57 protein-coding genes and 3 tRNA genes (2 of these 60 cut by a window edge) are annotated in these 55585 nt (G+C 57.5%); 24 read left to right on the forward strand and 36 right to left on the reverse strand.

Annotated features, from left to right (window positions below; genetic code table 11):
- Positions 1-934: the 5' end (the start) of an ATP-dependent helicase gene (locus tag AC2FH0_RS13485; protein WP_496789573.1), read on the reverse strand. It extends 1463 nt beyond the left edge of the window; 934 of the gene's 2397 nt are visible here — the first part of the coding sequence; it begins with the start codon at positions 932-934; the stop codon falls past the left edge of the window.
- A gap of 181 nt (positions 935-1115) precedes the next feature.
- Between AC2FH0_RS13485 and AC2FH0_RS13490 the strand changes: the two genes are divergently transcribed.
- Positions 1116-2903 carry a sensor domain-containing diguanylate cyclase gene (locus tag AC2FH0_RS13490; RefSeq protein WP_142635191.1) on the forward strand — a complete coding sequence of 596 codons (1788 nt, stop codon included), beginning with the start codon at positions 1116-1118 and terminating at the stop codon, positions 2901-2903.
- 601 nt (positions 2904-3504) lie between these two features.
- Entirely contained in the window at positions 3505-6942 is a 3438-nt protein-coding gene (locus tag AC2FH0_RS13495; RefSeq protein ID WP_281994913.1) for a pyruvate carboxylase, read from the forward strand.
- A gap of 53 nt (positions 6943-6995) precedes the next feature.
- On the opposite strand, the gene AC2FH0_RS13500 is transcribed toward AC2FH0_RS13495, so the two are convergent.
- Positions 6996-7826, reverse strand: coding sequence for a hypothetical protein (locus AC2FH0_RS13500; protein WP_496694808.1), 831 nt, complete (start codon positions 7824-7826; stop codon positions 6996-6998).
- 226 nt (positions 7827-8052) lie between these two features.
- Positions 8053-8436, reverse strand: a complete 384-nt coding sequence (locus AC2FH0_RS13505) for an MAPEG family protein (RefSeq protein WP_496690910.1) — start codon at positions 8434-8436, stop codon at positions 8053-8055.
- A 201-nt stretch (positions 8437-8637) separates the two neighbouring features.
- Between AC2FH0_RS13505 and AC2FH0_RS13510 the strand changes: the two genes are divergently transcribed.
- The 3 genes from AC2FH0_RS13510 to AC2FH0_RS13520 all read left to right on the forward strand — a co-directional run bounded on the left by AC2FH0_RS13510 (position 8638) and on the right by AC2FH0_RS13520 (position 9032).
- A tRNA-Gly gene (locus AC2FH0_RS13510) sits at positions 8638-8712 on the forward strand.
- Positions 8713-8745: 33 nt separating this feature from the next.
- Positions 8746-8820: transfer RNA gene (locus tag AC2FH0_RS13515), tRNA-Gly, on the forward strand.
- 56 nt (positions 8821-8876) lie between these two features.
- Positions 8877-9032: a hypothetical protein gene (locus tag AC2FH0_RS13520; protein ID WP_185956685.1), complete on the forward strand. Its 156-nt coding sequence runs from the start codon at positions 8877-8879 to the stop codon at positions 9030-9032.
- Here the strand turns inward: AC2FH0_RS13520 and AC2FH0_RS13525 are convergent.
- The gene (locus AC2FH0_RS13525) at positions 9029-9268 is read right to left on the reverse strand and encodes an Lrp/AsnC family transcriptional regulator (protein ID WP_142636899.1); all 240 of its coding nucleotides are present in this window, start codon (positions 9266-9268) and stop codon (positions 9029-9031) included. The two genes, AC2FH0_RS13520 and AC2FH0_RS13525, sit on opposite strands and share 4 nt — an antisense overlap.
- Before the next feature lie 154 nt (positions 9269-9422).
- Between AC2FH0_RS13525 and hisB the strand changes: the two genes are divergently transcribed.
- Both hisB and hisH read left to right on the forward strand, forming a co-directional pair.
- On the forward strand, positions 9423-10010 hold the full coding sequence (gene hisB / locus AC2FH0_RS13530; protein ID WP_142636880.1) for an imidazoleglycerol-phosphate dehydratase HisB: 588 nt from the start codon (positions 9423-9425) through the stop codon (positions 10008-10010).
- Positions 10011-10649, forward strand: coding sequence for an imidazole glycerol phosphate synthase subunit HisH (hisH, locus tag AC2FH0_RS13535; RefSeq protein WP_496789575.1), 639 nt, complete (start codon positions 10011-10013; stop codon positions 10647-10649). It begins immediately after the preceding gene.
- 4 nt (positions 10650-10653) lie between these two features.
- Here hisH and AC2FH0_RS13540 read toward each other — a convergent pair whose 3' ends face one another.
- On the reverse strand, positions 10654-11061 hold the full coding sequence (locus tag AC2FH0_RS13540; protein ID WP_496690914.1) for a DUF2147 domain-containing protein: 408 nt from the start codon (positions 11059-11061) through the stop codon (positions 10654-10656).
- A 134-nt stretch (positions 11062-11195) separates the two neighbouring features.
- On the opposite strand from AC2FH0_RS13540, the gene hisA reads away from it, so the two are divergent.
- Positions 11196-11915, forward strand: coding sequence for a 1-(5-phosphoribosyl)-5-[(5-phosphoribosylamino)methylideneamino]imidazole-4-carboxamide isomerase (hisA, locus tag AC2FH0_RS13545; RefSeq protein WP_496690915.1), 720 nt, complete (start codon positions 11196-11198; stop codon positions 11913-11915).
- A gap of 1 nt (position 11916) precedes the next feature.
- Here the strand turns inward: hisA and AC2FH0_RS13550 are convergent, their stop codons facing one another.
- On the reverse strand, positions 11917-12309 hold the full coding sequence (locus AC2FH0_RS13550; protein WP_496690916.1) for a DUF302 domain-containing protein: 393 nt from the start codon (positions 12307-12309) through the stop codon (positions 11917-11919).
- 170 nt (positions 12310-12479) lie between these two features.
- On the opposite strand from AC2FH0_RS13550, the gene hisF reads away from it, so the two are divergent.
- From hisF to AC2FH0_RS13565, 3 genes are all read left to right on the forward strand, one after another.
- The gene (gene hisF / locus AC2FH0_RS13555) at positions 12480-13241 is read left to right on the forward strand and encodes an imidazole glycerol phosphate synthase subunit HisF (protein WP_271949509.1); all 762 of its coding nucleotides are present in this window, start codon (positions 12480-12482) and stop codon (positions 13239-13241) included.
- Positions 13238-13555 (forward strand): phosphoribosyl-ATP diphosphatase, encoded by a 318-nt coding sequence (locus AC2FH0_RS13560; protein ID WP_142636868.1) that lies wholly within the window; start codon positions 13238-13240, stop codon positions 13553-13555. The genes hisF and AC2FH0_RS13560 overlap by 4 nt, the downstream gene beginning before the upstream one ends.
- A 61-nt stretch (positions 13556-13616) precedes the next feature.
- Entirely contained in the window at positions 13617-14183 is a 567-nt protein-coding gene (locus tag AC2FH0_RS13565; RefSeq protein ID WP_496706555.1) for a hypothetical protein, read from the forward strand.
- Positions 14184-14187: 4 nt separating this feature from the next.
- Here AC2FH0_RS13565 and AC2FH0_RS13570 read toward each other — a convergent pair whose 3' ends face one another.
- From AC2FH0_RS13570 to rlmB, 4 genes are all read right to left on the reverse strand, one after another.
- Positions 14188-14658, reverse strand: coding sequence for a CoA-binding protein (locus tag AC2FH0_RS13570; protein WP_496789577.1), 471 nt, complete (start codon positions 14656-14658; stop codon positions 14188-14190).
- 200 nt (positions 14659-14858) lie between these two features.
- On the reverse strand, positions 14859-15305 hold the full coding sequence (locus AC2FH0_RS13575) for a YHS domain-containing (seleno)protein (RefSeq protein WP_496789578.1): 447 nt from the start codon (positions 15303-15305) through the stop codon (positions 14859-14861).
- A gap of 108 nt (positions 15306-15413) precedes the next feature.
- Complete coding sequence (locus AC2FH0_RS13580) at positions 15414-15692, reverse strand: hypothetical protein (RefSeq protein WP_142636860.1); 279 nt, start codon at positions 15690-15692, stop codon at positions 15414-15416.
- 15 nt (positions 15693-15707) lie between these two features.
- Positions 15708-16481: a 23S rRNA (guanosine(2251)-2'-O)-methyltransferase RlmB gene (gene rlmB / locus AC2FH0_RS13585; RefSeq protein WP_271949501.1), complete on the reverse strand. Its 774-nt coding sequence runs from the start codon at positions 16479-16481 to the stop codon at positions 15708-15710.
- 116 nt (positions 16482-16597) lie between these two features.
- Between rlmB and AC2FH0_RS13590 the strand changes: the two genes are divergently transcribed.
- Positions 16598-16681, forward strand: a tRNA-Tyr gene (locus AC2FH0_RS13590).
- A 110-nt stretch (positions 16682-16791) separates the two neighbouring features.
- Here the strand turns inward: AC2FH0_RS13590 and AC2FH0_RS13595 are convergent.
- From AC2FH0_RS13595 to AC2FH0_RS13615, 5 genes are all read right to left on the reverse strand, one after another.
- Entirely contained in the window at positions 16792-17313 is a 522-nt protein-coding gene (locus tag AC2FH0_RS13595) for a DUF2478 domain-containing protein (protein ID WP_142636856.1), read from the reverse strand.
- A 70-nt stretch (positions 17314-17383) separates the two neighbouring features.
- On the reverse strand, positions 17384-18049 hold the full coding sequence (locus AC2FH0_RS13600; RefSeq protein ID WP_496701633.1) for an NnrU family protein: 666 nt from the start codon (positions 18047-18049) through the stop codon (positions 17384-17386).
- Positions 18050-18154: 105 nt separating this feature from the next.
- Entirely contained in the window at positions 18155-20218 is a 2064-nt protein-coding gene (locus tag AC2FH0_RS13605; protein ID WP_496789580.1) for an ABC transporter permease, read from the reverse strand.
- Positions 20215-21264, reverse strand: coding sequence for a quaternary amine ABC transporter ATP-binding protein (locus AC2FH0_RS13610; protein ID WP_496689692.1), 1050 nt, complete (start codon positions 21262-21264; stop codon positions 20215-20217). Before AC2FH0_RS13610 ends, AC2FH0_RS13605 begins: the two co-directional genes overlap by 4 nt.
- Before the next feature lie 10 nt (positions 21265-21274).
- The gene (locus AC2FH0_RS13615) at positions 21275-22225 is read right to left on the reverse strand and encodes an ABC transporter substrate-binding protein (RefSeq protein WP_496789581.1); all 951 of its coding nucleotides are present in this window, start codon (positions 22223-22225) and stop codon (positions 21275-21277) included.
- Positions 22226-22611: 386 nt separating this feature from the next.
- Between AC2FH0_RS13615 and AC2FH0_RS13620 the strand changes: the two genes are divergently transcribed.
- On the forward strand, positions 22612-23274 hold the full coding sequence (locus AC2FH0_RS13620) for a DNA-3-methyladenine glycosylase I (RefSeq protein ID WP_496789583.1): 663 nt from the start codon (positions 22612-22614) through the stop codon (positions 23272-23274).
- A 44-nt stretch (positions 23275-23318) separates the two neighbouring features.
- Positions 23319-24005: a hypothetical protein gene (locus tag AC2FH0_RS13625; protein ID WP_496701628.1), complete on the forward strand. Its 687-nt coding sequence runs from the start codon at positions 23319-23321 to the stop codon at positions 24003-24005.
- A gap of 3 nt (positions 24006-24008) precedes the next feature.
- Here AC2FH0_RS13625 and AC2FH0_RS13630 read toward each other — a convergent pair whose 3' ends face one another.
- The gene (locus tag AC2FH0_RS13630; protein WP_496690926.1) at positions 24009-24413 is read right to left on the reverse strand and encodes a c-type cytochrome; all 405 of its coding nucleotides are present in this window, start codon (positions 24411-24413) and stop codon (positions 24009-24011) included.
- 91 nt (positions 24414-24504) lie between these two features.
- Between AC2FH0_RS13630 and AC2FH0_RS13635 the strand changes: the two genes are divergently transcribed.
- Entirely contained in the window at positions 24505-24942 is a 438-nt protein-coding gene (locus tag AC2FH0_RS13635; protein ID WP_496701626.1) for a DMT family transporter, read from the forward strand.
- On the opposite strand, the gene AC2FH0_RS13640 is transcribed toward AC2FH0_RS13635, so the two are convergent.
- The 3 genes from AC2FH0_RS13640 to AC2FH0_RS13650 form a co-directional block, all read right to left on the reverse strand.
- Positions 24926-25612, reverse strand: a complete 687-nt coding sequence (locus AC2FH0_RS13640; protein WP_496701624.1) for an ABC transporter ATP-binding protein — start codon at positions 25610-25612, stop codon at positions 24926-24928. The two genes, AC2FH0_RS13635 and AC2FH0_RS13640, sit on opposite strands and share 17 nt — an antisense overlap.
- Positions 25605-26900 carry a lipoprotein-releasing ABC transporter permease subunit gene (locus AC2FH0_RS13645; RefSeq protein WP_271949481.1) on the reverse strand — a complete coding sequence of 432 codons (1296 nt, stop codon included), beginning with the start codon at positions 26898-26900 and terminating at the stop codon, positions 25605-25607. Before AC2FH0_RS13645 ends, AC2FH0_RS13640 begins: the two co-directional genes overlap by 8 nt.
- 63 nt (positions 26901-26963) lie before the next feature.
- Positions 26964-28046 carry a DUF6492 family protein gene (locus tag AC2FH0_RS13650; protein ID WP_496789585.1) on the reverse strand — a complete coding sequence of 361 codons (1083 nt, stop codon included), beginning with the start codon at positions 28044-28046 and terminating at the stop codon, positions 26964-26966.
- 247 nt (positions 28047-28293) lie between these two features.
- Between AC2FH0_RS13650 and AC2FH0_RS13655 the strand changes: the two genes are divergently transcribed.
- Positions 28294-28653: a hypothetical protein gene (locus tag AC2FH0_RS13655; RefSeq protein WP_496789587.1), complete on the forward strand. Its 360-nt coding sequence runs from the start codon at positions 28294-28296 to the stop codon at positions 28651-28653.
- On the opposite strand, the gene AC2FH0_RS13660 is transcribed toward AC2FH0_RS13655, so the two are convergent.
- Together AC2FH0_RS13660 and proS are read right to left on the reverse strand one after the other, a co-directional pair.
- Positions 28650-29540: a glycosyltransferase family 2 protein gene (locus tag AC2FH0_RS13660; protein ID WP_496789588.1), complete on the reverse strand. Its 891-nt coding sequence runs from the start codon at positions 29538-29540 to the stop codon at positions 28650-28652. The two genes, AC2FH0_RS13655 and AC2FH0_RS13660, sit on opposite strands and share 4 nt — an antisense overlap.
- Entirely contained in the window at positions 29524-30864 is a 1341-nt protein-coding gene (proS, locus tag AC2FH0_RS13665; RefSeq protein WP_271949474.1) for a proline--tRNA ligase, read from the reverse strand. The genes AC2FH0_RS13660 and proS overlap by 17 nt, the downstream gene beginning before the upstream one ends.
- Before the next feature lie 167 nt (positions 30865-31031).
- Here proS and AC2FH0_RS13670 point away from each other — a divergent pair, with 167 nt between their 5' ends.
- The 5 genes from AC2FH0_RS13670 (at position 31032) to AC2FH0_RS13690 (ending at position 36819) form a co-directional block, all read left to right on the forward strand.
- Positions 31032-32396 carry an FAD-dependent oxidoreductase gene (locus tag AC2FH0_RS13670; protein WP_496708134.1) on the forward strand — a complete coding sequence of 455 codons (1365 nt, stop codon included), beginning with the start codon at positions 31032-31034 and terminating at the stop codon, positions 32394-32396.
- Entirely contained in the window at positions 32396-33370 is a 975-nt protein-coding gene (locus AC2FH0_RS13675) for an isopenicillin N synthase family dioxygenase (RefSeq protein WP_496789589.1), read from the forward strand. The genes AC2FH0_RS13670 and AC2FH0_RS13675 overlap by 1 nt, the downstream gene beginning before the upstream one ends.
- Positions 33371-33461: 91 nt before the next feature.
- Positions 33462-34535, forward strand: coding sequence for an AI-2E family transporter (locus AC2FH0_RS13680; RefSeq protein ID WP_496690933.1), 1074 nt, complete (start codon positions 33462-33464; stop codon positions 34533-34535).
- Positions 34536-35225 (forward strand): P-loop NTPase family protein, encoded by a 690-nt coding sequence (locus tag AC2FH0_RS13685; protein ID WP_281972741.1) that lies wholly within the window; start codon positions 34536-34538, stop codon positions 35223-35225.
- A 49-nt stretch (positions 35226-35274) separates the two neighbouring features.
- A complete protein-coding gene (locus AC2FH0_RS13690) occupies positions 35275-36819 on the forward strand; it encodes a Ppx/GppA family phosphatase (protein ID WP_496789590.1) in 1545 nt (514 codons plus the stop codon).
- A 3-nt stretch (positions 36820-36822) separates the two neighbouring features.
- Here the strand turns inward: AC2FH0_RS13690 and AC2FH0_RS13695 are convergent, their stop codons facing one another.
- From AC2FH0_RS13695 to scpA, 6 genes are all read right to left on the reverse strand, one after another.
- Positions 36823-37194, reverse strand: coding sequence for a hypothetical protein (locus AC2FH0_RS13695; protein ID WP_496689681.1), 372 nt, complete (start codon positions 37192-37194; stop codon positions 36823-36825).
- Between the two features lie 37 nt (positions 37195-37231).
- The gene (locus AC2FH0_RS13700; RefSeq protein ID WP_142636815.1) at positions 37232-38236 is read right to left on the reverse strand and encodes an endonuclease/exonuclease/phosphatase family protein; all 1005 of its coding nucleotides are present in this window, start codon (positions 38234-38236) and stop codon (positions 37232-37234) included.
- A gap of 4 nt (positions 38237-38240) precedes the next feature.
- Positions 38241-38921: a molecular chaperone DjiA gene (locus tag AC2FH0_RS13705; protein WP_271949463.1), complete on the reverse strand. Its 681-nt coding sequence runs from the start codon at positions 38919-38921 to the stop codon at positions 38241-38243.
- A 45-nt stretch (positions 38922-38966) separates the two neighbouring features.
- On the reverse strand, positions 38967-39455 hold the full coding sequence (locus tag AC2FH0_RS13710) for a GNAT family N-acetyltransferase (protein ID WP_496677729.1): 489 nt from the start codon (positions 39453-39455) through the stop codon (positions 38967-38969).
- Entirely contained in the window at positions 39452-40054 is a 603-nt protein-coding gene (locus tag AC2FH0_RS13715) for a VOC family protein (protein ID WP_496677728.1), read from the reverse strand. Before AC2FH0_RS13715 ends, AC2FH0_RS13710 begins: the two co-directional genes overlap by 4 nt.
- Positions 40055-40162: 108 nt before the next feature.
- The gene (gene scpA, locus AC2FH0_RS13720; protein ID WP_496706591.1) at positions 40163-42289 is read right to left on the reverse strand and encodes a methylmalonyl-CoA mutase; all 2127 of its coding nucleotides are present in this window, start codon (positions 42287-42289) and stop codon (positions 40163-40165) included.
- 168 nt (positions 42290-42457) lie between these two features.
- Between scpA and AC2FH0_RS13725 the strand changes: the two genes are divergently transcribed.
- On the forward strand, positions 42458-42904 hold the full coding sequence (locus AC2FH0_RS13725; RefSeq protein WP_496690937.1) for a DUF4174 domain-containing protein: 447 nt from the start codon (positions 42458-42460) through the stop codon (positions 42902-42904).
- Positions 42905-42980: 76 nt separating this feature from the next.
- On the opposite strand, the gene AC2FH0_RS13730 is transcribed toward AC2FH0_RS13725, so the two are convergent.
- From AC2FH0_RS13730 to AC2FH0_RS13750, 5 genes are all read right to left on the reverse strand, one after another.
- Positions 42981-45026: an acetyl-CoA carboxylase biotin carboxylase subunit gene (locus AC2FH0_RS13730; RefSeq protein ID WP_281972736.1), complete on the reverse strand. Its 2046-nt coding sequence runs from the start codon at positions 45024-45026 to the stop codon at positions 42981-42983.
- 113 nt (positions 45027-45139) lie between these two features.
- Complete coding sequence (locus tag AC2FH0_RS13735; protein WP_496789592.1) at positions 45140-45343, reverse strand: hypothetical protein; 204 nt, start codon at positions 45341-45343, stop codon at positions 45140-45142.
- A 706-nt stretch (positions 45344-46049) separates the two neighbouring features.
- Positions 46050-46403, reverse strand: coding sequence for a hypothetical protein (locus AC2FH0_RS13740; RefSeq protein WP_142636799.1), 354 nt, complete (start codon positions 46401-46403; stop codon positions 46050-46052).
- 73 nt (positions 46404-46476) lie between these two features.
- Positions 46477-46803 carry a DUF6497 family protein gene (locus AC2FH0_RS13745; RefSeq protein WP_271949451.1) on the reverse strand — a complete coding sequence of 109 codons (327 nt, stop codon included), beginning with the start codon at positions 46801-46803 and terminating at the stop codon, positions 46477-46479.
- 257 nt (positions 46804-47060) lie between these two features.
- The gene (locus AC2FH0_RS13750) at positions 47061-48593 is read right to left on the reverse strand and encodes an acyl-CoA carboxylase subunit beta (protein ID WP_496677724.1); all 1533 of its coding nucleotides are present in this window, start codon (positions 48591-48593) and stop codon (positions 47061-47063) included.
- A gap of 183 nt (positions 48594-48776) precedes the next feature.
- Here AC2FH0_RS13750 and AC2FH0_RS13755 point away from each other — a divergent pair, with 183 nt between their 5' ends.
- Both AC2FH0_RS13755 and AC2FH0_RS13760 read left to right on the forward strand, forming a co-directional pair.
- Positions 48777-49982: a multidrug effflux MFS transporter gene (locus AC2FH0_RS13755; RefSeq protein ID WP_281972733.1), complete on the forward strand. Its 1206-nt coding sequence runs from the start codon at positions 48777-48779 to the stop codon at positions 49980-49982.
- A gap of 65 nt (positions 49983-50047) precedes the next feature.
- On the forward strand, positions 50048-51448 hold the full coding sequence (locus AC2FH0_RS13760) for a helix-turn-helix domain-containing protein (protein ID WP_142636792.1): 1401 nt from the start codon (positions 50048-50050) through the stop codon (positions 51446-51448).
- 59 nt (positions 51449-51507) lie between these two features.
- Here AC2FH0_RS13760 and AC2FH0_RS13765 read toward each other — a convergent pair whose 3' ends face one another.
- From AC2FH0_RS13765 to betI, 4 genes are all read right to left on the reverse strand, one after another.
- Entirely contained in the window at positions 51508-51747 is a 240-nt protein-coding gene (locus AC2FH0_RS13765; RefSeq protein WP_142636790.1) for an HP1242/YdcH family protein, read from the reverse strand.
- 78 nt (positions 51748-51825) lie between these two features.
- Positions 51826-53484 (reverse strand): choline dehydrogenase, encoded by a 1659-nt coding sequence (gene betA, locus AC2FH0_RS13770; protein WP_496789594.1) that lies wholly within the window; start codon positions 53482-53484, stop codon positions 51826-51828.
- 86 nt (positions 53485-53570) lie between these two features.
- Positions 53571-55079: a choline-sulfatase gene (gene betC, locus AC2FH0_RS13775; protein ID WP_496789596.1), complete on the reverse strand. Its 1509-nt coding sequence runs from the start codon at positions 55077-55079 to the stop codon at positions 53571-53573.
- Positions 55076-55585: the 3' portion of a choline-binding transcriptional repressor BetI gene (gene betI, locus AC2FH0_RS13780; RefSeq protein WP_496789597.1), read on the reverse strand. The gene runs 63 nt beyond the window's last position; the window shows 510 of its 573 coding nt (coding positions 64-573); the start codon falls outside the window, past its right edge; its stop codon occupies positions 55076-55078. Before betI ends, betC begins: the two co-directional genes overlap by 4 nt.

A 55585-nucleotide genomic window follows, 5' to 3' on the forward strand; every position in this document is an offset into this window, starting at 1 on the left:
TATGCGGGGTCGAGCGGTAGTTCTGTTCCAGCCGAACGACAAAAGCACCGGGAAAATCTTTCTCGAACCGCAGGATGTTGCCTACCTCGGCCCCGCGCCAGCCATAGATCGACTGATCGTCATCGCCAACACAGCAGATATTCTTATGCCCCCCGGCCAGCAGACGCAGCCAGAGATATTGGGCGACGTTGGTATCCTGATACTCGTCCACAAGGATGTAGCGGAACCAGCGCTGGTATTGCTCCAGAACATCCGGATGGGTTTGAAAGATCGTGACCATGTGCAACAGCAGGTCGCCGAAATCCACCGCATTCAGCTCACGCAGGCGGGTCTGGTATTGGGCATAAAGCTCAATTCCTTTGTTATTATAAGCTCCGGCATCCGCAGCAGGCACTCTATCCGGCGTCAGCGCGCGGTTTTTCCAGTCATCAATGATCCCGGCCAGCATCCGCGCAGGCCAGCGTTTGTCGTCGATATTGGCTGCCTGAGTCAGTTGCTTGAGCAAGCGCTTTTGGTCATCCGTATCCAAAATGGTAAAATTCGACTTGAGGCCCGCCAGTTCGGCATGGCGGCGCAACAGTTTGACGCAGATCGCGTGGAACGTTCCCAGCCACGGCATCCCTTCGGCAGGTCGGCCCAGCATGCGCCCGACCCGTTCTTTCATCTCGCGCGCGGCCTTGTTGGTGAAGGTCACGGCCAAAATCTCGTTCTCGCGTACCCGATGCGATCTGAGCAGATGGGTGATCCGCGCGGTCAGTGCCTTGGTCTTGCCCGTGCCGGCACCTGCCAGCATCAAAACCGGACCGTCCAGCCGCTCGACCGCTTCGCGCTGTGCCGGGTTGAGGTCGTTCAAATAGTCGGCAGCCACCGCAGGCATCGCCCGCGCCGACAGCGATGCGCCCTCGAAGGCGTCCATTTCGTCAAAACTGCTCATACGCTTAAACTACGCCGGATGGGCGCAAAGGGAAAGGCTTTGTTCACGGCTTGTTCACAAGCTTTTAAGATTTTCCTCGCGTTCAATTCTAACCAAATGAAGCGGTGTTCGACTGATGCCATTAACTCTCTGTAAAGCCTTAGGTCAGATGCTTGGCCCAAAGGTTTGGGAGCATATGGATATGGCATTGGCTGAGCGGGGGACGATCAATCATCGACTCAAATGGACCGGGATCACCCTATTGCTGATCAGCCTCGCCATTGGAGCGGGCTGGGGTGTCTATAGGCTTCCTGCGCCCTTGGTGGAACGGATGCTGCGGACAGATATCCTCAAACAGTCAGAATTGTGGAAACGCCGCGTTGTTTTGCATCTTGAAGACCCCGAAACAACGCTGCGAACCGGCCATATAGACGGGCATGACGCAGAGTTTCTGACCTCGATGCCCGAAGCATCGGATGTCTACCGGTTCAGGTTGTTCGACACGAGTGGACGCGTGGTCTGGTCCACTCGTCAAGGTGAGGTCGGCCTGCGCGAAGACAGCGCGTTCTTTCGCGCCGATGTTGCCCGGGGAATGGTGTACTATTTACAAGAGGTTGTGCCCCTATCCGAGATTGACGGCCTGGACTTGCACACAGGCAACATTCAGAACTCCAGTGCGCATCACATAGTCAAAGTCTTTATGCCGGTTACAAAAAACGGTCGCTTCATCGGTGCGATAGAGTTTTTTACCGATATCTCGGATTTGCGGGCGACCTTCATAACCCGGCTGAGAATTTCGCTGATCGTTCTAAGCGGTGTGGCCCTGTTGGCGCTGGCGATGGTGTCATTGGTGACCTACAGGACCAACCGGGCGCAACTGCGCTCTTTGCACAAACAATCCGAGAAAGAGCGTGATCTGATGGCTGACCAGTTGCGGCTGGCGCGTGAGGTGCGGCTGCTAGGGGAGCTGAACGAGTGGCTGCAATCCAGCCGTTCTCTGGATGAGCTGTTCGACATGGTCTCACGTTTTATGACCCATATCCTGCCCGAAGCAGAGGGCAGCGTTTACGTCTACTCGAACTCGCGCGATGTGCTTGATGGCTGCGCCAGTTGGAACGGCGGCACCCATAAGGCACATATCCACCCAGAGGGTTGCTGGGGCCTGCGCCGAGGACGCACATATGAATTCGGCGCCTCAGAGATTGACTTCATCTGCGAGCATGCCGAACCGCATGACGGGCGCCAATATTTCTGCTTTCCGATTCTGGCTCATGGCGAGACGGTTGGATTGTTGCATCTTCGGGCACATGAAAACTGCGAAGAAGAGTTTCACGTCAGCAGGAAACTGGCGCAGCTCTGCGCTGAACAGATCAGCATGGCCATTGCAAATGTGAGGATGCGCGATCAGCTGCACGACCAGTCCGTGCGTGATCCTTTGACCGGACTGTTCAACCGTCGTCATATGACGGAAACCCTGCGCAAGTCTATTTCACGCAGTCAACAGACCGGTGTACCGCTGAGCCTGATCGCCGTTGATGTCGATCATTTCAAGAAGTTCAACGACACTCATGGCCATGATGCAGGCGACATGGTGCTGCGCGCAGTCGGAGCCGCCTTGGAACAGGGCTGTGACCGGGACGAGGTTGCCTGCCGTATTGGTGGTGAGGAATTCATGCTGATCTTGCCGGACAACACCCCGGATGACGCGGTGAGCCGTGCCGAGAAATTACGGCAGTCGGTCGAAGCGGTCTCGGTCCGATACGGTGACAAGTCGCTGCCGCGAATAACGATTTCGGTTGGTGTATCGCATTACCCGGCGCATGGAACCATGCCGCAAGATTTGATGCGCGCCGCCGATGACGCGCTGTATATGGCAAAAGACAAAGGACGCAATCAGGTGCAAGTCGCCAAGGGAACGCCAACCGAAACCGGGTCCGCTGATAGCAACGGCCAAAAGGTTCGGACTTCAGGCCCAGTCGCGGCGGCGTGAAGCTCTAGCTAATACTTAGCAAAAACTCCAGTTACCCGGCGCCTGACTGCGCGGGCAAGGTAGCCACTTCTATACTTGTTAGCTTTCTCCAAGATCTTGGCCACATCGCGATCTTGCCAACCGTCCTAGCCAGCCCTATCGCTTTTGAGCGGCACAATCCCCAGACTCATAAACGGTCGGTGATCTTTCAGAGGATCGGATAAAGAAGTGACGCAATGATTTGAGGCAAGCGGTACGCAAACGATCTGCCCAAAACCTCTCGGGGCTGCACATCCACGATAACCGGACACGGTCAGGCCTTTCATTTCCAACGTGCTTGAAGTCAATCGGCTCGGCACCCGGCACGACCATGCGCGCAACTTGCCTGCTATGTCGAAACTTGGGAAAGCACCTGCCGACCGTGGCCAAAAAGTCTTTAATGAACACGCCAAATCAAGCCGCAATTCACCAGTCTTGATGCCGCAGCGCAGCAAGGCTATCAAGCATTCACCAACAGGAGGCGTTTGCGAGCGTTAACATGCCGGTTCTACCCAAATCACCGATATACCTGCGCGTATTGTTCGCCTAGAAGTTCGCCAAACAAACAGGACCGGGACCTGATATGACACATTTCGACAAGATCCTGATCGCCAACCGCGGCGAGATTGCTATTCGCGTGATGCGCGCTGCGAATGAGATGGGCAAACGCACAGTCGCCGTATATGCGGAAGAGGACAAGCTTGGCTTGCACCGTTTCAAGGCGGACGAGGCCTATCGCATCGGCGAGGGGATGGGGCCGGTTGCCGCTTACCTCAGCATTGACGAGATTATTCGCGTGGCCAAGGAATGTGGTGCGGATGCCATCCACCCGGGCTATGGCTTGTTGTCGGAAAACCCAGATTTCGTGGATGCCTGCGTCCAGAACGGGATCACCTTCATTGGACCAAAGGCCGAAACCATGCGCGCCTTGGGCGACAAGGCCAGCGCCCGCCGCGTGGCCATCGCCGCCGGAGTTCCGGTGATCCCAGCGACCGAAGTGCTGGGCGACGATATGGACGCGATCCGGTCACAAGCCAAAGAGATCGGATATCCCCTGATGCTCAAAGCATCCTGGGGCGGAGGTGGCCGCGGCATGCGCCCAATCGAATCCGAGGACGAACTGGAAGAAAAAGTCCTGGAAGGCCGCCGTGAAGCCGAGGCTGCCTTTGGCAATGGCGAGGGCTATTTGGAAAAAATGATTATCCGCGCCCGTCATGTCGAGGTGCAGATTCTGGGCGACAAACATGGCGAAATTTACCACCTGTATGAGCGCGACTGCTCGGTCCAGCGCCGTAATCAGAAAGTCGTAGAACGCGCGCCTGCCCCGTATCTCAGCGAAGAACAGCGCGCGGAAATCTGCGAACTGGGCCGCAAGATTTGCGCCCATGTAAATTATGAATGCGCAGGCACCGTCGAGTTCCTGATGGATATGGAAACCAGCAAGTTCTACTTCATCGAGGTGAACCCGCGCGTTCAGGTGGAACATACCGTCACCGAGGAAGTCACAGGTATCGACATTGTGCAGGCACAGATCCTGATCGCCGAGGGTAAATCGTTGGCCGAAGCCACCGGCGCCGCCAGCCAAGCGGATGTGCACCTGAACGGTCATGCCCTTCAGACCCGGATCACAACCGAAGACCCGCAGAACAACTTCATTCCCGACTACGGTCGCATCACCGCATACCGCTCGGCTACTGGCATGGGTATTCGCCTGGATGGCGGCACGGCCTATGCGGGTGGTGTAATCACGCGGTACTACGACTCTCTGCTGACCAAGGTCACGGCCTGGGCCCCGACGCCACAGGCCGCGATTTCGCGAATGGACCGAGCGCTGCGCGAGTTCCGTATTCGTGGCGTCAGCACCAATATCGACTTTGTCATCAACCTGCTGAAACACCCGACCTTCCTGTCGAATGAATACACCACCAAGTTCATTGACACGACGCCCGAGCTGTTCACCTTTAAACGACGCCGTGACAGGGGCACCAAGGTTCTGACCTATATTGCGGATATCACCGTGAATGGGCATCCCGAAACCAAGGATCGTCCCGAACCGCGTACCGATCTGAAAGAGGCCAAGGCCCCGGCCCTGAAAAGTGAACCGCAGATGGGCACCCGCAACCTGCTAGAACAAAAGGGCCCGCAGGCGGTGGCCGATTGGATGAAGGCTCAGCGCCAGTTGCTGATCACCGACACCACGATGCGCGACGGGCACCAGTCGCTGCTGGCGACGCGAATGCGGTCGATCGACATGATCAAAGTGGCCCCAAGCTATGCGGCCAATCTGCCGCAGCTGTTCAGCGTCGAATGCTGGGGCGGCGCCACTTTCGATGTGGCTTATCGGTTCTTGCAGGAATGTCCGTGGCAACGTCTGCGTGACCTGCGCGAGGTGATGCCGAACCTGATGACCCAGATGCTTTTGCGCGGTGCAAACGGGGTTGGATACACCAATTACCCCGACAACGTGGTGCAGGAATTCGTTCGTCAGGCGTCAGAAAATATCGACGTGTTTCGCGTCTTCGACTCTCTCAACTGGGTCGAAAATATGCGTGTCGCAATGGATGCGGTGGTCGAGAACGGTAAAATCTGTGAAGGCACCGTTTGCTATACTGGCGATATTCTGGACCCGAACCGTGCCAAATATGACCTAAAATACTATGTTGGCATGGCGAAAGAGCTGCGCGATGCCGGGGCTCATATTCTGGGCCTGAAAGACATGGCCGGCCTGCTGAAACCAGCCTCGGCCAAGATTTTGATTCGTGCGCTGAAAGAAGAGGTCGGGTTGCCAATCCACTTCCACACGCACGACACTGCCGGTATCGCCAGCGCCACCATTCTGGCCGCCTCCGAGGCGGGTGTGGACGCAGTGGATTGCGCGATGGACAGCTTCAGTGGCAACACTTCTCAGGCGACATTGGGCACTGTGGTCGAAGCGCTGCGCCATACGGAACGCGACACCGGTCTGGACATCAAGGCCATCCGCGAAATCAGCGACTATTTCGAGGTGGTCCGAGGCCAGTATGCGGCCTTTGAATCCAGCCTGCAGGCCCCTGCATCCGAGGTATATCTGCACGAGATGCCCGGTGGCCAGTTCACTAACCTCAAGGCTCAGGCGCGCAGCCTTGGCCTGGAAGAGCGTTGGCATGAAGTGGCGCAGATGTATGCGGACGTGAACCAGATGTTCGGCGATATCGTCAAAGTCACGCCTTCGTCAAAAGTGGTTGGCGATATGGCGCTGATGATGGTCAGCCAAGGGCTGACGCGCGCCGATGTCGAAAACCCGGACTCGGACGTGGCCTTCCCGGATTCGGTCATCGACATGATGCGCGGCAATCTGGGGCAGCCTCCGGGCGGGTTCCCTGATGCGATCATCAGCAAGGCGCTTAAGGGCGAAAGCCCCAACACTGACCGCCCCGGCAAAGACGTACCCCCGGTCGATCTGGAGGAAACGCGCGCCGAACTGTCCAAACAACTGGACGGCAAAGAGGTCGACGACGAGGATCTGAACGGATACCTGATGTATCCCAAGGTGTTCCTTGATTACATGGGTCGCCATCGGATCTATGGCCCCGTCCGCACCCTGCCCACGCGCACATTCTTCTATGGAATGGAGCCCGGCGAAGAGATCGCCGCGGAAATCGATCCCGGCAAGACTCTGGAAATTCGCTGTCAGGCCATCGGTGAAACCGATGAAAATGGTGAGGTCAAAGTGTTCTTTGAACTGAACGGTCAGCCCCGTGTGATCCGGGTGCCAAACCGTTTGGTGACATCAACCACGCAGGCCCGACCCAAAGCAGAAATCGGCAACCTCGCACATATCGGCGCACCGATGCCGGGTGTCGTGGCAACCGTTGCGGTTACTGCGGGACAAGAGGTCAAAGAAGGCGATATGCTTTTGACCATCGAGGCCATGAAGATGGAGACTGGCATTCACGCCGAAAGGGACGCCGTAGTCAAAGCCATCCACGTTCAGCCAGGCGGCCAAATTGACGCCAAGGACCTGCTGATCGAGCTGGAATAGCAAAAAAAGGCGCGCCTCTGGGGCGCGCCTTTTCCATTTCATTGGGTTAAGGTTCAGCCGTCTACGGTTTCTTCTTCAACCTCATCTTCGACCAACTCCTTTTCTGTTTCATCATCAAAAACATCATAATCCGCAAGCGCCGGCAGACCCAGCAGGTCGTGCAGCTCGTTCAGGGCGTCGTTAGACAACTCGCGACCGCCGGTCAGAGTATCCAGAGCCTCTTGCGGGTCAGAAGATCCGGCCAGGTTTGTCTCGGCCTCCTCTACAGCCAGCTCAGCCTCTTCGACCGCTTCGTCGTACTTGTCCTGAGCGGTGATGCCCTCGGCAAGCTCGTCCTCGGTCGGCTCATAGGCCTCTTCGATCTCTTCTGCGGTCAGTTCCTGCAGGTCTTCCAGATCGTCGTTCTTATCCTGCAGATCTGTCGTCGCGTCGGTATGACCAAGGATGTTCTGCTGATAAGAGTACAGCTTTCCTGGCATACTGTTCGGGGACGCATTCATAAGAGCCGTTTGGCTGGCATGGGCCGCGTTCAGACCTTTAAGCTCCGATGCAATTTTGCCGTGCTTGTTGGGGTGAACCGGCTTCTCATCAACGACAGCAGTGGTAACTTTGGTCATCTTGGCAGGTTTCTTATTGCCCTTGACCAGATTACCAATCGAAGCGACCAGCCCGTTTTTCTTTTGAGTCGTAGCGCCCGTTTTGGCAGTTTTTTGCTTTTTCAGGCCAAGACTGGCGAGCAACCCTTTGCCCGTCCCCTTTTTACCCAAGGACTTGCCACCTTTCACCTGTGAGGACTTGTCGCCAGACTTATCCGCGCCGTTCCCATTTCCACCACCATTGCCTTTGCCACCGCCATTGCCGCCGCCATTTTTGGCGATGGCCATATCAGGTGCGGCAACAACTGCCACAAAGCTTACAGCGCCAAGCAGCAGAAATGAGGTGCAACTACACGCGAAAGTAACAAGAACCGCTTCATATTATTCACCTGTCCTTCTTGAGCAGTGGCAGCAGATACCACAAAATCAAGCACCTGAGATAACGTTGACAGTTAGTTAATAATTGAATTTGGGTAAAACGGTGGCCTTTTTCGGCGTGAGCGACCCACCGCGCTCACACCGCCAGCACAATATTGGCTATTGCAGCTACGAGGATTGAACCAAATGTCAGCAGCATTCCGATTTGCCTGAGGATAACGATCTGCGGAGACCTGCCAAACCCATATGCATGAAGCAGGCGACCACCCAGCAAGGCCAATCCCAACAGGTTCAACAGCAACCCGCTGGCGCCCTGCAATTCAACCATCGCCATCAATAACAGCGCAAACGGCGCGTATTCCGCGAAATTGCCATGAGTTCGGATCGCCTTGATCATTTGCCCCTTGCCACCATCCCCGTAGGAAACCTTTTCGCCCCGTCGGTGGCCAATGACCCGAAGGCTCAGCGCCAGATACAAAAAGGCGGCTAATGCCGCATAAACCGGTGTAATTGTCAGCATGGGTGGCTCCGTCTATTAATATTCCTAAGCTCTGGGCAAAGCTTAACGCGGAATCTCGACCGGTCCAGTTGAACCGGGCTGCTGCTACGCGAGGTCAAGTCTGTCTGGATTTCCTCCGCACGAGAAGATTTTTTGCAAAAGTCGCGTTTTTCCCCTTGCAGCTTTCCGCCAGAATTAATACTTCACGCCTCACTCAACGGCGCGGGCGTAGCTCAGGGGTAGAGCATAACCTTGCCAAGGTTAGGGTCGGGCGTTCGAATCGCCTCGCCCGCTCCATTGAGAGGTCTCCGGACCAAATATGTATCTGATGCGGGCGTAGCTCAGGGGTAGAGCATAACCTTGCCAAGGTTAGGGTCGGGCGTTCGAATCGCCTCGCCCGCTCCAGATACAAACCCTCTCACTCAACGCTGTTTTCTTATGGCGCGGCCTGCTGAAAAAGCATGACCCGCGTATATGTTCATATGCCGCAACCGAACAAAGCCACCTTCACATTGGCCGCGCGGACGGCGCATAAGAACGTCTTTGACACCGCGCCGAAGTACTCCGATCACGACCCGGACCGAATCTTCCGCGTGACAACGTTTGAGCAGGGCTAGAAGGCCTTGAACGTCATTGTGGTCAGCGAGCGTTCTATACCCGAGATCACCAGCAGATTTTCATTGATGAAATGTCCCACATCCTCGGCCTCGGGGATGTAAAGCTTCAGCAGCAGGTCATATTCGCCGCTGGTAGAGTAGAGCTCCGAGTGGATTTCGCGCAACGCGATCTCTTCAGCCACCTTGTAAGTGGTGCCGGGTTTGCAGCGGATCTGGATGAAAACACAGGTGGACATGGGCCGGGCCTTGTTGGTTGAGTTGGCCGCAGGCTGACATGGGCTGCGCCCGGGCGCAATCCCCTGCAACAGTTTGCGGCGATTGCGACGGATGGTCTGGATCAACCCGCCCTACCCCGTCTATAAGCACGCCTGTAGTAAAAGGAATTCGCCCATGCGCAGCGCAAAGATCAGCCGTCAGACCGCCGAAACCGAGATCACGGTCGAGGTCAATCTGGATGGGACTGGCCAGTATGACAATCAGACCGGCGTCGGTTTCTTTGACCACATGCTGGATCAGTTAGCGCGCCATTCTCTGATCGACATGACGATCCGCGCCAAGGGCGATTACCACATCGACGACCACCACACGGTCGAGGATACCGGAATCGCACTGGGGCAAGCGTTGACACAGGCCTTGGGCGACAAAAAGGGCATCCGGCGGTATGGCGAATGTCACCTGCCGATGGACGATGCACAGGTGCGCTGTGCGCTGGATCTGTCAGGGCGACCGTTTCTGATCTGGAACGTAGACCTGCCGACACCCAAGATTGGCACCTTCGACACTGAACTGGTGCGCGAGTTCTTTCAGGCGCTGGCCACTCATGGCGGCATCACGCTGCATATCGACCAGTTGCACGGGTTCAACAGCCACCACATCGCAGAAGCGGCGTTCAAAGCTGTCGCGCGCGCATTGCGCGACGCGGTTGAGACCGATGCGCGCAAAGCAGATGCGATTCCGTCGACCAAGGGCGCGTTGTAAATGCTCACCGCCATTATCGACTATGAAAGCGGCAATCTGCATTCCGCTGAAAAGGCGTTTCAGCGCATGGCGCGGGAACTGGACGCCGGCGAGGTCGTAGTAACTTCAGACGCGGATGTCGTGGCGCGCGCCGACCGGCTGGTGCTGCCCGGTGACGGCGCTTTCCCTGCCTGCGCGGCCGAGCTGCGCGGGCACAAGGGTATCTATGACGCGATGGTCGAAGCGGTCGAGCAGAAAGCCCGCCCATTTCTGGGTATCTGCGTGGGTATGCAGCTGATGGCCTCGAAAGGTCATGAGTACACTGACACCGATGGGTTGGACTGGATTGCTGGGGATGTGGTGCAGATCGCGCCGTCAGACCGATCGCTGAAAGTGCCCCATATGGGCTGGAACGATCTGGTGTTGGAAAGCGACCACCCGGTTTTTGCCGGGGTCAAGTCAGGCGATCACGCCTATTTCGTCCACTCATACCATTTCCGGGTCAGCGATCCGGCACTGCGTCTGGCCTATGTGGATTACGGTCAGGACGTCACGGCCGTGATTGGCCGTGACACTATGGTCGGGATGCAGTTCCATCCTGAGAAAAGTCAGGATGTTGGCCTGCGCATGATCGGGAATTTCCTGACCTGGACGCCCTGAGCGGTTACTGAACCCGTGTCCAGTCCTGCCCGCGACACACCAATCCACCCGCAACACAACCTTTGACGGTCAGTTTGTTCTGGCTGTCCAGGGTCATTTTCGAGCTGTAGGTCTTGTCTCTGTCCGGAGCCCAGATCTTGCCCCCGCCATAGGTGCCGTCGCCATCGGGCACCATATCCCAGATGATCTGCTTGCCGAGGTTTTCATATTCCAACTGTTCATTCCCGTCTTTGTCAAAAGCGGTATCGATGGTACCGCAAATCGCGCTTCCGCATTCGGCGATCGAAACATGCAGATATCCGCCGGTGTCTCCGGGTTGGGTTTTCCAAAGACCATCAACCGGGTCGGCCGTCGCCGCTCCCGAAATCAGAGATGCCAGCCCCAAGGCTGCTGCAAAAGTTGTTTTCTTCATAAAATCCTCCCTATTTGACCAGCACTCTGGCGCGCTGGTGGACGTGGGGCAAGATTGACTTTGCGTCGCGTTGCATCCCCTGCCCTGCCTGTGCGATATCCCGCCGGGAAAACAGCGATTCAAGGCCTGACAACATGATCCTCTATCCTGCCATCGACCTCAAAGACGGACAGGCCGTGCGCCTGCTGCGCGGAGAAATGGACAAAGCGACCGTGTTCAATGAAGACCCCGCCGCCCAGGCCCGTGCCTTTGTCGACGCGGGGTGCGAATGGCTACATCTGGTTGACCTGAACGGTGCCTTTGCCGGTGAGCCGGTCAACGCCGCCCCAGTCGAGGCAATTCTGAAGGAATGCAACGTTCCCGCCCAGCTTGGCGGCGGTATCCGCGACATGGCCACCATTGAAACCTGGATCGACAAAGGTCTGGCCCGAGTGATTCTGGGCACAATCGCGGTCGAGAACCCGGATCTGGTGCGCAAGGCGGCCAAAGCCTTTCCCGGCAAAGTTGCCGTTGGCATTGATGCCCGCAACGGCATGGTCGCGACCAAAGGCTGGGCTGAAGAGACGAATGTGCAGGTCACTGATCTGGCGCGCAGCTTCGAGGATGCCGGCGTTGCTGCAATCATCTATACTGATATCAACCGCGATGGCGCGATGCAGGGCCCTAACATTGAGGCCACCGCGGACTTGGCCCGTGCCGTATCGATCCCGGTGATCGCGTCAGGCGGCGTCAGCTCATTGGATGATCTGATTGCTCTGCGTGATTGCGGTGTGGAACTGAACGGCGCGATTTCCGGCCGGGCGCTGTATGACGGCGCGATTGACCTGGCAGAGGCCATTCGCGCCCTGACCTGATTTACTGCGCGGCAGCCGCAGTCAGCTTTGCCAGCGCCCCGCGCATTTTCTCGATGATGGGAGAGTTTTCGACCGCGTCGAACTCATCCATCGTCTCTTTTGGATCTTCATAGATCAGCCAAACCTGACCGTCGGCATCTTCATACGCTTGCACCTTGAGCGGCAGGAACAGTCCGGCACGGGGGTCGATCTGCATTGCAGGCGTACCCAGCGCAGGATTGCCGAAAATCAGCACCTGATTGGGCGGGATCGGCGTTCCGACCTTTTCAGCTCCGGCGGCGTGGTCGATCCGCGCAAAAACCGTTGCACCCGCGTTGCCAATCGCCGTCTCAAGCGCGTCCAGCGCCTGGGTCACCGATTTGTCGGTCTTCATCTTGATGATATCGTCAGCCATTGCGGCAGCTGCTCCTGCGAAAATGAAAGTGGTTGCTAAAAAGAGTCTACGCATCTCATTGATCTCCTGATGAATTGGGGACAGTTTTCACAGGTTCCAGAGTTGTGACAATCACAAGTCTGGCATCGGCGGGGCTTTGCCGTTAGAGGTGCGCCAACAAAGGACGAGAGATGCTGAAAACCCGTATCATACCCTGTCTGGATGTCGCCGATGGCCGCGTTGTCAAAGGTGTTAACTTTGTTGGCCTGCGCGATGCGGGTGACCCGGTGGAATCCGCCAAGGCCTATGACGCGGCAGGCGCTGACGAGATTTGCTTTCTGGACATCCATGCCACCCATGAAAACCGCGGGACCATGTTCGATGTGGTGCAGCGCACAGCGGAACAGTGCTTTGTACCCCTGACCGTTGGCGGCGGCGTGCGGACCAAGGAAGACGTGCGCGCTCTTTTGCTGGCGGGTGCAGACAAGGTCAGCTTCAACTCGGCGGCAGTGGCAAACCCGGATGTGATCGCCCAAGCCGCCGATCAATTCGGCAGCCAGTGCATCGTCTGTGCCATCGACGCCAAAACCGTCAGCCCCGGCAAGTGGGAAATTTTCACTCATGGCGGACGCAAGCCCACTGGCATCGACGCGGTCGAGTTCGCCAAAACCGTCGTCGCCAAGGGCGCGGGTGAAATTCTGCTGACCTCGATGGATCGCGATGGTACCAAAGCCGGGTTCAACTTGCCTCTGACACGCGCCATTTCGGATGCTGTCAATGTACCAGTGATCGCCTCGGGCGGGGTTGGAACTCTGGATCATCTGGTCGAAGGCGTCACCGAAGGCGGTGCCAGCGCTGTCCTTGCCGCATCGATCTTTCACTTCGGCGAATTCACCATCCGCGAGGCCAAGGAACACATGGCCGCCGCTGGCATCCCGATGAGGCTTACATGAGCATTCTGCACGAGCTGGCCCAAACGATTGAGGCCCGCAAAGGGACGGATCCTGAAGGCAGCTGGACCGCCAAGCTGTTGGCCAAAGGCCCCGAGAAATGCGCCGAAAAATTCGGCGAAGAGGCGGTTGAGGCCATCATTGAGGCGGTTAAGGGCGATCAGGCCAAGCTGACCTCAGAGGCGGCGGATGTACTGTATCACCTGCTGGTCATGCTGGCCGCGCGCGATGTGGCGCTGGATGATGTGTTGGCCGAACTGGCCCGGCGTCAGGGCACCAGCGGCATCGCGGAAAAGGCCGCGCGACCCAAGGGGTGACGCAGGTGTTGTCGATCCATTATTCTGATCCTGACAGGTTCGCAGGTCAAAGGGCGCGCAGATGATCAGAGCTTTGGTATTTGGGCTGGCGCTAGCCGTTCTGGGGTCCTGCGCAATTGCCCCGCCGTCCACCAGTGATGAAGTTCAGCGCCTGGCGTCTGAAATCCGCAACCTCGGGCCTGACATCGACCCTGAAGAGGCCAACCGCGCCGCGCGCATTGCCTATGCCTACACCGATCAACTGGCTCAGGAATATCAGATCACCGACCCGCCACTGATCCACAATGCCAAAGTCAACAAGGGCCTGAAGCCGCGCGGACTGTGTTGGCACTGGGCCGAGGATATCGAACGGCGGCTGGATCAGGAAAACTTCCAGACGCTGGAAATGCACCGCGCCATCGCTAATGCCGACAACCCGTTCCGGATCGACCACAGCACGGCAATCATCAGTCGCAAAGGCGAGACAATGTATGACGGTGTTGTGCTGGACCCCTGGCGCTATGGCGGCGTGCTGTACTGGACGCCCTTACAACAAGACACGCGCTATGACTGGGTTCCGCGCGAAGTGGTTCTGGAAAAGCGGCGTTTGGAACAATTCGGCGAACTGCAACCATATCTCGGTGAATAACCGCTCAGAGTTTCGACGAAATCATTCCGGTGGCAAAACCACCCATGCGCAACTCACCAAACAGGCGTTGATATTCGATCTTGGGACAGCGGTTCATTACCACATCCACCCCACGCGCCTGCGCTGTGGCCGCGGTCGTGGCATGCTCAATCCCGATCTGCATCCAGATTGTGCGCAGATTGGGGAACGCCTCTAACGCCTCATCGACAATGGGCGGGACGGCTTCGGACCGGCGGAAGATATCGACCATGTCTACCGGTTCGGAAATCTCGGACAGTGACACACGGATTGTCTGGCCAAACAACATCTTGCCCGCATGGCCGGGGTTCACAGGGATCACTTTGTATCCCTTAAGCGACAAATACCGCGCCACATAATAGCTGGGTCGCACCGGATTCATCGACACGCCCGCCACAGCAATGGTTTTGGTACGCTTTAGAATCTGGGTCAGTAAATCATCGGAATATTCAGTCATTTGGGCACCCTAGTCGCCCTTTCCAAAAGAAAAAAGCGCCCAGGAATACCTGAGCGCCAGTTGTTGGAACGAGGGACAGTGAAATGACCCGCGGCAGTTCCGTTCCGCGGTCACTGTGACATTTAAGCATGAGTTCAGAGAAAAAAAGAGGTAGCGCGCGATTTTGTGATGACAGATCAGAAAAAACGGCCGTCGCCCTGTTATTCATACAGAACGCTTGGCCAATGCGCCTCGGCCTCGCGGATATAGGCGGCGGTATCGGTCTGCCAGATGCGCTCGATTTCGGGCGAGTGGGTAAGATACAGCCGACCGTCAATCACCTGCCAAATAGTCGGATCGGTGCTGACAAGCTCTCCTTGCGCCATTGCGAAGGCGCAGTACCCGCCGAACTGAGGTGCATAGGCACGCGGATTCATCTCAAACGCGTCCCGATTCTCAGCGGTGGCAAAGTGCCATTCGGCGCCTTTCCACATAACCGCGTATTCAGGCTGACCCCGAACAGGTGTTTCGCCATTGAAATAGGACACCGCATCATATCCGGCCATGGCTGCACCATCCGTCCGATAGAAGACGGGCAGATCCTGCGCAAACGCAGGAAGAGCAATCACACTGGCGGCAATCGCGCCAAAAAGGAAACGTCTGTTCATGGTCATCGGATCACAAATAGAAACTCAGGGTATCAAGATGCAATTTATTATCGCAACTGAAACCCCTTTTAACGCGCTTGTGAACATTCGAACCGGCAACGCCAGCCTTTAGTCGAAAATGTCCTCGATCACATCCCAGGCTTCATCCAGCACCCGTGAGAAGACGCCTTTTTTCTTCTTCTTTTTGCCTTTGTAGGGACGATCCTGCTTGGCTGTTTGACGGTTCGCCTTGGCATCGTCCAGTTTGCGCTTTGGCATCATCTTGAGGTTATGCAGCGGGGCACCGCAGCTTGAACAACTGAGCTCTTGGCGCTGCGTGCCTTTTAGAACAAGCGCTGCCCGGGTCCCACAGTAACAGCAGGTCGCAATTTTGGATGGCGTGGAAATGGCGTTCTCCTGTCGTTATCTTTGCCTAGAAGCATATAGGGCAATCGCCGCCGCATTTGAGACATTGAGAGAACCAAACCCGCCCACAGCGTCAATTTTGACCAACTTGTCGACGGTTTCTTTGGTTTTTTGCCTCAGGCCCGGCCCCTCTGCGCCCAACACCAATGCCACTGGCTGGTCCGGGTTACCTCTCAAGGCGGCCTCGATCGTGTCGTCCGCCTCGCCGTCCAGTCCTAGAACCAGAAACCCCATTCCCTGCAACTCGACAATGGCATCAGCCAGGTTACGCACCCGCAAATAAGGTTGACGTTCCAGTGCGCCGCTGGCGGTCTTGGCTAGCGCGCCAGTTTCCGGCGCCGCGTGATGGCGCATACCGACTACAGCGCTGGCTCCAAGAACCTCAGCTGACCGTAGAATCGCTCCGACATTATGGGGGTCGGTTACGCGGTCTAACAAAATGACGCGCGGGTGTTCGCGCCCGATGCAGTTTTCCGCCAGACCACCCCATTCCAAAGGCTTAACCTCAAGGGCCGCGCCCTGATGAACCGACCCCGGGTCAATCGGAGCGGTAAATTTGCGTGGATCAACCATCTCGGGCTCAATACCTGCAAATTCAATGGCTTCCACCAGCTTGTCCCGCGCATTCCGCGTCACAATCAGGTGCAATTTTGTGCGGTTTGGGTTCATCAGCGCATCCCGCACCGCATGCAGACCAAACAGCCAAACAGTTTCGGATGCGGCAGCTTTGCGCGCCTGTTCTTTTTCGACGACCCACTTGGGTTTCTTCATTTCTTTGGCCTCCGGGCCGCGAATTCGGTTTCCTGCGTCAAAGCAGTATTTTCCTGTTGACGCTCCTTTAGAGCGCTAGTAATCACGCCTCCACGTCAGGTGCAACGCCTGACAGTGGGCGACAGGCCGCAAGGTGTGGCAGGGGACTGTAACTCCCTCGCGGAGACGCACGCCTGGTTCGATTCCAGGGTCGCCCACCATTTTCTTCCAGACATCTAGCAAGCTTTGCCAGCGCGAGTGATGGATGGCTGATCACACCGCACCATGCAGAAATTGGCAGGACCGATGGCCCCGCCTTATGACCGTTCTGTCAGGCGGCAGCTTCACGTTGCGCAGTGACCCGGTCAAACCAGGCCAAGATCGCCTCAAGGTCGGGCTCAATCTGCTCGGCACCGCCGCCCGTGAATTCTTCGAATTTAGCCGCGTTCAAGCCGTTCACCCCGACAAGAACCGGAATGTCCTGCGCCAGTGCTTCAGCGATGACCGGGCGAAAACCGCGCCCATCCGCCTCGTGCTTGCCGAACTTGTTAACGATCAGCAAATGGGGATTCTCTGCCAGCGATGCCGTCACATATCCAACTGCCCGCTCAAGTGCCGCAGGGTCCAGACGGCAGCCGCGCGACTGTGTACCCAAAGACTGCGAAATCCGGATGGTCTCTCCCTCTGGCAGGACACGGACGTCCATGTCGCACTTGCTGCTGTCGGCGCATTCGGTGTTGGTTTGCACCACACCCGCCAACTGCGCATCTGCGGCCAAAAGGCGATCCGCAGCCGCGCTCAGCAGACGGTCGGTTGCACCGCGGTCGGTGGTCGTAACATAGGCGAGGTACATGCAAATCCCCTTGTCGCAACAATTCGAAACATCAAATAGCACGCACGACCCGCCCCGACCACCACTCAGCTTATGGCAGCGGAGACAATCCGATCACCGGTTCGTGTAGGTGAAGCAGGATTGCAAATGCCGCCAGCGCTACAAACCCGATCCAAACAGGCGGCCAAGGGCGTGGCGCACGCAACGAAAACCTTGCAGTGTTGCGCGACAGCCGACCCCATTCAGCACCCATCTGACGGGACTTGCGTCGATCAATCAGCGGCAGCCCCATCGCAGCAAATACCGCAAACAAACCGAACAAAATCACGTGGGACAGGCTGCCATTGGCCAGCAGATGAGCGACAGCCCACACCAACAGCGCCACCAAAACCGGGTGGCGCGTGGTGCGCAGAATACCGGGCTTTTCTGGATCGAACGGGCGCTGGCTCAAGCCACCAAATGAAAACGGGTTCTGGATCGTCAAGCCCGCAACCGCGAGCCAGCACACTACGGGCATCATCAGAACGGGAATCCAGCGGAATATCCAAATGGGTGGGATCACCTCGACATACGGGGCTTGCGCTGCGGCGATGATCAACCAACCCAGAACCAGCAGAGACAAGATGGAATAAGCCACGAAATACCCGCGCCGTCCGAACGTAGTGATCAGGCGATCGCGCACAGCGGGGCGCGCTGGTATCGCATGGGTCGCCAGAAACGCTATCAGTGCAGCAAAGAATAGGGGCCAGCCTGCCATGGTAGTCTCCGATCATTTGCGCCAGGTTTAATCACCTGCGCCGGAACGTCCTTGCCCGAAATCAAATGAGGCAGAGAGGCGGTTGTTCCGCCTTTCTGCCGATGTTTACAGGCCCAGCGCCTTGCGACGTTCCTCGGCAAAGCCCTGCACGATGCGGTCAGCTATCAGCGCAAGGATAGCCATCGCCGCCCCTGCTGAAATCCCCAATCCCACATCCGCCTGCCCCAGCGCCAGATAGATCGACTGGCCCAGACCGGTGGTTCCGATCAGCGCAGCGATCACCAGCATGGCAAAGGCGTAAAGGATGGTCTGGTTCAGACCCAGTAAGATAGTCGGCGCAGCATAAGGCGCGCGCACGTCACGCATGATCTGCCACTCGGTCGCGCCACTAGAGATGGCGGCCTCCATCATCTCATCCGGTGTATTGACCAGCCCGTGCCGTGTGTAGCGGATCATCGGAACAACGGCATAGGCGCAGATTGCCAGAAAGGCCGAAAACTCGCCGATCTGAAACACCATCAGCACAGGAATCAGGAACACGAACAGTGGGATCGTCTGCAACATGTCACAGACGGGGCGGACCACCTTCCAAACAGGCAACCAGACTGCACTGGCAAGACCAATCACACCACCGACTACGGCACAAGAAAACACCGCAGCACCGCTCAGATACAGCGATAACAGCGCGCGTTCCCACAGGCCCGAGACAAGAATGGTACAGAGCAATCCGACCGAAAGCGCCGCCAATCGCCAGCCCCCTGCCACCCACCCCAACGCGGCGGCGGCAGTCAGAACGAAAGGCCAGGGCAGATTGGCAATGCCGGTTTCGAGCATCCCGATCAGGATCAGCATCACCAGCCCGCCGGTCAGATGTCCGCGCCATGCCATTAGCACAGCAATCGCTGCGGCAGTGGCGAACAGGCCATAGCTCATCACGGGCGTCCACTGAAAACCCCATGTGAACGGCAGCACGGCCTGGTCCAAACCAATCCGAAGCGGCAGCAGCACATAGAACAAAGAGTTGTTCTTGAGCGCGTCAAGCCACGGCCCATTTGCCTGGGTAAACGCCGTCAGCCCGCCGTCAATCACCCCGGCCAGCGGGTCGAGAATGGTCAGTTCGGACGGGTTCGGCAGCCTGGTCCAAAAGACAGCGGTGAACAGCACGGCAACGCCAATTACTGCCCAGGCGACACGCTGGTCATAGCGTTTACGTTCGGTCGCCAGCGTCCCGCTCATCCGGTCGATGACGACGGCAAAGACCACGATCACCAGACCGGCCATCAAGGCTTCGCCGAACTGTGCCTTGCGCATGGTCAGAAGAACCTCCCAACCGATATCGTTGAAGCCTCCAATGACGGCTGCGATGATAACCATCGACAGCGCAGCCATTAGGCACTGGTTCACACCGACCATGATCTGCGTGGCTGCAGCCGGGATCTCGACCTGAAACAGCTGTTGAAACCGCGTGCCGCCGGACATGATGGCAGCCTCTTTGATTTCCGGTTCGACCCGCTCCAGCCCCAACATCACGTTGCGCGCCATCGGAGGGGCCGCATAGATGGCCGAGGCGATCAGCCCAACCACAGGACCGAAACCAAACAGCAGCAGCAGCGGCGTCAGATAAGCGAATGTCGGCACGGTCTGCATCACGTCCAGCACGGCCTGCACAAATGACTTCACGCGCGGTACTTCGTTGGCAAGGATACCGATAGCTCCGCCCATGATCAGCGCAACCGGCACGGAAACGGCCACTAACGCCAGGGTGTTCATACTTTCGGCCCAATAGCCCGATGCCAACACAAAGCTAAGGCCCACAAAGCCCAGCGCCGCCATCGGCAAACCGCCCAGATACCAACCCAGCGCAGTCACCAGACCGATCAGGATGGGCCATGGCGTATTGCCGAGCACAAAGTTGGCCCAGTTCATGGGATAGGCCATGAGATCGGAAAACAGCCGCGCCGCCGGTTTGATCCCGTTCAGGAACCAGTCCAGAAACGTGCCGACCCATTGCGTTGCAGGCAGTTCCCAGCCTGCGGGCCATTTGACCAGCCAGGGCGCGACGCCTTCCAGCGCCAGACACAACGCACCGACGATGACTGTGATCAGTGCGGCGCGCGCGCCAATGCTCAGGCGCGCCTGCGGCACAGAAACTTCCGTCGCTACAGTCATGTTTCATCAACCTGCAGGGCGGCGGCCAGATCGGACGGATGAACCGTTCCGACGATGTTACCATCGGCATCCCTGACGGGCACCGGTTCGTATAACTCCATGCAGTGCGCCAATGCAGCGTCTAATGTCATCGAGGTTGTCAGGCCAGGGTCATCTGGTCCCCGCTCTCCGTCTTGGCGCATGACCGATGCGACCTTGGCATGCTGACCCTTGGCGACATCCTTTGAAAACTCTCGCACGTAATCATCCACCGGGCGCAGTACGATATCGGTGGGTGTACCGATCTGGACTATCTTTCCGTCGCGCATGATGGCAATCCGGTCGGCCAGTTTCAGCGCCTCTTGAATATCGTGGGTGATGAAGACGATGGATTTCTGCAACGTCGCCTGAATGCGCAGGAATTCATCCTGCAACTGACGGCGGATCAAGGGATCGAGGGCCGAGAATGGTTCGTCCAAAAACCAGATATCGGGGTTCACGGCCAGAGACCGGGCAATCCCGACGCGCTGCCGCTGACCACCCGAAAGCTGACGCGGGAAGCTGTCTTCGCGCCCTTCCAGCCCGACCAACGAGATCACCTCCTGCGCGCGGGCCATCCGCTCTTTGCGGCTAACACCCTGAACACGCAGCGGATAGGCGACGTTTTCGGCAACGGTCATATGCGGGAACAGGCCGAAATGCTGAAATACCATGCCCAGCTTTTTGCGGCGCAGCTCGGTCATGGCTTTCTTTGACGCGCCGATGACGTTCTCGCCATCCACACGGATTTCGCCACCCGTGCCCGGCAAAAGCTGCGAGATACAGCGGATCAAAGTAGACTTGCCCGATCCGGACAGGCCCATGATCACAAACAGCTCGCCCTCCTTGACCTCGAAATTGGCATCCTGAACGGCGGGGATGAACCCGTTTTCCCGCAGATCGGCAGCGGCTTTGTCAGCGTCATTCCCTGACCGAGACAGCGCGTCGGTCAGGGCTTTGTCAGCGCCGGGGCCAAACACCTGCCAGAGATTCTGGCAGGCGATGGCTGGCGAATTTACGTCAGTCACTGATGTCAGCTCACTGCGTTGCCGCGTCAACAACAGGGCGCCATTTGCCTTCGTTTTCAGCCATCCAAGCGGCGACGACCTCTTCGACGGAACCACCATCAACGTCGATCGCACCCATCATAGGCTGCTGATCTTCGACCGCCAGCTGATAGTTGGTCAGGATTTCATAGGCTGCGGGCCATTTGTCTTCCATGCCGCTCCAACCCGCCTTGAAGATGCGCGACGGCGAGAAATCGCAATCGTTCACAGCGTCCGGGTTCGGGCCCCAAGCGGGATCGGTGAAACAGGCGTCTTCCCCGGCTGGCAGTTCGACGAATTGCACATCATAGGCCGACATGGCCCAATGCGGCTGCCAGAAGGTGATCAGCAGCGGCGAGTTGCGCTCGGTCGAGGCCCGAAGCTCGGCTATCAAAGCACCCTCGGAACCTGCGGGAACCGCTTTGAACGGCAGATCCAGGCCCACCATACGGTCAGCGCCGGGCGTACCCCAATCGGCCGGGTAATCGACCAGACGGCCCCCGGGCAGCGTTTCGGCCGTCGCAAACACCTGCGCGCAGTCCTTCAGCGCTTCCCATGCGGGCAGGCCGGGACACAGATCAGCCACATGCGCGGGATAGGCGATGCCTTCTTTGGCGTCGAGGCCCAGATCGCCGATTTCAACGACGGTGCCTTCGTCGATCTTCTTGGCATATTCATCCGATACGTTGGACGACCAGATTTCCAGGGTCGCGTCGATGTCACCATCGGCCAACGCCTGGAACTGATTCATCATGCCTGCAGTCACATATTCCACATTGTATCCGGCAGCTTTCAGCATCTCACCCGCGACATGGGTGGTCACGTGCTGGCCAGTCCATTCGTTGATCGCCAGTTTGATCGGCTGATCCACGGCCCCCATCTCGGCGGCATAGGCAGAGCCTGCAACGGTCAGCGCCATCAGGCTTACACTCAGTTTTTTCATTGATTTTCTCCCTGCAATATTCGTTTTGCCCGGTCCGGCGCGTTGTTTCGCGCCAGTCGGCTTGTCATGTGACAAATCCATGTCGCAACATGCACAAAAACTGGCGAAGAAGGGAAGCAGACAGTTCGGCGCGGCACGGAATAACTCACCCCTTTGCCCCAGTGTTTCCACTCTTTCAGCATCATGCTAGGCGCCCGCGCCCACTGCATTTCCCCAGCATTGCGGTGCGGATATTGATTGACGAGTCAATCACAAACCAGAATCACCCACTTTGTCGAGCATTTCTTTTGGGCTTGGGATGTTTTTTTACCTTGGCAGGCATGTGTCCCGGGCCACCTTGCAACATCGACCGCAAAACGCGACGCTAGGTTTGGAGGATTCTGCAGATGCGCCATTTCGACGAGATTTTCGCCATAGCCGCCAACCGTCACGGCGGGACAGATGCCCTGAGCAACAAGCTTTCCAAACCCAAAAGCCCTGCGGAACTGGCTGAAATGCCCGAAGATCGCTGGCTGTCGATTATCACGAAATGCATCTTTCAGGCCGGGTTTAACTGGAAGGTCATCGAAAACAAATGGGACGGGTTCGAAACCGCTTTTGACGGGTTCGACATTGGACGCTGCGCCTTTATGGACGACGAAAAGTTCGATGCTCTGCTGCAGGACACTCGGATCGTGCGCAATGGCACCAAGATCGCCACGGTCCGCGACAATGCTGCCTTTTTGCTGGAACTGCGCCAAGAAGGTGGCGTCGGAAAGATTCTGGGTGGGTGGCCTTCGGATGACTATGTCGGTCTGCTGAATATGCTGGGCAAGCGCGGGTCGCGGCTGGGCGGTGCATCGGCGCAATATGCGATGCGATTTGCGGGGCGTGACAGTTTCATCCTGTCGCAGGATGTGACCGCACGGCTGGTGGCCGAGGGCGTGGTCGATAAGCCGCCGACATCGAAAAAGGCGATGGCCTCGGTTCAAGCGGCATTCAACACATGGATGGAACAGTCCGGGCGATCTCTGACGGAAATCAGCCGCGTCCTAGCAATGAGCCTGTAAAAAAACCATTTGCACACGTGTGCTGCCAGAATAGATTTTTTGTCATGTTACGCCTCATTTTGATGACGTCCCTTTTGGTATTCACCGCTTGCGGTCGCCCCCTGACTGATCAGGAGGCTGCTTTTACCCGCACACTTCAGGGTGATACGCTGAAACTCAACAAAGTGCGGTTGGTCGAAGGCGCACCAGTTGCGCCAATAACTTTCTATCGTAAAGATCGGTCACGCCTTGCCTGCCGCGAGCGCATTTTTCCCGCCCCGCAGGAAGGTATCGTTACCGCAAAACCCGCGGCAGTGGCCCTGTTCAACAAGGTCTATTTCACCCGGGACTGGTATCTGGACGATTACATGTCCGAATTCCCGGATCGGATGAACCTGATCGCGGCGATGCTGCTGGGTCATGAACTGACCCATGTGTGGCAATGGCAAAACCGCAAGAAGACCGGCTATCATCCACTGCGCGCCGCAGCCGAGCATGGCGGGAATAACGACCCCTATCAATTCGATCTGGAGAACTCACCAGATTTCCTGTCCTACGGGTACGAACAGCAGGGGGCCATTGTCGAGGAATACATTTGTTGCCGGGCGCTGGATCCTTCGGCGCCCCGCACCAGGCGTCTGCACGAGATGCTGGGCGCACATTTCGATCTGGCTCCGCTACGTGGTGACAAGCGTGAAAGCACAGTGGTCATCCCCTGGGCCGATGCCGAGATCCAAGGAATCTGTCGGTAACGTTCAGTTGGCCTGCAGCGTCTGCAGATAAGCCACCAGATCCACGATCGGCTGGCTGGTCAGGATCGGCTGCCCATCTGGTGTTTTCATCGCCGTATCCTGCCCTTCGAAATACGGTCCATAGACTGGCATCGGGCTGCCATGGCTGACCAGCGGGTCTCGTCCATCTATGCGCGCCACAACACGAGCGGTCGGGAATACCCCTTCGCTGCTTGCAAGCCGCGTCAGGTCAGTTGGCTGAATAACAAGGACGCCTGCCATTGGACCATAGCCCGTCGCGTCGATCCCGTGGCAGGTTGCACAATAATGCTGGTACAGCTCGGCGCCGGTATCTGCATCCTGCGCGCTGACCTGAGACGCCGTCACAAACGCCGCTATCGATAGCGCCCCCATTGCCTGTCTGATCATCACATCCTCCTGTCAGATTTGACATTTTCAGGCTTGCCCGTGCCTGGGCTTGGCGCAATGATCCAGATCAACGAGGCAATAGGAAAACCGCATGACACAATATGCTGCTATTATGCTTGTGGCTGGATTTGGGGTTCCGATCCTTGCCGCGTTGAATGCCGCATTGGGCAAATTGATCGGGTCGCCAACAACAGCGGCTGTGGTCCTGTTTGCGATAGCCTTTGCATCAAGTGCAGCCTTGATGGTGGTTTTTCCCGGCTTTGGCGCCCTTTCAAAAATTGCCGATGCCCCCAAGCACCTGCTTCTGGCCGGTGTGCTTGTCGCCTTTTATGTTCTGTCGATCACCCATGTTGCACCACATTTCGGGGTCGGCAACGCGGTGTTCTTTGTCCTTCTTGGGCAACTCGTCAGCACTGCAGCCATCGACCACTTCGGCTTGTTTGGCGCGCAGGTCACCCCGCTGACATGGGTTCGCGCAAGCGGTATCGCAGTGATGGCTGCAGGCGTTGCAATCACTCAACTGGCCTAAGCGCGCCTCCGTCCAGCCTCAGTGTTCGGTCCATCCGGGCGGCAAGCTGCATGTTATGTGTGGCGATCAGAGCCGAGAGCCCCTCGTCCCGCACCAAAGCCATCAATGCGTCAAAAACCTGATCCGAGGTTTCAGGGTCCAAATTGCCGGTCGGCTCATCCGCAAGAAGAACCCGAGGTTTGTTGGCCAATGCGCGGCAGAAGGCCACGCGTTGCTGCTCACCACCAGACAGGGCGGCCGGCCGGTGATCGGCGCGCGCAGCGACGCCGACATGATCCAGAAGGGACATCGCCCGGTCCTGGGCCGCTCTCTCGGACACGCCATTGGCCAGCTGCGGGAGGGTAATATTCTCCAACGCGGTGAATTCTGGCAACAGATGGTGAAACTGGTAGACAAAGCCGACATCCTGCCGCCGCAACGCAGTTCGCGTGCGATCACCTTTCCCGGTCACGTTCTGGCCTGCAATCTCAACCGATCCTGTGTCGGGTGTGTCCAACAATCCGGCAATATGCAACAGCGTCGACTTACCGGCACCAGAGGGCGCCACAAGAGCCACGGCCTCGCCCGCACGCAGGTCCAAATCGACACCGCGCAACACCTGAACTTCGCCCGGCGTGCCTTTGAGGTAAGTCTTGGTCAGACCGGCCAATCGCATCATTACATCACTCATAGCGCAGCGCCTCAACAGGGTTCAGCCGCGCCGCGCGACGGGCGGGGAAATAGGTGACCAGGAAGGACAAGCCCAGAGATAGGCCAACGGCCTTGAGCACATCCGAAAGATGCAGCTCGGCAGGCAGCGCATAGATGCCGCGGATGGACGGATCCCAAACCCCGCCCCCCATCACAAAGTTCACAAAACTGAAGATTGGGTCGATATAGATTGCAAAGAGACAGCCCAGCACCACGCCCAACGCAGTGCCGATGATCCCGGTAAACGCGCCGCAGATAAAGAACACGCGCAGGATCGAGCCTTCGCTCAGCCCGATGGTGCGTAGGATGCCGATGTCTCGGCCCTTGTTTTTCACCAGCATGATCAGACCCGAGACGATGTTCATCGCCGCGATCAGAACCAGGATCGACAAGATGATGAACATGACGTTGTCTTCCACTTCAAGCGCGCGGAGGAACCCGCCCGAGGCATCCTGCCATGTCCAGATCTGACTGCGCTCGCCTGCGGCTTCAAGGATCGGGATCAGGATCGGCGTCAGTTCTTCGGGGCGGTCAACCATAACTTCGATCTCATCAGCCACACCCTCGCGGTTGAAAAAACCCTGCGCCTGTTCGAAGGGCATATAGACCCGCGTCCGGTCGATGTCATAACGCCCAGCAGAAAACACATAGACCACCTGATAGGCATTCACCCGGGGAGAGGTGCCAAACGCGGTCTTCACCCCATTGGGCGAGGTCAGCTTGATGGTATCGCCCACCGTCGCCCCGATGCTGCGCGCGACGCCTGAACCTATGGCAATGACGTCCTGGCCGTTCTGAAACATCGACAGATCACCAACCGCCTGTTCGCTTTCGGCGACACCGGGCAGTTCCAGCAAATCTTCGGGCTGGATGCCAAATACCTCAACCCCGCTGCTGCGGTCGCGATTGGTGATCAGAACCTGACCTTTCACCAAAGGTGCTGCACGCTGAACGCCCGGAACCTGAGCGATCCGGTCGGCCATGTCCGTATAATCCGCAATGGTGCGATCGACCTGCCCCTGCGCAGTGAACTCACCCGATGAATACACGGTCACATGGGCGTTAGCCCCCAGAATGGTTCCGACAAATTCGGACCGGAAACCGGACCTGACGGCCAATGTGGCGATCAGCGCAAACACTGCCAGGGTAATCCCGATCAGCGAAATCCATGTCATCACGCTGACGCCGCCTTCAGCACGGCGCGCGCGCAGGTATCGCCAAGCGATTTTCCACTCAAAAAGCGCAAATGGCGGTGGTGTCTTGGCCATGTCTGCTCCGCTTGTTTTGTTTTGTGGCGACCCTCTCGGCAATTCGACCGGGGGTCAAGCCGGTTATCCGCCCACTTCGACTTGCCCCGTCAAAGCAGCGGTTCTGTTCAAGGCTGCCTCGGCGATGGAACGATCGCAGATACCGCGGCTTTCCAGCTCGTGAAACACCCGGTTTCGAATGTCGGCGGGCAGCTTGTAAAGCGCTCTGTTATGCAAGCCTAGGGTCAGAGTTTCCGGATCGTCCAGCCGGGAAAGCTCATCAGTCAGTTTCTGCGCCGAAAAGGATGGCCACAGCCCTATGCTAGTGTTTCCCGAGGGTTCGAACCAAGGCGCAAAACCGGCTTCGGATTTCAGACAAAATGCATTCAACAACATAAACTCAGACGGGCGCCTGCGAGAGGCAAATAGCGACTGAACCGATCCGTGGCGCGCATTTATCTCTTGCAGCAGATTCAGGATCAGCGACCGGCGCACAGGATAGGGCGTTGCGAAATTTGTTGTCTGCAGGCCGTCCGTTTCCGGGATCGACGCGCCCAGCGCATCAAAGCTCTGTTCCAGCCAGCGTCTATGATAATCGCTGTTCACACCGATAAACGGAATCCGCGCCGCACCACTGTCCGAGAAAAACTCGGCCTCCTGAAAGGGGCGCAGAAACAGGTTCTTGGTGTCCAGTATTACAATGTTTTCTGTCGAGGCAGCCCGAGCAGATCCCAATTTCAAAACTTGCTGTGTCCGGTATCCGTTGTTGCCACGCCATCCACCCTTGCGCGCGCCCGGAATGCGGTATCGGTTTTCGACCAATATCCTGTCCGAGATCGACCGGCGCGCGCATTGCCCAGGAGCCAGCAATACGTCATCGCCGCTCAGGACTTCAACTTTGGGTCGCAATGGACCGTAAGAAGCCAAAATCGGTTCCACCATCACGCGCAGTGCCGGTTCGTCCACATCGTTCATGATCACCCGGATCGAGCCGACCTGATCAGGGTCAACAAATCGGGCAAAAGACAATGCCTGCAATTCAAGCAAGGGGAAGTCTTTGGAATAGACGACGGTTGTGAAGCTCAGCAAACCGTGGATCCTTTTGTGATTTTCGGCCCGTGTATCAGCAAATTCCAGGTGATCCAATTCCGCAAGAAATTCAACCATCGGCGAATCAGGTCGGGGTTTTTCAAAATACGGATGATTTCCACATGCCGCATTATACCCTTGGTTGTGAAGCCCTTCACAGACAGCACCGCATTGTTTCAGCTATGAAGTCAATGTGAGCATTCAGGGTGAAACTGCACTCAAAATGCAACATTTTAGGCGCAATATTATTTCGCTTTTTGATTATTTAAAGAAACTTTGTCACCCTACTTTGTGGGGGAATTCATTTCCAGAGCGGGGGTCGCTCATGAATATTCGTACTGAAACAGAACAACCGGGCGCAATTTCGGCCCGGAAACTATCTACAGAAATTGATTGCGAGACCGCAGCACTGCTGCGCGCGGCGATACGCCCGATATTTTCCGGTGCCGCAAGCTGGGGCAATCTGACGGATATCCTGAAAGATAAAGGGTACCATTTGGCGTTTCGACAGGGGCGGTTATGTATCACCGATCGCATGACTGGCGATCGTGTTTGCGGAATAAGCTTTCTGGGGTTCGAATTTAAGGACCTGGTCAATCGCTTGGGCCGTCCGATCGTTGTTCCACGCGGATCCGAGGCTGATGGCGATCTGCTATCCGTCCGACCGACTGCGGCAGGCCACTAATAGCGCCGCCAAAACTGTACGGATCGGCGGGCCGTTTTCCATAGGCTATGGCGTGCCGCCAGTTTGATCCCGTCCGGGGTATCTGGGCGCCACAGTAATTCGATCATCAGATTGGCAGGCATGTGTCCGCGGCGGTAGAACCGGAAGAAATCCTGTTGGGTCAGGGTCCGCGCTGCATTGAAACCTGAATAGAATTGAACCCAGACACGGGCATAATCCTCGGCGGTTTTGACAATGTCGCTGGTTACGCCCCTGCCCCAGAACATGGAAACAGGCTCATCCGTGCGCTCTCCCTGATATCCGGTAGCGACAAGCCTCAGCATCAGGTCATAATCCGCAGCCACCCGAAACTGCGTGTCATGCCCGCCAAGCGCCTGAAACACATCCCGCCGCAGCAACACCGAATTATGGCAGAACGGCATCCGCTGCAGGATCGCTTTGAGCGACATGCGCTTTTCCCGACTTTCCGAACCGTCCTCGTATTTGCGCAGGGTCGAGCCATACAGGAAATCCGGTCGAGATTCCGCAAGCCGGTCGGCAAGGGTGTTCAAAATGCCATCCGATGCCAGCGAGTCATCCGAGTTCAGGAACAGCAGATAATCACCCTGTGCAGCCTCGGCGCCTTTGTTCATGGCATCATACAGGCCAGTATCAGGCGCGCTGATCACGCGCGTTCGTGGTGCACCTGCCGTCAGCTCTTCCAGAAACGCCACCGTGCCGTCATCCGATGCGCCATCCTGAATGATATGTTCGGCCCGGTCGCAACTCTGCCGGGCCATACAGGCTATGACTTCGCGGAAACTGTCCTGCCGCCCTTGGGACAGAAGGTTATATGTCGCCGTGATGACCGAGATCAGCGGCGTGTCGGTTTCAGGCGATGCGCTCATAGATCTCGGCGATCTTGGTGACGGCGGCTTCGGGGCTCAACTCTTCGCTTTCGCCTGTGCGGCGGCAAGTCAGTTCCACCACACCGTTCTTCAGGCCGCGCGGGCCGACCGTGATCCGCCAAGGCAGGCCGATCAAATCCATCGTGGCGAATTTACCGCCTGCCCGTTCGTTACGGTCATCATAAAGTGGCTCCAACCCCAGCACGGTCAGCGCGGCATAGAGTTTTTCACAGGCTGCGTCCGCTTCGTCATCGCCTTGTTTCAGGTTCACGATACCGCAATGGAACGGGGTCACGCCCTCTGGCCAGATGATGCCCTTGTCGTCATGGCTGGCTTCAATGATCGCGCCAACCAAGCGGCTGACACCGATGCCGTGGCTACCCATATGGACCGGAACCGGTTTGCCATCGGGGCCTTGAACGGTTGCCCCAAGAGGTTCGGAATATTTTGTGCCGAAATAGAAGATCTGGCCAACTTCGATCCCGCGCGCCACACGGCGCCGATCTTCCGGCACCTGATTGAACAGCGCCTCGTCATGCGTCTCGTCGGTGCGGGCGTATTTTGAAGTGAACTCTTCCAGAATGGACTGACATTGACCACGGTCGTCATAGTCAATCTGACGGTCGCCAAAAGTCAGGTCGGTGACGGCGCTGTCATAGAATACCTCAGACTCGCCGGTTTCAGCCAAAACCAGGAATTCATGCGTATCGTCGCCACCGATTGGGCCGGAATCGGCGCGCATCGGGATCGCCTGCAAGCCCATGCGCTCATAGGTGCGCAGATATGTAACCAGGTGGCGGTTATAGGCGTGCAACGCATCCTCTTTGGTCAGGTCGAAATTATATCCGTCCTTCATATAGAACTCGCGGCCCCGCATCACGCCGAAACGCGGACGGATTTCATCGCGGAATTTCCACTGGATCTGATAGAGCGTCAGCGGCAGGTCCTTGTAGCTACTGACATGACCCCGAAAAATGTCGGTCACCAGTTCCTCTGCAGTCGGGGTAAAAAGCATGTCCCGGTCATGCCGGTCTTTCATTCGCAACATTTCCTGGCCGTAGTCGTCATAGCGTCCGGATTCGCGCCACAGATCTGCCGATTGCATGACAGGCATCTGAATGGCAATGTGACCCGCCCGCGCCTGTTCTTCGTGCACGATGTTTTCCAGCTTGCGCAGAACTTTGAACCCCAGCGGGAGCCAGGAATAAATCCCAGCAGCGGCCTGCTTGATCATGCCCGCGCGCAGCATCAGCCGGTGGCTGACGATCTGAGCCTCGGAGGGGTTTTCCTTGAGAACGGGCAGAAAGTAACGGCTGAGGCGCATGGCTTGACCTTTAGAGGTAAAATTCGACTTCAAAGGTGATTATGCCAAAGCCCCGCCGGGGGCAATCACGCATTGGGGTTTTACGACCACAGGCCTGTCGGTTTTTTGATTGACCCGCCAGTTAGCTGCGTCAAATGTGGCGGCAATGTAAAGTCACCGAGGCGCCCATGCAGACCATTCAAGAACCCGCCCGTCAGATCCCCGTTGTCCATTCCACGGACGTTCTGGTCGTTGGCTCCGGGCCTGCAGGTCTGGCCGCTGCGCTGGCGGCCGCACGGGCCGGAGCCGAAGTGTCGCTGGTCGACCGCTTCGGCTGCATGGGCGGCAATATCACTGCTGTCGGCGTTGAAGGCTTTGCTTGGTATCGCCACGAGCAAACGGTCGAGGCTGGCGGCATCGGCATGGAGTTCGAAACCCGCGCCAAGGAAATGGGTGCGGCGGTGCCAGAAAGTCAGTCGCTGAGTTATGAGTTGGACAGCGAAGGGTTCAAATTGGTCGCCGACAAACTGATCGAAGAGGCCGGTGTGCATCCGATGCTGCACCGGCAATTCGTGGCTCCGATCATGGACGGCGAGCGGATCACCGGCATCATCACCGAATCCAAAGCCGGGCGCGAGGCGATACTGGCGAAGGTTGTCATTGACGCTACCGGGGACGCAGATGTCGCCCATCGCGCCGGTGCGCCCACGCACAAGACCGCACGCGAAGACATGATGGCGGCCTCGGTCATGTTCCATCTGGCGGGCGTCGACAAGCGCGCCTTTATCGAAGGCGTAAAGGCCGACCCCCAGACCTATAAGGACTGGGGCGGTGGTGGCGAATGGAACATTGAGACCAGCGGTAAAGAGGACGACATGTACTCGCCCTTTGTGCACAAACCGTTCCAGCAGGCGATTGATCAGGGGCTGATCCCGGCACATCTGAACACCATCGCGGGCACTTGGGGCGCGATGCATGACACCGGTGAGCTGACCTATATGAACCTTATTCATCTGGCCGGGATCGATGGCACCGATCCCGACAGCATGACCCGCGGTGAGATCGAAGGGCGGCGTCAGTCAATGCTCGCCATCGAGGCGCTGCGCCGGTTCATGCCCGGGTGTGAGAACGCCCGGCTGCGGAATTTCGGGATGACCATCGGCATCCGCGACACCCGCAAAATCGACGCGGTGTACAACATGACCGAGGATGACGCCCGCCATCAGGGCCGGTTCGAAGACACCATCGGCATCTATCCCGAATTCATCGACGGCTATGGCATTTTGATCCTGCCCACGACTGGTCGGTACATGCATATCCCCTATCGGTCGATGCTGCCCAAAGGGATCAGAGGCTTGCTGGTCGCGGGCCGGTCACATGGGGCGGACCGGGTTGCCCATGCGGCGACGCGCAACATGGCTTGCTGTGCGGTCATGGGTCAGGGCGCGGGGATTGCTGCGGCGCTTTCACTCAAAAGCAACCAAGACCTCGATAAATTGAACCTTGCCCCGGTGCATAAAGAACTGGCACGGCAAGGCGTGAGGATGCGCTGATGGACCACATCCCAACAATCGACATTGCTCCGCTGGGTGACTCCAGCCACCCCGATTTCAACGCAACCGTTCAGGCAGTCATGGATGCCTGCACCCGGATTGGGTTCCTGTCGATTACCGGCACCGGCGTTTCGCGGGACACCGTCAACAACATGCGCACTTGCGTCCGGGAGATTTTCGACATCGACGATGATGCGAAATGGGATCAGGCGATCACACGCGAGAATTATCGCGGTTTTATCCCGATGGGGTTTTTCACCCCGAATGACGGGTCGGGCAAAGCGGATAAATACGAAGGCTACAAGCTGCATTATCAGGTGGACCTGGATGCACCCATCCGCCGAGATTGTGCCCTCTATGGCCCCAATATCTGGCCCTGTCATGTTCCACGGGCACAGGCAGTGATTCTGGATTACTGGTCAAAGCTGGACGGTGTCGCGCATATGCTGCTGGGCGCGCTGGAGATGGGATTGAAGCTACCTGCGAACCAGCTGCGAGACGCGTTTCATGATCCTATGACCAATATGTCTCTGCTGCACTATCCCCCTCAGGCCCCGGACGATACCGGCTATGGCATCCACCCGCATAAGGACACAGATGCGCTGACCATCATCGCCCCTGACCCGGTCGGCGGGCTTGAAGTTCAGACCCGCGATGGCGGCTGGATCACACCCGACTGCCCGCCGGGTGGATTTGTCGTCAATATCGGCGACATGCTAGAGCTTTGGTCGGGTGGCCGGTTGAAATCCACCCCTCACAGAGTGGTCAACCGATCGGGTCAGGAACGCTATTCCTTCCCGTATTTCACGGTGCCGCGGCATGATGTGGTTGTCGAACCGCTTTTGACGCCTCTGCCCGGCTTTGACCGTCCATCCGTTCATTGCGGCCATTGGTCTGCCGAAATCTGGCGCACCAACTGGCCCGACGAAACAGCCCATGACGCCACCCCTGAACTGGGCACGTTAAGCGACTAGCCCCGCGCGATTCTGGCGGGTCATGAAGCGCTTGCATCGTGGGGCCGCATACGCCAAGAACGTTTGCACGTGCCGAAACAAGGGGACAGCCATGGCTTTGCCGGTAAGAGATCAACTCAGGTACTGGGGCATCGCCGCAGTGGTTATTGTACTGCTGTTGTGGGCACTTGGCGATGTATTGCTGCCCTTTGTAATCGGTGGCGCGATTGCCTATTTCCTTGATCCTGTTGCGGATAGGCTTGAAAAGCTGGGCCTGTCCCGTATGGCCGCTACGGGGGTTATCACGGTTGTCGGCGTTTTGGGTTTCGTACTGCTTATCCTGATGGTCGTTCCGGCGCTGATCACCCAGTTGATCGACCTGGTCGAGGTTATGCCCAGCCTTCTCAAGCAGCTAAGAGGGTTTATCGAACAGCAATTCCCGTCGCTTTTGGACCGCGAATCCAACACGCACCAGTTTCTGGTGTCCTTGGGTGAGACGCTTCAGTCCAAAACTGGTGATGTCCTGCAATCTGTCGCTGCGTCGCTTGGATCAGCCATCAACGTGGTGGTTTTGCTGGTGATTGTCCCAGTAGTCACCGTCTACATGCTGTTGGACTGGGACCGCATGATTGCTCGTATCGCAGAGCTTTTGCCCCGCGACCACGCCCCCACCATCAAGCGGCTGGCTGGTGAGATTGACAGCGTTCTGGCCTCATTTGTACGTGGAATGGGCACAGTCTGCCTGATCCTGGGCACCTATTACGCCGTCGCGCTGATGGCCGTCGGACTGCAGTTCGGGCTGGTCGTTGGATTTATCGCCGGCTTAGTCACGTTTATCCCTTATCTGGGCGCCCTGATCGGGGGCTCACTGGCCATTGGTTTGGCACTGTTCCAGTTCTGGGGAGACTGGACGCAAATTGGGCTGGTCGCAGCGGTCTTTGCATTGGGTCAGGTGGCCGAGGGCAATTTTCTGACGCCAAAGCTCGTCGGCAGCTCGGTCGGGTTGCACCCGGTCTGGCTGTTGCTGGCATTGTCGGTCTTTGGCGCCCTGTTCGGATTTGTCGGGATGCTGATCGCGGTGCCGGTTGCTGCAGCACTTGGCGTTCTGGCGCGCTTTGCCACGTCGATCTATTTGGATAGCCGTCTGTATACTGGCCTTGTGGGTATGGACCAGGAAGACGATTGAATGGCCCTACAGCTGAGCTTTGATCTACCGGCCAAGACTGCGCTGGGGCGCGAGGATTTTTTCGTCTCGCCCGCAAATGCTCTGGCCGTGGCCATGATCTCGGCCACCTCATGGCCGGGGAATAAACTGGTGCTCAGCGGACCTGCTGGCGCGGGCAAGACACATCTGGCCCATGTGTGGGCGGCAGAGACCGGTGGTCGAATTGTGCAGGCCTCGCAGATCAAGCACGACGAGGTTCCTGACCTTGCCCAAACACCGATCGCGGTGGAAGATGTCCCCATGATTGCTGGCGATATCGACCAGCAGAAAACCCTATTCCATTTGCACAATCTTGTGTTGGCAGAAGGCCACGCCCTGTTGATGACCGGGCGCCTTGCGCCAAATTTCTGGCAGTTGCCCTTGCCTGACCTGCAAAGCAGGATCGAAGGCGCACATCACGTTGCGCTGGACCCGCCCGATGACGCGCTACTGGGCGCCGTGCTGGCCAAACTGTTCGTAGACCGACAGCTGAACCCCGGACCCGAGGTCATCGCTTACCTCGTCAAACATATGGATCGCCGTTTCGAAACCGCCGCCAGCACTGTGGCGCTGCTGGATCAACTGGCGCTGTCTGAGAAACGAGACATCACGCGGGCTCTGGCCGTACGAGTACTGAGTGCGGAACTGGAAGATGCCGAAACCAGCGATTGACCCGTCCCCGGTGATTTCGCATCTTAAGCCTGGAATATCTGGACGAGATATGGATCAAGCCGTAGATACCAACATTCCCGACTGGGGACCTTTCGGAAAGCCGTTGTTTGACAACCCCGAGGCCCGCGCCCTGTCGCGCGTCGGCGTTGTTGATGTAGGGTCGAACTCGGTCAGGATGGTGATCTTTGATGGTGCGGCGCGATCGCCTGCCTATTTCTACAATGAAAAAGTCATGTGCGAGCTTGGCGCGGGCCTGTCCGAGACCGGCCGCCTGAACCCGCTTGGCAGGATACGTGCCCTGGCTGCGTTGAAGCGTTTTTCCCGGCTGTCAGACGATCTGGGTCTGCCGGGGCTGCACGTCGTGGCCACCGCCGCCGTGCGAGAGGCCAAGGATGGCCCGGATTTCTGCGCCGAAGTTCACGCACTAACCAGGTTGACGGTCTCGGTCATCGACGGCGGGGAAGAGGCACGCCTGTCCGCTCAGGGCGTTTTACTGGGCTGGCCCGGTGCATATGGTCTGATCTGTGATATCGGCGGGTCCTCGATGGAGCTGGCCGAGATCGGTGGCGGAGACGTTGGTCGTCGCCTTTCGTCGGCCCTGGGTCCGCTGAAGCTGCGGGATATCAAGGGCGGTCGTCGCGCGCGCAAGGCGCAAATCAAGGAGACGATGGAAAACCTGCGCGACCAGATGGGCCCTCAGCGCGATCGTCTGTTTCTGGTGGGCGGAAGCTGGCGGGCCTTTGCAAGGCTCGACATGCTGCGCCGGGGATATCCCTTGAACGTGCTGCATGAATATAGGATGACGACAAAGCAGGTGCATCAGACCATCAAATTCATCGAAAAGGGTGACCCGGAAAAACTGCGCAGTCTGGCAGGCGTCTCGGGTTCTCGGATGGCGCTGATCCCTTATGCGATGGATGTGCTTGCGCGACTGGTGCGAACGTTCAAACCCAAGGACATTGCCGTTTCCAGCTATGGCATCCGCGAAGGCCTGCTTTACGAACAGATGCCACAAATCCTGCGCGATCGTGACCCTCTGATCGAAGCCAGCTATTTTTCCGAAGCCAAAGATGCCCGCCTGCCCGGGTTTGGCAAACATCTGTTCGAATTCGTCATGCCTCTGTTCAAATCCGCGCCGCCCGCGCGGGTCAGGCTGATCAAGGCTGCGTGTCTTTTGCACGATGTCAGTTGGCGCGCCCATCCGGATTACCGGGCTGAAACCTGCTTTGATTACGTAACTCGCGCCAACTTGGGCGGTTTAAAGCATTCCGAACGGGTTTATATCGGGCTGGCCCTGCAGCACAGGTATCGCAACAAGCGTGAAGGCAACCGGTTTACCCCTCTCTATGACTTGTTGGGCGAAAAAGATCAGGAACAGGCCGAGATTCTGGGCAAAGCCATGCGCTTTGGTGCAATGCTGTGGATGCAGAACGAAGCCACGATGGGCACGCTTCGGCTGTACCCTAAAAAACGTCAGCTAGAGCTGATTTTGCCCGAAGCTGCAGCCCCTCTCTTTAGCGAAGTGGCCGAAGCACGACTGAACTCATTGGCAAGCACGCTGAAATCCGAACCCCGCTTGATCATCAAAGGCTGACCCTCAGATATCAATCTCGCCTTCGGGCTCATTTTCGGGTTTTTCCGGCTCAACCTCGGGCTCGGGCGGCTTTTTGCGGATAATGATATCCCCGTTCGGCAGGATTTCCGGAGCCTCGTAAACGCTCCAGTCCTGCACTTCGGCGGCCAGTTCCGCCAGGGCCGGTCCCATTTCCTCAAAAAACGACTGCATCGCGGGGCCGAATTGATCTGCCAGCCCCAACAAATCCTCAAGCGCGGGTTCCATTTCCTGACGCAGCCCTTCAAAGAACAACTCAGCCCCTTGTTCCATCAAGGATTTGCCTGTGTCGTCCTCTGCCTGTGCCGGAACGCCCATGGCCGCTGTGACCACGCATATTGAAATGAACTTTTTCATGCTTCAGATATAAGTCGCCCACGCCGGCGATGAAAGGTCACAGATCAATATCCAGCGTGACAGGGAAGTGATCCGAGGCTGTCAGCAGCGCCTCGTGCAGGTCCCGCGAGGCATAGCATGCAGGGTCCTGGAAAGGATGCCATATGCGCCATTTCGGGCGCTTAACACGCAGCCCTTCGCTGATCATGACATAGTCCAACAGCGCCTCAAGATGATCAGCCCTGTCGCGGCGCACAAAGCGCGCGGACGAGGGTAAGATTTCGGGTTCAGCCTCATTTGCCATCACCGCATGCGGATCGAACAGACCGGTCTGCAACAGGATTTCAACAGATGAACGCCCGAACAGGTTTTCAAACTCATCCAAGCCCGGCCCGTCGTTGAGATCGCCCAAAAGGATGACATGCTCGTCAGCCGCAATATGCGCCTGTACTCGCCGCCCCAACCAGACAGCCTGTGCAAGCTGTTTGCGTCGATTGGCGATGGATATCCGGATCGCCTCATCGCGGCTTTCTGCCCCATGCGGGGCTTTGGATTTCAGATGCGCTCCGATCAGGCGAAACGTCGCCCCGCCTGACGTCTGCGCTGACAACTCCATTGGCGGCTTGGAAAAGCGCACATGATCCTCGGTTGCATCAATATCCAGGTCGATCTTGAAAACGCCATCAAAACGAGGGGCAGCCCCTTTTCCTTCCTTGTTTCCTTTGGGATCATGGCGCAATGACAGGATCTGAGGATCGAAAAGAAACGCAAGTTCCTGATGGGTATCGTTCGGAAACCCCATGATCGCGTTTCCTATGCGCAGATCGAACGCTTCGGCAAACCCTTGCAGCGCACGCACCGTGTTCTGCGTCTTACCAGTATTCGGAGCTTCAACAATCAGCACGGCATCCGCATCGATTGCCGTCAGCACTTTTGCGATGGCCTCGATCTGTTCAGCTTTGGTGACATTGTATCTGCCGGACCAGCTGTCATCTACGATCAAGCGGTCTTGCCGGTCGAAGAGATTGGCGAACCATTCAATATTGTAGGTTGCCAATCGCATCGGTTCAGGCCTGCGCGCCTTTGATTTCATCCCAGGCGCGATTGATGTCGATCATCTTTTTTTCGGCCAGACGAATGGCCTCTTCCGGAACGCCTCGTGACATCATGGCGTCGGGATGAGTGTCGCGTACAAGTTGCCGCCAGACCTTACGAATGTCGGGCAGCGGCATATTCCGCGGCACACCCAGCACCGTATAGGGATCCTTTGGTGCATCCGGTACAAACCGTGCGCGTAAGGCCAGAAACTGAGCATCGGTCTGACCGAATATCCGGCTGACATCTTCCAGAAACTTATTTTCGTTGGGATGATAAAACCCGTCGGCCATTGCGATATGAAACAACCCCTCCATCAGGTCGCACAAGGTGGTGCTGTCTTCTGCGAACATATAGGCAATTTTGCTGGCATATTCCTGATACCCGGCGACATCGGTGCGCGCCATGTCAAAGACACGGGCTGCACCGGCCTCATCTTCGCGCGCGATCTGGAATACATCCCGAAAGGCAGTAACCTCGTCTCGCGTGACCTGCCCGTCGGCCTTGGCCATCTTGGCCCCCAGGGCGATGACCGCAATCGCAAATGCGACCGAGCGTTCCGGCGGCGTGCGCAGTTTCTCGAACACGGCCGTCAGGCTTTCGCCCTGTGCAAGCGCGCTTAGCGCATCGGATATACGGATCCAAATCGACATGAGCGCACCCTAACCCGCTCCGTCGCGACTGTCAGGTGCGACAGATCACTGCGGGGCAAGAATTTTCTGCATCAGCACAAGATCCAACCACTGACCGCATTTAAACCCCACCTCGGGCATCTGGCCCACTTGTGTAAATCCGGCAGCCGTATGGAAAGCGATGGCCGCAGGGTTGGCCGAGGAAATGCCCGCAATCAGAACATGAACATTGTCCATCTGTGCGCGGGCTTCCAAGGCCTGCAACAATGCGCGGCCTATCCCCTGGCCCCGCGCCTGCGGTGCCAACAGGATCGAGTGTTCACGCGTATAGGCATAGCCCGGCCCTGACCGAAACGCACCATAGGTTGCGAAGCCCAGAACAACGCCGTCACGCTCGGCCACCAGAAACGCCGCCCCTCTGGAGACGATATCCAAGGCAACGGCGTCATCGTTGCGCAATTCAGTGGTGAATGTGATCAGCGTATCGCGGATTATCGCATTCCAGATTGCCGCAACAGCGGGTGCATCTTCTGGCTGGGCTTGCCGGATGTTCATTCCAATACCCGTACCCCGTGCGGTGTGTCGATTTCGGCACGCAACGCCGCCGGACCGCTGTCAAACTCAACACGCTCTAACGGGCCTAGCGCTTTGGCGAGGTCCAGCGCGTCAGGGTGGTAGATGACTAGGCGGCGCAGCTGGCAGCCACTGTCGTTCAGCATGTTTGCCGGGTGAAGGTCACCCTGCCACTGGATGAGCGCCGGGAAAAGATTATCAAACGGCAGGCGCCCATTGGGAGGCACCGCCATGCGCCAACGCAGCGCGCCACGGTTTAGGTCGATCGGTTGACCGACTCCGTCCGGAAAGACCGTCAGCGAGGCCTCGATATCCGGAACCTGGCAAATCCAGTTAGTCAGGCGGGGAGCGCCCTGAAACCGATCTAGATCGAACCAGCGGGTTCTTTGCGGATTGGGTGCATCGGGGTCAATCGCGATGGCTTCCAGATACAAACCGTCCCGAAGGCCCAACAACCGGTTATGAGTTCCGAATTTCTCGTGCTTGCCCCCGTCCTGCAAGGGTACGCCCAACGCCTGTTCGACATGAGCCGAAGCCTGTTCAAGCGTTTCGCCAGCAACCGCCAAGTGATCAAGTAACACGGATGAGCCCCCCAGATGACAAACGGCCAGACCGCAAGGGTCTGGCCGTATGTTTTCCTCAAAGGCGCTGGATCACAAGATTTTTCGACGAAAAATCTTGGTGCCGGTTCAATCTTTGGCTTCGCCGATCAAACGCAGGATATCTTGTGCCGCCTCTGGGATGTTCGTACCCGGACCAAAGATCGCCTTAACCCCGTGATCATAGAGGAACTTATAATCCTGTTGCGGGATGACACCTCCGCAGATGACGATGATATCCTCAGCCCCGGCCTTTTTCAGTTCTTCGACCAGCTGCGGGGCCAGCGTCTTGTGCCCGGCTGCCTGAGACGAAATGCCGACGACATGGACGTCATTGTCCACCGCGTCTTGTGCTGCCTCGGCCGGCGTTTGGAACAGCGGGCCAACGTCCACGTCAAAGCCGATATCGGCAAAGGCTGTGGCGATCACCTTGGCTCCCCGGTCATGCCCGTCCTGCCCCATCTTGACTACCAGCAGGCGCGGGCGACGGCCTTCGGCCTCAGCAAAATCCTCAATGGACTTCTGGATGGCGGCAAAGCCTTCGTCGCCCTCATAGGCGGCCCCATAAACACCCGCCAGCGTTTTGACCTCGGCGCGGTGGCGACCAAATTCCTTTTCCATTGCCATGCTGATCTCTCCTACGGATGCGCGGGCACGGGCGGCTTCGACAGCAGCGGCCAGCAGGTTGCCGCCATCGCGGGCGGTGGTCGTCAGGGTGTCCAGCGCCTTTTGGCAGGCAGCCTCATCGCGCGTGGCACGGATGCGTTCCAGACGTGCCACCTGCGCCTCGCGGACAGCCACGTTGTCGACATCCAGAATGTCTATCGGGTCTTCCCGTTCCTTGCGGTACTTGTTGACGCCGACGATTACCTCGTCACCCCGGTCGATCATCGCCTGCCGTCGGGCGGCGCTTTCTTCTATCCGAAGCTTTGGCATGCCGGATGCAACGGCCTTGGTCATGCCGCCCATTTCCTCGACCTCTTCCATAAGAGCCCAAGCTTTTTCGACCAGCTCATTGGTCAGGCTTTCGACATAGAAAGACCCGGCCAGCGGATCGACCACATCGGTCACCCCGGTTTCCTCTTGCAAGACCAGCTGCGTGTTCCGTGCAATGCGAGCAGAGAAATCGGTGGGCAGCGCAATCGCCTCGTCCAAGGCGTTAGTATGCAGCGATTGGGTGCCGCCAAGAACCGCGCTCATCGCCTCATAGGCGGTGCGGATCACGTTGTTATAGGGGTCTTGTTCTTGCAGCGACACGCCCGAGGTCTGGCAATGGGTCCGCAGCATCTTAGAGCGCTCGGATTTCGCGCCGAAATCGGTCATCACCCGATGCCAAAGGGTACGGGCCGCACGCAGCTTGGCAATTTCCATGAAGAAATTCATGCCAATGGCAAAAAAGAACGACAAGCGACCAGCGAATTTGTCGACATCCATTCCGGCCTGTGTCGCTGCACGAACGTATTCGCGCCCGTCAGCCAGCGTATAGGCCAGCTCCTGCACCAGGTTCGCCCCGGCCTCTTGCATGTGATAGCCCGAGATTGAGATCGAGTTGAATTTGGGCATATCATTCGACGTATATTCGATGATGTCCGAGATGATCTTCATCGAAGGCTCAGGCGGGTAGATATAGGTGTTACGCACCATGAATTCTTTCAGAATGTCATTCTGAATAGTGCCGGACAGGACGGATTTGTCGTGGCCCTGTTCCTCACCCGCTACAATGAAACTTGCCAGGATAGGAACCACGGCACCGTTCATGGTCATCGAGACCGAGACCTTGTCCAACGGGATGCCGTCGAACAGGATTTTCATGTCCTCTACGCTGTCGATGGCCACACCGGCCTTGCCCACATCGCCGACAACGCGTGGGTGGTCGCTGTCATATCCGCGGTGCGTGGCCAGATCGAAAGCCACCGAGACCCCCTGCTGACCCGCCGCCAGATTGCGACGGTAGAAGGCATTCGATTCTTCGGCGGTGGAAAACCCCGCATATTGGCGGATCGTCCAGGGACGACCGGCATACATTGTTGCCTTTACCCCGCGCGTGAACGGCCCAAACCCGGGCATGGAGCCCATATGTGGCAGATCAGCCGTATCTTCCTGCGTATAGAGTGGCTTGACGGCGATGCCTTCCAGCGTCTCTTTGGTCAGGTCGTCCAACGGGCGACCGCGCAGCTCTTTCTCGGCCAGCGCCTGCCAGTCTTTCCTATTGGTCATTGCGATATCCTTTTCTCAATTCGGGTCGCGCAAGGGCGTGGCCCGCGCGTTATCATCCGTGGTTGCGCCCATTCGAATTGGGTGGGACGCAATATTTTATGGGCTGCGTGCATTTCGCTGGTCGCATTCGTGCGCGCAGGGACTATATTCAATCCAACAGGAGGCCCAATGACACGAACGCTAGCCTTTGTTTTTTCGGCGCTATTTCCACTGGCGGCCCTTGCAGCTGACGGGGCAGCCCCGGCTGACGATGAATTTGTCCGCCCTGTGGGGGATAGCGAGCTCAGCGAATATTTGTGGATCAAGCGGCCCATTGTTGTCTTTGCCGATACACCTGCTGACCCGCGATTCCAGCAGCAGGTCGACATGCTTTTGGAAGGGGAGGACGTCATGCGCGACCGCGATGTGGTCGTTCTGATCGACACTGACCCTGACGCCCGCTCGCCCATCCGGTCAAAACTGCGCCCGCGCGGGTTCCAGATGGTGTTTGTCGACAAGGACGGCGTGGTCAAACTGCGCAAACCTTCCCCTTGGAGCGTGCGTGAAATCGGTCGCTCCATCGACAAGACCCCCCTGCGCCAACGCGAAATCCGTGAACGGCGCGAGGGCGGCTGAACGCGTTTGCCGTACCCAACGGCCCAGGCGGCGACCGCCGGTTCCCTTGCAGGATATGTCAAACGCGTGGTCATGATCATTCAAACTCGATGATCACATCATCCACTGCGAGGCTGTCGCCTGGGCCTGCGTTGATCTTGGCAACGGTGCCTTTTTTCTCGGCGCGCAGGATGTTTTCCATCTTCATCGCCTCGATGGTGCACAGCGCCTGACCTTCCTGCACTTCTTGGCCCACTTCGACATCGACCTTCACGATCAGGCCAGGCATTGGGCAGAGCAGAAGTTTCGAGGTATCCGGCGGCAGTTTCTCGGGCATCAGCTTGGCCAGTTCCGCCTGACGCGGACGGCGCACATGCACCTTCATATCCGCGCCCCGGTTGCGGATCCGGAACCCGCCCGAGATTTTGTCGGCCTTCAGAACCAGCGGGCTACCGTCTACGTCCAGCACCGCCAGCTGGTCGCCCGGCGTCCACTCCGAGGCCACGCGCAATGTCGCGCCGTCTTCGAATTTGACCGTCGCGCCCTCTTTATCGGCATTCACCTGAACTGCGTATTCCTGGCCCTGCAGGGTCACGACCCAGCGTTTGCCGACCTTGCGTTCATGGTTGTCCATCCGGCCCGATACACGGGTGCGGCGAATCTCAGCCACCCGGTGCATGGCGGCGCAGGAAGCTGCGATCTGGCGCAGGTCAGCCTCGGGCAGCTCTACGCCCTGGAACCCATCGGGGTACTGTTCTTCGATGAACGCGGTAGTCATCTCGCCCTTGATGAAGATCGGATGATCCATCACTGCCGACAGGAACGGCAGATTGTGCCCGATGCCTTCGACCTCGAAACTGTCCAGCGCCACTCGCATCGCCTCAATCGCTTGATCACGGGTCGGGGCCCAGGTGCAGAGCTTGGCGATCATCGGATCGTAATACATACTGATCTCGCCGCCTTCATAGACGCCGGTATCGTTGCGAACGGCGGCCTCTCCGCTGGGGGCCTCACCCTGCCATTTGTCATTTACCAACAGCGGACCAGCGGCAGTTTCCTGCGGCGGGCGGTAGCGCGTCAATCGACCAATGGACGGCAAGAAGCCACGATAAGGATCTTCGGCATACAAACGGTTTTCAATCGCCCAGCCGGTCAGTGTGACATCGTCCTGCGAGATCGACAACTTCTCACCGGCCGCGACGCGGATCATCTGTTCGACCAGATCGACACCGGTGATCAGTTCGGTCACCGGGTGTTCCACCTGCAGGCGTGTGTTCATTTCCAGAAAATAGAAGTTCTTGTCACCATCAACGATAAACTCGACCGTGCCAGCGCTCGCATAATCCACAGCCTTGGCCAAGGCCACCGCCTGTTCGCCCATCGCCTTGCGTGTCGCCTCGTCCAGGAAAGGCGATGGCGCCTCTTCCACAACCTTCTGGTTTCGGCGCTGAATCGAGCATTCGCGTTCGCCCAGATAAATGCCATTACCATGGCTGTCGCACAGAACCTGAATCTCGATGTGACGGGGTTGGGTCACGAATTTCTCGATGAAAATCCGGTCATCTCCAAAGGAATTCGCGGCCTCGTTCTTGGAGGACTGGAACCCTTCGCGCGCCTCGTCGTCGGTCCATGCGATCCGCATACCCTTGCCACCGCCGCCAGCACTGGCCTTGATCATGACCGGATATCCGATCTCATTCGAAATCTTGACGGCCTCGTCGGCGTCTTCGATCAGGCCCATATAGCCCGGAACCGTAGAGACGCCGGCCTCTTGCGCGATCTTTTTAGAGGTGATCTTGTCACCCATGCTTTCAATCGCACCGACCGGAGGGCCGATAAAGGCCACGCCTTCGGCATCCAGAGCTTGGGCGAATCTCGAGTTTTCCGACAGAAAACCATACCCCGGGTGAACCGCCTGCGCGCCGCTCTGACGGATTGCCTCCATCACCCGGTCGATGACGATATAGGACTGGTTTGCAGGCGGTGGGCCAATATGCACCGCCTCATCCGCCATCGATACATGCAGGGCGTTCTTGTCCGCGTCAGAATAGATGGCGACCGTGCCGATGCCCATCTTGCGGGCGGTTTTGATAACCCGGCAGGCGATCTCGCCCCGGTTGGCGATCAGGATCTTGTTGAACATGGATGTCCTCTGTCTTGAAGTTCTGGAAACGCAAAACGCCGCCGCGGGGCAATGGCCCCACGACGGCGTGTCGCGCGATGACGGTCGGGGCGACGGGGACCCCGAAGATTTCGTTATCTACAGTTGTTCTGGGTCTTGCAGTAAAGCACGTTGCCTGCCGCGCCGACCACGGCACCCAACAGCGGGTCGGCACTGACGACTGCCGCGCCAACGGCGCCGGCTCCGCCGCCAAGCAACGCCTGCTCGCCGGTCGAGTCTCCGCACGCCGCGAGCCCTGCACAGGTCGCCATTGCAAGAATGACTTTCGTGATTCGCATGATGTCTGCCCTTTTTGGTTTTTTAACAATTTCAGAGCCAGATGCGGGAAATCGCCACTGTTATTCAATAACGAGCGTACCGAAATGCCCATTTGCGCAGTTTTATGCCATCCAATGACTGAAGTTTGCACAAAGAAAAACGCGGGCAGGACATTGTGAAAACCACAAGCCTGCCCGCGGAAGGAAGGGGTACGGAATAGTAGGTGCGCGTGCGACGCAGGCAAAGTAGAGCCGCACGACCCGCTCACCATGCACGGCCCGGTTGCACCTGCAAACCGGGATTGGCCAGTGGTGAAATTTCCGGCCAGAATCTGCCCATTCAGCGAAATATCGCGCAGAAACGCGCCGATTCCGCTCGCGTGAACATTGGTTGGGCAGGGCGAAATTCGCACCCCGACAGTCACGCAAACCTTTGTTTTATCAACACTACCTGAGATCACATGACCTGAAGAATTCGATCCTAAGTCGCCGCGGCCACCCCCCGCCGACCGGCCATTTTCCTGCCCAAGCCTTGATGGTTCTCCCGCCACCAAGCCACGGGTTATACACGCCGTAGAATCAGTGGTTTGCGCCCTTTCCCTCAGGTATTTTGCGCGATTGTCACGCGCCCGATCTGCACAGCGCACATATCCTTCTTGGCCCAACCGGGGCAAAGAAACCCTGTTGGAATTTTCAAGGCGTTTATGTGCGACGACGTCGATCACCTTCAGCTATCCCCGCCGAAAATGTCAGGAAACGAGGCTCTGGCCACGCTCGGATCAATGACCAGCAAGGCATCATAGCTGGCGGGGTCAAACGGATCCTCCGCCGGAATGACCTCACGCCCGAAAAACCAGCTCAGGCGACCGGCATCCAGATTGCCACGTTCGAATGGCTGGTCGCCGAAATGCTCCCACAAGGCCTCGATAAAGGCTGCATCCGCGCGACGATCAGCAGGTTTACGATCCCGGAACCGTTCACGCGTTGTCAGCGGAGTAACACCCTTTGGGTTGGCCCGTCTGATAGTGAATTGATAATCCGTCCCGGTCAGACGGCCGGGAAATCCGCGATGTTTCAACATTTCAGCGCCTCTTCGCTAAGGTCCTTTGAGGCGAAGGGGAATGCACAGAAATTGTGGTAATTGACAACCATTCTCAAATCCCTCCGTCCCAGACACATTGGGAATCCTGCAGAAGATACGCTTCGAAGAACTGCGTGGCATCCGGCGCGGTATGGCCAAAATCTATCGGCTTGTTCGACAGGGAAATCACAACCCTGGCTGGTTCCAGCTTGTGGTGCGCGACATAGGCCACGGCCAGCGTCTGACACAGGTGCTCCATGTCGATCGTGGCGACATCATATCCAATGCGTCCCACATCCGAGCCGATCTTTGGCGCGATGAACCGAAAGCGCAGCCATAACTCGCCCGGATTGTTGTCCAGCAGGACGTCGTTCAGATGTACAGGCTGCCCAGAGGGCACCGGTACCAATGCTTCAGCGAATGTAGGCGAACCAAGACAGAGAATTGCCAGACATAAGGCGCGATCCCAGACCCACCAAAGGCGAGCTCCTCTCTCCGGGATCGCGCGCGCATGCCTACTGGCCCGCGCTTTTCTATGTCCAATAAGGCATTTCATTTAGCAGCTTTGCTCTCAAAGTCAAATTCGCCGTTTGGGGGTCTTTCCACCAACGTACCGAGAGGCAGGCACACCAGAGCGCCTGCCTCGCGACCGTCAGCTTACAGCGGAATGTTATCGTGCTTTTTCCAGGGGTTTTTCAGTTGCTTGTTACGCAAGCTGGCAAAAGCTCGCGATACGCGGCGGCGGGTCGAATGCGGCATGATCACCTCATCAATGAATCCACGTTCCGCAGCCACAAACGGGTTGGCAAACCGGTCCTCATAGTCCTGAGCGTGCTGTGCGATTTTGTCGGCATCGCCCAGATCCGCACGGTGGATGATTTCGGTCGCGCCCTTGGCCCCCATCACCGCGATCTCGGCGGTTGGCCAAGCATAGTTGAAATCGCCACGCAGATGTTTGGATGCCATCACGTCATAGGCACCGCCATAGGCCTTTCGGGTGATCACTGTGACCTTCGGAACGGTCGCCTCGCCATAGGCAAACAGCAGTTTTGCGCCATGTTTGATCACACCGCCATATTCCTGCGAGGTTCCCGGCAAAAAGCCCGGCACGTCGACCAGTGTCAAAATCGGAATTTCAAAGCAATCACAGAACCGGACGAAGCGCGCGGCTTTGCGGCTGCTGTCGATATCCAGACAGCCGGCCAGCACCATCGGCTGGTTGGCTACAACACCTACGGTCTGACCTTCCAGACGGATAAAGCCCGTGATGATGTTCTTGGCGTAATCTTCTTGAATCTCGTAAAAATCACCCTCGTCCGCCACTTTGGCAATGAGTTCTTTCATGTCATAAGGCGTGTTCGGGTTGTCCGGAATCAATGTATCCAGCGAAGCCTCAATCCGGCCCGGTTCGTCAAAGAAGGGACGAACGGGCGGTTTTTCCTTGTTGTTCAACGGTAGGAAATCGACAAGACGGCGCACTTCGGCCAGTGCTTCGACATCGTTTTCGAATGCACCGTCGGCAACCGAGGATTTCTTGGTATGGGTCGATGCACCACCCAGCTCTTCGGCGGTTACAACCTCATTGGTGACGGTCTTGACGACATCGGGGCCTGTCACAAACATGTACGAGGTGTCTTTGACCATAAAGATAAAGTCGGTCATCGCCGGACTGTAGACAGCGCCACCGGCGCAGGGGCCCATGATCACACTGATCTGCGGAACCACGCCCGAGGCCATGATGTTACGCTGGAACACCTCGGCATAACCCGCAAGCGAGGCCACACCTTCCTGGATTCGCGCACCACCCGAATCGTTGATGCCGATCACCGGAGCACCATTCTGGATTGCCATGTCCATGATCTTGCAGATTTTCTGCGCGTGGGTTTCCGACAGAGACCCGCCGAAAACGGTGAAATCCTGGCTGAAGACATAGACCATACGACCATTGATTGTGCCCCATCCGGTGACGACACCATCGCCTGCAGGCTTTTGATTTTCCATCCCGAAATCCGTGCAGCGATGGCTGACAAACATGTCGAATTCTTCGAAACTGCCTTCATCCACCAACAGCTCTATGCGTTCGCGTGCGGTCAGCTTTCCCCGCGCATGCTGCGCATCAATACGTTTTTGCCCACCCCCCAGCCGTGCATCGTTGCGGCGGCCTTCAAGCTCGGAAAGGATGTCTTTCATAACGATGATCCCCTTTGAAATTTGGCGCGACACTATACTTAGTTTCGTTCAGACCAAAGCCTCATTCGGCAAATTTGCAAATCTTTGAAAATACAGTTTCGGGTAATTGTAAACATGCAAAGTTTCGCACTGAGACACGGTCACGGATGGCAATCCCAAAAACCGTCACTATACATGTGAACCATGCAGTTTACTTTTTCGCCAGCGCGTCGTTCGCCCCCTACCATTGCCACACTTGTGATGCTATCCGGGCTGTCAGCACTGAGCTTGAATCTTTTCCTTCCCAGCCTGCCCAATATGGCCGCGTATTTTGACGCAGACTACAAAGTCATGCAGTTGTCGATCGCTCTGTATCTGATGATCAGCGCAGTAATCCAAATTCTGATCGGCCCCATCGCAGATAAGGTGGGCCGCAGGCCGGTTATTCTCTGGGGATTGGTTCTGTTTCTGATTGCGACACTGGGTTGCATCTACTCCCCGAACGCCGAAGTATTTCTGGCCTTCAGGATGTTTCAAGCGGTCGTAGCTGTTGGAATGGTCCTTAGCCGCGCAGCGGTGCGAGACCTTTACGAAGCAGATCAAGCCGCTTCAATGATCGGCTATGTCACCATGGGAATGGCCATTGTTCCAATGATCGGCCCTGCCATCGGCGGCTTTCTGGAAGAGAGCTTTGGCTGGAAGGCAAATTTCTGGCTTCCTTTCGGGCTGGGCCTACTGGCGCTAATGCTGACCTATTCCGACTTCGGAGAAACATCCCGCAAAAGCGGGCTGACCTTGCTGCAGCAGTTTCGTGAATACCCGGAATTGCTCAGATCCCCTCGGTTCTGGGGCTATTCCATGGCCTCAGCCCTGTCGTCGGGCGCTTTTTTCGCCTATCTGGGCGGCGCGCCTTTCGTCGGGACTGAACTGTTCGGCCTAACAGCGTCAGAACTGGGCATTTACTTCGGCGCCCCTGCGGTGGGTTATTTCTTCGGCAACTTCTTCAGCGGCAGGTTCTCTGTCCGCTTTGGCGTGAACCGGATGGTTCTTTGGGGGTGCTGGATGAACGCAACCGGCGTTGCACTGTCGACTATCGTGTTCCTTACGGGCTTCGGCTCGGTTCTCAGCTTCTTTGGGTTCATGACCATTGTTGGTGTGGGCAATGGTATGACCATTCCAAACGCAACTTCAGGCGCACTGTCCGTCCGCCCGCACCTGGCCGCGACAGCATCTGGGCTGAGCGGGGCCATCATGCTGGGCGGCGGAGCTGGCCTGAGCGCGCTCACGGGCGCAATACTAACCCATGAAACAGGCGCGATGCCGCTGCTGTGGCTGATGTTGGCCTCTGCAACATTTGCCATCGTTGCTATTGCCATCGTGATCCGGCGCGAACGGTATTTGGGCCTGTAACACGCCTTGCGCAGGACGGTTTGCAAAGCTAGCGTTCAAGATTAGAAAAGTTGCAAAGGCACGCCATGGCGACCCAAAAGCTCTATGCTGGTGCAAAACTGCGTGAAATGCGCACGCGCCTGACGCTGACACAAAAGGAATTCGCAGCCAAACTGGGGGTTTCGCTTCCCTATCTGAACCAGATGGAGAATAACAACCGCCCGATCTCGACCACGGTTGTTCTGGCTCTGGCGCAGGAATTCGGCATGGACGTGACCGAACTTAGCACTGGCGACAGCGAACGTCTGGTCTCAGACCTGCGCGAGGCGCTGGCGGACCCCGTGTTTGATGACGCCATGCCACCGCTCGCTGATCTGCGCCTAACAGCTTCAAACGCCCCCGCAATGGCCCGAGCGTTTATCGCCCTGCACCGCACGTATCGCCAGACGCATGAAAGGCTGGCCTCGCTGGACGAAGCCCTGGGACGTGAAGACGCACAGATTCAGGCCAGCCCCTGGGAAGAAGTGCGAGACTTTTTCCATTATTGCGACAACTACATAGACGCGGTTGACCGGGCCGCAGAACGATTTTCTGGCCGCGCCCAGGACAAAGGCGGAATTCGCGCCGCCGCAATCGAAAGCTTGGGTGAAAACGGTATTCGCGTTCAGTTCCCGGATATCGAAGAAACCCGGAAATACGATGCGGATAGCAAAACATTGCTGCTGTCATCACGGATTGCACCGCAAACACAAGTGTTTCAGCTGCTCTTGCAGGTATCCCTAATCAATCAGGACAAGCTGCTTGAAGCGACACTGGATTTCGCCAAATTTCACAGTGATGAGGCGCGCGCGATTGCGAAGATCGGCCTGGCGAATTATTTCGCTGGCGCCTCTCTGATGCCTTATGGCGAATTTCTCAGTGCAGCCCAGCTTTACCGCCATGATTTGGAATTGCTCAGCAATCGTTTTGGAGCATCCATCGAACAGGTGGCCCACAGGCTTTCGACACTGCAGCGCCCCGGTGCAAAGGGGATACCATTTTTCTTTGTTCGGGTGGATCAGGCCGGAACGATCACAAAACGCCACTCCGCCACGCGCCTGCAATTTGCGCGCTTTGGCGGTGCGTGCCCGTTGTGGAATGTGCACCGCGCCTTTGAAACTCCGGGTCACTTCCTGCGGCAGCTTGCCGAAACCCCGGACGGGGTCCGCTATATCTCGCTGGCGCGGGATGTTTCGAAATCGGGCGGTTCGTACGGAGCGCCTGTCCGGCGCTATGCGATTGCGCTGGGATGCGAGGTCCGCCACGCTGAAGCGTTGGTTTATGCGGACAATCTGGATATCTCAAACGCCAGTGCCTACGAGCCCATAGGTATCTCGTGCCGGATCTGCGAACGCCAGAACTGCCACCAACGGTCAGTTCCTCCGCTGGAACGTCGCCTGTCCATCGACACTCATACCCGCGGAACCTTACCCTATGAAGTTACCTGAGCTTTACCCGGCCTAAAACCGCGGCCAGCCGAAACGGGGGCAATGCCCCCGCCCAACCCTTAAGCGTTCGACAAAATCGCCCAGATCTCATCCTTCAGTGCGGCGCGTTTCTTGCGCAGCTCGCCTTCGGCAAGGTCCTCCATCGGCTCGACGTTAGTTTCCGCGCGGTGCACGATACGGTTAACCTCATGATACTCTTCAGCCAGACGAGAAAAATGCGCATCGGACTGTTTAAGCTGACTGATCAATTCGACCTTGTCGGGAAACTCTTCGGCCAATTCGTGCGGGGTGTGGGACATTCCTGTTCGCTCCTTAGAAAATGCGTTGCGATTCAGGTCTATATTGGTCCCACTCCCCCCGCTTTGACGCGGATCAAATCAGCGCTGCGCCGAGGACCATAGCGGATGAATCCAAGGCTGATCATTGGCTTTGGGCAACGGATCTTTGCCCAGCAGATGATCCGAGACTTTCTCGCCCACCATGATCGACGGCGCATTAAGGTTGCCGTTGGTGATTTGCGGAAAGATCGAACTGTCCGCCACACGCAGCCGATCCACGCCGATCACCCGGCCTTCGGAGTCGACAACCGCGTTCTGGTCATCCGCCCGTCCCATCCTGCAGGTGCCGCAGGGATGATAGGCACTTTCGGCATGCTCAGCGATAAAGGCGTTCAACTCTTCATCTGTTTGTACCGCAGCACCGGGCTGAATCTCTTTCCCGGCAAAGGGTCTGAACGCCTCTTGCCCGAAAATCTCTCGCGTCAGGCGGATACAGGTGCGGAACTCCTCCCAGTCTTTTTCCTGACTCATGTAATTGAACCGGATGACAGGTGCGTCCTCGGGTCGAGCCGAGCGCAATGTCACAGCACCCCGTGATTCCGATCGCATCGGACCCACATGTGCTTGGAACCCGTGCCCCTCGGCCGCAGCCTGCCCGTCATAGCGCACCGCCATCGGCAGGAAGTGGTACTGGATGTCGGGGTATTCGACACCCGGCCTTGATCGGATGAAGGCCGCGCTTTCGAACTGGTTCGAGGCACCAAGGCCGGTCTTGGTGAACAGCCATTGCGCCCCGATCAGGCCTTTGCTGACCAGGTTCCAGTGTTTGTAGAGCGTGATCGGCTGAAGCGAGGCTTGCTGGATATACAGCTCCAAATGGTCCTGTAGATTTGCGCCAACCCCCGAACGGTCTGCAACAACTCCGATCCCCTGCTCAGCCAAATGCGCAGCCGGGCCGATTCCAGACAGCATCAAAAGTTTCGGCGAATTGATGGACGAGGCTGCGATGACCACTTCGCGGCGGGCGCGGATGACCTCTGTCTTGCCGCCACGGATCAGTTCAACACCAACAGCGCTTCCGTTTTCCAGAACAATCCGGGTCGCCAGACCGCGCACGATATCACAGTTCTCGCGCTTGAGCGCAGGCCGCAGATAAGCATTTGCCGCCGACCAGCGCCGCCCTTTCCAGACGGTCTGCTCCATCGGGCCGAAGCCTTCTTGCTTTTCACCGTTATAGTCGCCCGTGATTTCATACCCGGCTTGCTGGCCCGCATCGACAAAGGCCTGGAACAGCGGGTTCGCACGCGGGCCCCGCGACACATGCAGCGGCCCGTCAGTGCCCCGCCACGCGGAATCACCACCATGACCGCCGTCATGCCAGGTCTCCATCCGTTTGTAATACGGCAGCACATCCGCATAAGACCAGCCATCCGCGCCCATCTCGGCCCAGGTATCGAAGTCCCGGGCGTGGCCGCGCACATAAACCATTCCGTTGATCGAAGAGGATCCGCCGATCACCTTCCCTCGCGGGCAGGCCAGGCGGCGGTTGTTCAGATGCGGCTCAGGCTCGGATTGATAGCCCCAGTCATAGCGCGACATGTTCATCGGATAGCTTAGCGCGGCGGGCATCTGGATAAACGGGCCCATGTCGGTACCGCCATGCTCGATCACCAGAACCGAGGCACCGGCCTCACTCAAACGATATGCCATCGCGCAGCCTGCGGAACCTGCGCCGACGATGACGAAATCTGCTTCCATTTTCGGGTCTCCATTCTCAACCGGAGCCAAGATTTTTCATCGAAAAATCTCTGCCTGACCGGAGAGGGTCTTGTTAATTCGGGTTGTTACTCTCCGCGTGGAAAGCGTTGGCTTTCCTCGACGATATTCAGATCCATGTGGTTACGCATGTACCGCTCAGATGCTTTCTGCAGGGGCTGGTAGTCCCACGGATAATACCCGCCCTGGCGCAACGCCTCGTACACGACCCAGCGACGCGCCTGGCTGGCGCGAACTTCGGCGTCGAACCGATCCAGATCCCAACGGGCATCGGACTTGGCACGCAAGGTCTGCAACGTTCCTGCATGCTCTGGCCTGTCTGCGAGGTTCTCCAACTCGGAAGGGTCCGCCTCGAGGTCGAACAGTTGATCAGGGTCTAGCGCACATCGGTTGTATTTCCATTTGCCATAACGCAAGGACACCAGTGGCGCATAAGAGGCCTCGGCTGCATATTCCATCGCGACCGGCGCACTGCGCTCGTGCCCCATGGCCAGCGGCACAAGGTTTTCGCCATCTGTCCACGGCGCGATCTCTGCCATATCGACACCGGCAAGAGCACCCAAGGTCGGCGTCACATCTATGGTCGAAACCGGAGCGTCGATCCGGCCCGCTGGCAGATCGGGCGCACAGATCATCAGCGGGACGCGGGATGACCCTTCATAGAAGGTCATCTTGAACCACAATCCGCGTTCACCAAGCATATCGCCATGATCCGAAACGAACAGGATGATCGCCTCTTGCCGCGTGGTCTCTAACACCTCGAGGATTTCTCCGACCTTGTCGTCCAGATAAGAGATATTGGCGAAATAGGCGCGGCGTGATTTGCGGGTATCTTCTTGAGTGATGTCAAAGCTGCGCCAGTCATTGGCGTCAAAAATCCGTTTCGAATGCGGGTCCTGATTATCATAACCAAGGTCGGCAATCTGGGGCAGAAGGTGCTCGCAATCTTCGTACAGGTCCCAGTATTTGCGACGTGCAACATAGGGATCATGCGGGTGGGTAAAGCTTACAGTCAGGCACCATGGACGGTCGTCCTTGCCACGGGCCAGATCGTATAGCTTGGACTTGGCGTTATAGGCCACCTCGTCATCATATTCCATTTGGTTGGAAATCTCGGCTACACCTGCGCCCGTGACCGAACCCATATTGTGATACCACCAGTCAATCCGCTCGCCTGGTTTACGGTAGTCCGGGGTCCAGCCGAAATCGGCGGGGTAGATGTCGGTGGTTAGGCGATCTTCAAACCCGTGCAACTGATCAGGCCCGACGAAATGCATCTTGCCCGACAGACAGGTATAGTACCCTGCACGGCGCAGATGGTGGGCATATGTCGGAATATCACTGCCAAACTCGGCGGCATTGTCATAGACACCAGTGCGCGACGGCAACTGACCGGACATAAAACTGGCCCGACCCGGCGCACACAGGGGCGACGCCGTATAGGCATTCGCAAATCGCGTGGATCGTTCGGCCAGCTTTTTCAGGTTTGGCGCATGCAGCCAGTCGATAGGACCGTCAGGAAAAAGGGTCCCGTTCAACTGATCCACCATCAGGATCAGAATATTAGGTTTAGTCATTTCTCGGCCTCGAGCAAGGTGCTGAGCACGCGCATCGCGTGGTTTACAGCCAGTTGCGGTTCTTCCGGGGCGCTCAGCGCGGCGTGGATATAAAGTCCGTCGATCAAGGCGATCATGTTCCCGGCCGCCTCAACCGGATCGGCCAAATGCGGGCGCAGCGCATAAACCAGGTTCGACCGGATACGGGCCTGATAAATCTGCCACAATCGCAGGGCGTCGTCATTGGTCTGCGCAAGAACGTAGAACGTCATCCACGCTGCCGTCACATCCGGCGTGAAACAGGATGGGGCAAAGCATGCCCGGATGATCGCCTGCGCGCGTCCACTTGGCGTGGCTGCTTTCAGTTCGGACCGGACCTCTGACCCGAAATCCGACAGGATGCGGCGCATCGCTGCCAGAAAAATCTGATCTTTACCGCCGAAATAGTGATGTGCCAGCGCGCTGGACATGCCAGCCCGCTTAGCGATCTGGCTGACGGTTACATCGAGGGATTTTTTCGACCCGAG

The organism is Ruegeria sp. CDSC051 (assembly GCF_059610665.1).

Excerpts from the sequence above, each read along its gene's own strand:
- AC2FH0_RS13490 (WP_142635191.1), top strand. The coding sequence starts at position 1,116 with ATGGCATTGGCTGAGCGGGGGACGATCAATCATCGACTCAAATGGACC.
- AC2FH0_RS13495 (WP_281994913.1), top strand. The coding sequence starts at position 3,505 with ATGACACATTTCGACAAGATCCTGATCGCCAACCGCGGCGAGATTGCT.
- AC2FH0_RS13500 (WP_496694808.1), bottom strand. The coding sequence starts at position 7,826 with ATGGCCATCGCCAAAAATGGCGGCGGCAATGGCGGTGGCAAAGGCAAT.
- AC2FH0_RS13505 (WP_496690910.1), bottom strand. The coding sequence starts at position 8,436 with ATGCTGACAATTACACCGGTTTATGCGGCATTAGCCGCCTTTTTGTAT.
- AC2FH0_RS13520 (WP_185956685.1), top strand. The coding sequence starts at position 8,877 with ATGACCCGCGTATATGTTCATATGCCGCAACCGAACAAAGCCACCTTC.
- AC2FH0_RS13525 (WP_142636899.1), bottom strand. The coding sequence starts at position 9,268 with ATGTCCACCTGTGTTTTCATCCAGATCCGCTGCAAACCCGGCACCACT.
- hisB (WP_142636880.1), top strand. The coding sequence starts at position 9,423 with ATGCGCAGCGCAAAGATCAGCCGTCAGACCGCCGAAACCGAGATCACG.
- hisH (WP_496789575.1), top strand. The coding sequence starts at position 10,011 with ATGCTCACCGCCATTATCGACTATGAAAGCGGCAATCTGCATTCCGCT.
- AC2FH0_RS13540 (WP_496690914.1), bottom strand. The coding sequence starts at position 11,061 with ATGAAGAAAACAACTTTTGCAGCAGCCTTGGGGCTGGCATCTCTGATT.
- hisA (WP_496690915.1), top strand. The coding sequence starts at position 11,196 with ATGATCCTCTATCCTGCCATCGACCTCAAAGACGGACAGGCCGTGCGC.
- AC2FH0_RS13550 (WP_496690916.1), bottom strand. The coding sequence starts at position 12,309 with ATGGCTGACGATATCATCAAGATGAAGACCGACAAATCGGTGACCCAG.
- hisF (WP_271949509.1), top strand. The coding sequence starts at position 12,480 with ATGCTGAAAACCCGTATCATACCCTGTCTGGATGTCGCCGATGGCCGC.
- AC2FH0_RS13560 (WP_142636868.1), top strand. The coding sequence starts at position 13,238 with ATGAGCATTCTGCACGAGCTGGCCCAAACGATTGAGGCCCGCAAAGGG.
- AC2FH0_RS13565 (WP_496706555.1), top strand. The coding sequence starts at position 13,617 with ATGATCAGAGCTTTGGTATTTGGGCTGGCGCTAGCCGTTCTGGGGTCC.
- AC2FH0_RS13570 (WP_496789577.1), bottom strand. The coding sequence starts at position 14,658 with ATGACTGAATATTCCGATGATTTACTGACCCAGATTCTAAAGCGTACC.
- AC2FH0_RS13575 (WP_496789578.1), bottom strand. The coding sequence starts at position 15,305 with ATGAACAGACGTTTCCTTTTTGGCGCGATTGCCGCCAGTGTGATTGCT.
- rlmB (WP_271949501.1), bottom strand. The coding sequence starts at position 16,481 with ATGAAGAAACCCAAGTGGGTCGTCGAAAAAGAACAGGCGCGCAAAGCT.
- AC2FH0_RS13595 (WP_142636856.1), bottom strand. The coding sequence starts at position 17,313 with ATGTACCTCGCCTATGTTACGACCACCGACCGCGGTGCAACCGACCGT.
- AC2FH0_RS13600 (WP_496701633.1), bottom strand. The coding sequence starts at position 18,049 with ATGGCAGGCTGGCCCCTATTCTTTGCTGCACTGATAGCGTTTCTGGCG.
- AC2FH0_RS13605 (WP_496789580.1), bottom strand. The coding sequence starts at position 20,218 with ATGACTGTAGCGACGGAAGTTTCTGTGCCGCAGGCGCGCCTGAGCATT.
- AC2FH0_RS13615 (WP_496789581.1), bottom strand. The coding sequence starts at position 22,225 with ATGAAAAAACTGAGTGTAAGCCTGATGGCGCTGACCGTTGCAGGCTCT.
- AC2FH0_RS13620 (WP_496789583.1), top strand. The coding sequence starts at position 22,612 with ATGCGCCATTTCGACGAGATTTTCGCCATAGCCGCCAACCGTCACGGC.
- AC2FH0_RS13625 (WP_496701628.1), top strand. The coding sequence starts at position 23,319 with ATGTTACGCCTCATTTTGATGACGTCCCTTTTGGTATTCACCGCTTGC.
- AC2FH0_RS13630 (WP_496690926.1), bottom strand. The coding sequence starts at position 24,413 with ATGATCAGACAGGCAATGGGGGCGCTATCGATAGCGGCGTTTGTGACG.
- AC2FH0_RS13635 (WP_496701626.1), top strand. The coding sequence starts at position 24,505 with ATGACACAATATGCTGCTATTATGCTTGTGGCTGGATTTGGGGTTCCG.
- AC2FH0_RS13640 (WP_496701624.1), bottom strand. The coding sequence starts at position 25,612 with ATGAGTGATGTAATGATGCGATTGGCCGGTCTGACCAAGACTTACCTC.
- AC2FH0_RS13645 (WP_271949481.1), bottom strand. The coding sequence starts at position 26,900 with ATGGCCAAGACACCACCGCCATTTGCGCTTTTTGAGTGGAAAATCGCT.
- AC2FH0_RS13650 (WP_496789585.1), bottom strand. The coding sequence starts at position 28,046 with ATGGTTGAATTTCTTGCGGAATTGGATCACCTGGAATTTGCTGATACA.
- AC2FH0_RS13655 (WP_496789587.1), top strand. The coding sequence starts at position 28,294 with ATGAATATTCGTACTGAAACAGAACAACCGGGCGCAATTTCGGCCCGG.
- AC2FH0_RS13660 (WP_496789588.1), bottom strand. The coding sequence starts at position 29,540 with ATGAGCGCATCGCCTGAAACCGACACGCCGCTGATCTCGGTCATCACG.
- proS (WP_271949474.1), bottom strand. The coding sequence starts at position 30,864 with ATGCGCCTCAGCCGTTACTTTCTGCCCGTTCTCAAGGAAAACCCCTCC.
- AC2FH0_RS13670 (WP_496708134.1), top strand. The coding sequence starts at position 31,032 with ATGCAGACCATTCAAGAACCCGCCCGTCAGATCCCCGTTGTCCATTCC.
- AC2FH0_RS13675 (WP_496789589.1), top strand. The coding sequence starts at position 32,396 with ATGGACCACATCCCAACAATCGACATTGCTCCGCTGGGTGACTCCAGC.
- AC2FH0_RS13680 (WP_496690933.1), top strand. The coding sequence starts at position 33,462 with ATGGCTTTGCCGGTAAGAGATCAACTCAGGTACTGGGGCATCGCCGCA.
- AC2FH0_RS13685 (WP_281972741.1), top strand. The coding sequence starts at position 34,536 with ATGGCCCTACAGCTGAGCTTTGATCTACCGGCCAAGACTGCGCTGGGG.
- AC2FH0_RS13690 (WP_496789590.1), top strand. The coding sequence starts at position 35,275 with ATGGATCAAGCCGTAGATACCAACATTCCCGACTGGGGACCTTTCGGA.
- AC2FH0_RS13695 (WP_496689681.1), bottom strand. The coding sequence starts at position 37,194 with ATGAAAAAGTTCATTTCAATATGCGTGGTCACAGCGGCCATGGGCGTT.
- AC2FH0_RS13700 (WP_142636815.1), bottom strand. The coding sequence starts at position 38,236 with ATGCGATTGGCAACCTACAATATTGAATGGTTCGCCAATCTCTTCGAC.
- AC2FH0_RS13705 (WP_271949463.1), bottom strand. The coding sequence starts at position 38,921 with ATGTCGATTTGGATCCGTATATCCGATGCGCTAAGCGCGCTTGCACAG.
- AC2FH0_RS13710 (WP_496677729.1), bottom strand. The coding sequence starts at position 39,455 with ATGAACATCCGGCAAGCCCAGCCAGAAGATGCACCCGCTGTTGCGGCA.
- scpA (WP_496706591.1), bottom strand. The coding sequence starts at position 42,289 with ATGACCAATAGGAAAGACTGGCAGGCGCTGGCCGAGAAAGAGCTGCGC.
- AC2FH0_RS13725 (WP_496690937.1), top strand. The coding sequence starts at position 42,458 with ATGACACGAACGCTAGCCTTTGTTTTTTCGGCGCTATTTCCACTGGCG.
- AC2FH0_RS13730 (WP_281972736.1), bottom strand. The coding sequence starts at position 45,026 with ATGTTCAACAAGATCCTGATCGCCAACCGGGGCGAGATCGCCTGCCGG.
- AC2FH0_RS13735 (WP_496789592.1), bottom strand. The coding sequence starts at position 45,343 with ATGCGAATCACGAAAGTCATTCTTGCAATGGCGACCTGTGCAGGGCTC.
- AC2FH0_RS13740 (WP_142636799.1), bottom strand. The coding sequence starts at position 46,403 with ATGTTGAAACATCGCGGATTTCCCGGCCGTCTGACCGGGACGGATTAT.
- AC2FH0_RS13750 (WP_496677724.1), bottom strand. The coding sequence starts at position 48,593 with ATGAAAGACATCCTTTCCGAGCTTGAAGGCCGCCGCAACGATGCACGG.
- AC2FH0_RS13755 (WP_281972733.1), top strand. The coding sequence starts at position 48,777 with ATGCAGTTTACTTTTTCGCCAGCGCGTCGTTCGCCCCCTACCATTGCC.
- AC2FH0_RS13760 (WP_142636792.1), top strand. The coding sequence starts at position 50,048 with ATGGCGACCCAAAAGCTCTATGCTGGTGCAAAACTGCGTGAAATGCGC.
- AC2FH0_RS13765 (WP_142636790.1), bottom strand. The coding sequence starts at position 51,747 with ATGTCCCACACCCCGCACGAATTGGCCGAAGAGTTTCCCGACAAGGTC.
- betA (WP_496789594.1), bottom strand. The coding sequence starts at position 53,484 with ATGGAAGCAGATTTCGTCATCGTCGGCGCAGGTTCCGCAGGCTGCGCG.
- betC (WP_496789596.1), bottom strand. The coding sequence starts at position 55,079 with ATGACTAAACCTAATATTCTGATCCTGATGGTGGATCAGTTGAACGGG.